The 56,796-nt window shown below is 65.9% G+C and carries 51 protein-coding genes, 1 pseudogene and 1 riboswitch; of the genes and pseudogenes, 20 read left to right on the forward strand and 32 right to left on the reverse strand.

Features of this window, described 5'->3' with window-relative positions:
* Positions 1-120 precede the first annotated feature (120 nt).
* The 10 genes from BLV15_RS01335 to urtA form a co-directional block, all read right to left on the reverse strand.
* Positions 121-1,173, reverse strand: a complete 1,053-nt coding sequence (locus BLV15_RS01335) for an AAA family ATPase (protein ID WP_090223950.1) — start codon at positions 1,171-1,173, stop codon at positions 121-123.
* A gap of 334 nt (positions 1,174-1,507) precedes the next feature.
* Complete coding sequence (locus BLV15_RS01340; RefSeq protein WP_090223951.1) at positions 1,508-2,548, reverse strand: aliphatic amidase; 1,041 nt, start codon at positions 2,546-2,548, stop codon at positions 1,508-1,510.
* A gap of 106 nt (positions 2,549-2,654) precedes the next feature.
* Positions 2,655-3,002 carry an FmdB family zinc ribbon protein gene (locus tag BLV15_RS01345; protein ID WP_090223953.1) on the reverse strand — a complete coding sequence of 116 codons (348 nt, stop codon included), beginning with the start codon at positions 3,000-3,002 and terminating at the stop codon, positions 2,655-2,657.
* 112 nt (positions 3,003-3,114) lie between these two features.
* Positions 3,115-4,344 (reverse strand): formamidase, encoded by a 1,230-nt coding sequence (fmdA, locus tag BLV15_RS01350; protein WP_090223955.1) that lies wholly within the window; start codon positions 4,342-4,344, stop codon positions 3,115-3,117.
* A 194-nt stretch (positions 4,345-4,538) separates the two neighbouring features.
* On the reverse strand, positions 4,539-5,057 hold the full coding sequence (locus BLV15_RS01355; protein ID WP_090223956.1) for a Rho termination factor N-terminal domain-containing protein: 519 nt from the start codon (positions 5,055-5,057) through the stop codon (positions 4,539-4,541).
* A gap of 198 nt (positions 5,058-5,255) precedes the next feature.
* Complete coding sequence (gene urtE / locus BLV15_RS01360; RefSeq protein ID WP_090223958.1) at positions 5,256-5,945, reverse strand: urea ABC transporter ATP-binding subunit UrtE; 690 nt, start codon at positions 5,943-5,945, stop codon at positions 5,256-5,258.
* A gap of 277 nt (positions 5,946-6,222) precedes the next feature.
* On the reverse strand, positions 6,223-6,984 hold the full coding sequence (urtD, locus tag BLV15_RS01365; protein ID WP_090223960.1) for an urea ABC transporter ATP-binding protein UrtD: 762 nt from the start codon (positions 6,982-6,984) through the stop codon (positions 6,223-6,225).
* The gene (gene urtC / locus BLV15_RS01370; RefSeq protein ID WP_090223961.1) at positions 6,981-8,165 is read right to left on the reverse strand and encodes an urea ABC transporter permease subunit UrtC; all 1,185 of its coding nucleotides are present in this window, start codon (positions 8,163-8,165) and stop codon (positions 6,981-6,983) included. Before urtC ends, urtD begins: the two co-directional genes overlap by 4 nt.
* A gap of 74 nt (positions 8,166-8,239) precedes the next feature.
* The gene (urtB, locus tag BLV15_RS01375; protein WP_175534266.1) at positions 8,240-9,157 is read right to left on the reverse strand and encodes an urea ABC transporter permease subunit UrtB; all 918 of its coding nucleotides are present in this window, start codon (positions 9,155-9,157) and stop codon (positions 8,240-8,242) included.
* Between the two features lie 260 nt (positions 9,158-9,417).
* The gene (gene urtA, locus BLV15_RS01380) at positions 9,418-10,662 is read right to left on the reverse strand and encodes an urea ABC transporter substrate-binding protein (protein ID WP_090223963.1); all 1,245 of its coding nucleotides are present in this window, start codon (positions 10,660-10,662) and stop codon (positions 9,418-9,420) included.
* 549 nt (positions 10,663-11,211) lie between these two features.
* Between urtA and BLV15_RS01385 the strand changes: the two genes are divergently transcribed.
* Both BLV15_RS01385 and BLV15_RS01390 read left to right on the forward strand, forming a co-directional pair.
* On the forward strand, positions 11,212-14,628 hold the full coding sequence (locus tag BLV15_RS01385) for a hybrid sensor histidine kinase/response regulator (RefSeq protein ID WP_090223965.1): 3,417 nt from the start codon (positions 11,212-11,214) through the stop codon (positions 14,626-14,628).
* 46 nt (positions 14,629-14,674) lie between these two features.
* Positions 14,675-15,325, forward strand: a complete 651-nt coding sequence (locus BLV15_RS01390) for a response regulator (RefSeq protein ID WP_090225164.1) — start codon at positions 14,675-14,677, stop codon at positions 15,323-15,325.
* An 18-nt stretch (positions 15,326-15,343) separates the two neighbouring features.
* Here BLV15_RS01390 and BLV15_RS01395 read toward each other — a convergent pair whose 3' ends face one another.
* Positions 15,344-16,111, reverse strand: coding sequence for a substrate-binding periplasmic protein (locus BLV15_RS01395; RefSeq protein WP_090223966.1), 768 nt, complete (start codon positions 16,109-16,111; stop codon positions 15,344-15,346).
* Between the two features lie 169 nt (positions 16,112-16,280).
* Here BLV15_RS01395 and BLV15_RS01400 point away from each other — a divergent pair, with 169 nt between their 5' ends.
* The 9 genes from BLV15_RS01400 to BLV15_RS01440 all read left to right on the forward strand — a co-directional run bounded on the left by BLV15_RS01400 (position 16,281) and on the right by BLV15_RS01440 (position 25,814).
* Entirely contained in the window at positions 16,281-17,459 is a 1,179-nt protein-coding gene (locus BLV15_RS01400; protein ID WP_090223968.1) for a BaiN/RdsA family NAD(P)/FAD-dependent oxidoreductase, read from the forward strand.
* A gap of 83 nt (positions 17,460-17,542) precedes the next feature.
* Positions 17,543-19,717 carry a YccS family putative transporter gene (yccS, locus tag BLV15_RS01405; protein ID WP_090223970.1) on the forward strand — a complete coding sequence of 725 codons (2,175 nt, stop codon included), beginning with the start codon at positions 17,543-17,545 and terminating at the stop codon, positions 19,715-19,717.
* A gap of 141 nt (positions 19,718-19,858) precedes the next feature.
* Positions 19,859-20,698, forward strand: a complete 840-nt coding sequence (locus BLV15_RS01410; RefSeq protein ID WP_090223972.1) for an STAS domain-containing protein — start codon at positions 19,859-19,861, stop codon at positions 20,696-20,698.
* Positions 20,699-20,706: 8 nt separating this feature from the next.
* Positions 20,707-21,126, forward strand: coding sequence for an STAS domain-containing protein (locus BLV15_RS01415; protein WP_090225166.1), 420 nt, complete (start codon positions 20,707-20,709; stop codon positions 21,124-21,126).
* The gene (locus tag BLV15_RS01420) at positions 21,086-21,484 is read left to right on the forward strand and encodes an ATP-binding protein (protein ID WP_090223973.1); all 399 of its coding nucleotides are present in this window, start codon (positions 21,086-21,088) and stop codon (positions 21,482-21,484) included. Before BLV15_RS01415 ends, BLV15_RS01420 begins: the two co-directional genes overlap by 41 nt.
* Positions 21,475-22,458 (forward strand): ATP-binding protein, encoded by a 984-nt coding sequence (locus BLV15_RS01425; protein ID WP_407072467.1) that lies wholly within the window; start codon positions 21,475-21,477, stop codon positions 22,456-22,458. The genes BLV15_RS01420 and BLV15_RS01425 overlap by 10 nt, the downstream gene beginning before the upstream one ends.
* Positions 22,451-24,205 carry an ATP-binding response regulator gene (locus BLV15_RS01430; RefSeq protein ID WP_090223976.1) on the forward strand — a complete coding sequence of 585 codons (1,755 nt, stop codon included), beginning with the start codon at positions 22,451-22,453 and terminating at the stop codon, positions 24,203-24,205. The genes BLV15_RS01425 and BLV15_RS01430 overlap by 8 nt, the downstream gene beginning before the upstream one ends.
* On the forward strand, positions 24,202-25,326 hold the full coding sequence (locus BLV15_RS01435; RefSeq protein WP_090223977.1) for an ATP-binding response regulator: 1,125 nt from the start codon (positions 24,202-24,204) through the stop codon (positions 25,324-25,326). The genes BLV15_RS01430 and BLV15_RS01435 overlap by 4 nt, the downstream gene beginning before the upstream one ends.
* Positions 25,327-25,331: 5 nt before the next feature.
* The gene (locus tag BLV15_RS01440; RefSeq protein WP_090223979.1) at positions 25,332-25,814 is read left to right on the forward strand and encodes a GreA/GreB family elongation factor; all 483 of its coding nucleotides are present in this window, start codon (positions 25,332-25,334) and stop codon (positions 25,812-25,814) included.
* A gap of 56 nt (positions 25,815-25,870) precedes the next feature.
* Here BLV15_RS01440 and BLV15_RS01445 read toward each other — a convergent pair whose 3' ends face one another.
* The gene (locus tag BLV15_RS01445) at positions 25,871-26,371 is read right to left on the reverse strand and encodes a YgjP-like metallopeptidase domain-containing protein (protein WP_090223981.1); all 501 of its coding nucleotides are present in this window, start codon (positions 26,369-26,371) and stop codon (positions 25,871-25,873) included.
* Between the two features lie 190 nt (positions 26,372-26,561).
* On the opposite strand from BLV15_RS01445, the gene BLV15_RS01450 reads away from it, so the two are divergent.
* Both BLV15_RS01450 and ligB read left to right on the forward strand, forming a co-directional pair.
* Positions 26,562-26,939, forward strand: a complete 378-nt coding sequence (locus BLV15_RS01450) for a response regulator (RefSeq protein WP_090223983.1) — start codon at positions 26,562-26,564, stop codon at positions 26,937-26,939.
* 57 nt (positions 26,940-26,996) lie between these two features.
* A complete protein-coding gene (gene ligB, locus BLV15_RS01455; protein WP_090223984.1) occupies positions 26,997-28,679 on the forward strand; it encodes an NAD-dependent DNA ligase LigB in 1,683 nt (560 codons plus the stop codon).
* Positions 28,680-28,689: 10 nt separating this feature from the next.
* Here the strand turns inward: ligB and BLV15_RS01460 are convergent, their stop codons facing one another.
* Entirely contained in the window at positions 28,690-29,136 is a 447-nt protein-coding gene (locus BLV15_RS01460) for a c-type cytochrome (protein ID WP_090223986.1), read from the reverse strand.
* 130 nt (positions 29,137-29,266) lie between these two features.
* Positions 29,267-29,683 (reverse strand): acyl-CoA thioesterase, encoded by a 417-nt coding sequence (locus BLV15_RS01465; RefSeq protein WP_090223988.1) that lies wholly within the window; start codon positions 29,681-29,683, stop codon positions 29,267-29,269.
* 209 nt (positions 29,684-29,892) lie between these two features.
* Between BLV15_RS01465 and BLV15_RS01470 the strand changes: the two genes are divergently transcribed.
* The 4 genes from BLV15_RS01470 to BLV15_RS01485 all read left to right on the forward strand — a co-directional run bounded on the left by BLV15_RS01470 (position 29,893) and on the right by BLV15_RS01485 (position 33,736).
* Positions 29,893-30,303 (forward strand): hypothetical protein, encoded by a 411-nt coding sequence (locus tag BLV15_RS01470; RefSeq protein ID WP_090223990.1) that lies wholly within the window; start codon positions 29,893-29,895, stop codon positions 30,301-30,303.
* A 107-nt stretch (positions 30,304-30,410) separates the two neighbouring features.
* Positions 30,411-30,520: riboswitch (S-adenosyl-L-homocysteine riboswitch) on the forward strand.
* A gap of 25 nt (positions 30,521-30,545) precedes the next feature.
* On the forward strand, positions 30,546-31,955 hold the full coding sequence (gene ahcY, locus BLV15_RS01475; protein ID WP_090223992.1) for an adenosylhomocysteinase: 1,410 nt from the start codon (positions 30,546-30,548) through the stop codon (positions 31,953-31,955).
* A 102-nt stretch (positions 31,956-32,057) separates the two neighbouring features.
* Positions 32,058-32,906: a methylenetetrahydrofolate reductase [NAD(P)H] gene (gene metF / locus BLV15_RS01480; protein WP_090223994.1), complete on the forward strand. Its 849-nt coding sequence runs from the start codon at positions 32,058-32,060 to the stop codon at positions 32,904-32,906.
* A gap of 113 nt (positions 32,907-33,019) precedes the next feature.
* Positions 33,020-33,736 (forward strand): substrate-binding periplasmic protein, encoded by a 717-nt coding sequence (locus BLV15_RS01485; protein WP_090223996.1) that lies wholly within the window; start codon positions 33,020-33,022, stop codon positions 33,734-33,736.
* Between the two features lie 66 nt (positions 33,737-33,802).
* Here BLV15_RS01485 and BLV15_RS01490 read toward each other — a convergent pair whose 3' ends face one another.
* The 16 genes and pseudogenes from BLV15_RS01490 to BLV15_RS01565 all read right to left on the reverse strand — a co-directional run bounded on the left by BLV15_RS01490 (position 33,803) and on the right by BLV15_RS01565 (position 50,459).
* On the reverse strand, positions 33,803-34,423 hold the full coding sequence (locus tag BLV15_RS01490; RefSeq protein WP_090223997.1) for a TetR/AcrR family transcriptional regulator: 621 nt from the start codon (positions 34,421-34,423) through the stop codon (positions 33,803-33,805).
* 86 nt (positions 34,424-34,509) lie between these two features.
* Positions 34,510-35,133 (reverse strand): annotated as a pseudogene (locus BLV15_RS01495) (TetR family transcriptional regulator C-terminal domain-containing protein); the annotation flags it as partial.
* Positions 35,130-36,440, reverse strand: a complete 1,311-nt coding sequence (locus BLV15_RS01500) for a TRZ/ATZ family hydrolase (RefSeq protein ID WP_090224001.1) — start codon at positions 36,438-36,440, stop codon at positions 35,130-35,132. The gene BLV15_RS01500 and the pseudogene BLV15_RS01495, both read right to left, overlap by 4 nt.
* Positions 36,441-36,449: 9 nt before the next feature.
* Positions 36,450-37,541 (reverse strand): endonuclease/exonuclease/phosphatase family protein, encoded by a 1,092-nt coding sequence (locus BLV15_RS01505; protein ID WP_090224003.1) that lies wholly within the window; start codon positions 37,539-37,541, stop codon positions 36,450-36,452.
* A gap of 81 nt (positions 37,542-37,622) precedes the next feature.
* Entirely contained in the window at positions 37,623-38,585 is a 963-nt protein-coding gene (locus BLV15_RS01510) for a S1/P1 nuclease (RefSeq protein ID WP_090224004.1), read from the reverse strand.
* Between the two features lie 51 nt (positions 38,586-38,636).
* The gene (gene deoD, locus BLV15_RS01515) at positions 38,637-39,347 is read right to left on the reverse strand and encodes a purine-nucleoside phosphorylase (protein WP_090224006.1); all 711 of its coding nucleotides are present in this window, start codon (positions 39,345-39,347) and stop codon (positions 38,637-38,639) included.
* 1 nt (position 39,348) lies between these two features.
* The gene (locus tag BLV15_RS01520; RefSeq protein WP_090224007.1) at positions 39,349-40,590 is read right to left on the reverse strand and encodes a phosphopentomutase; all 1,242 of its coding nucleotides are present in this window, start codon (positions 40,588-40,590) and stop codon (positions 39,349-39,351) included.
* Entirely contained in the window at positions 40,590-41,909 is a 1,320-nt protein-coding gene (deoA, locus tag BLV15_RS01525; protein WP_090224009.1) for a thymidine phosphorylase, read from the reverse strand. The genes BLV15_RS01520 and deoA overlap by 1 nt, the downstream gene beginning before the upstream one ends.
* The gene (gene deoC, locus BLV15_RS01530) at positions 41,909-42,685 is read right to left on the reverse strand and encodes a deoxyribose-phosphate aldolase (protein ID WP_090224011.1); all 777 of its coding nucleotides are present in this window, start codon (positions 42,683-42,685) and stop codon (positions 41,909-41,911) included. The genes deoA and deoC overlap by 1 nt, the downstream gene beginning before the upstream one ends.
* A 31-nt stretch (positions 42,686-42,716) precedes the next feature.
* Positions 42,717-43,982: a NupC/NupG family nucleoside CNT transporter gene (locus BLV15_RS01535; RefSeq protein WP_090224012.1), complete on the reverse strand. Its 1,266-nt coding sequence runs from the start codon at positions 43,980-43,982 to the stop codon at positions 42,717-42,719.
* 61 nt (positions 43,983-44,043) lie between these two features.
* Positions 44,044-44,463, reverse strand: a complete 420-nt coding sequence (locus BLV15_RS01540; RefSeq protein WP_090224014.1) for a cytidine deaminase — start codon at positions 44,461-44,463, stop codon at positions 44,044-44,046.
* Positions 44,460-46,175, reverse strand: a complete 1,716-nt coding sequence (locus BLV15_RS01545; RefSeq protein WP_090224015.1) for a bifunctional metallophosphatase/5'-nucleotidase — start codon at positions 46,173-46,175, stop codon at positions 44,460-44,462. The genes BLV15_RS01540 and BLV15_RS01545 overlap by 4 nt, the downstream gene beginning before the upstream one ends.
* Before the next feature lie 18 nt (positions 46,176-46,193).
* Positions 46,194-46,835, reverse strand: coding sequence for a MotA/TolQ/ExbB proton channel family protein (locus tag BLV15_RS01550; protein ID WP_090224017.1), 642 nt, complete (start codon positions 46,833-46,835; stop codon positions 46,194-46,196).
* Between the two features lie 64 nt (positions 46,836-46,899).
* Positions 46,900-49,224, reverse strand: a complete 2,325-nt coding sequence (locus tag BLV15_RS01555; protein WP_090224019.1) for a TonB-dependent receptor — start codon at positions 49,222-49,224, stop codon at positions 46,900-46,902.
* A gap of 50 nt (positions 49,225-49,274) precedes the next feature.
* Positions 49,275-50,048, reverse strand: coding sequence for an energy transducer TonB family protein (locus BLV15_RS01560; RefSeq protein ID WP_090224021.1), 774 nt, complete (start codon positions 50,046-50,048; stop codon positions 49,275-49,277).
* A 3-nt stretch (positions 50,049-50,051) separates the two neighbouring features.
* A complete protein-coding gene (locus BLV15_RS01565; RefSeq protein WP_090224023.1) occupies positions 50,052-50,459 on the reverse strand; it encodes an ExbD/TolR family protein in 408 nt (135 codons plus the stop codon).
* A 451-nt stretch (positions 50,460-50,910) separates the two neighbouring features.
* On the opposite strand from BLV15_RS01565, the gene aphA reads away from it, so the two are divergent.
* Entirely contained in the window at positions 50,911-51,528 is a 618-nt protein-coding gene (gene aphA, locus BLV15_RS01570; protein WP_090224025.1) for an acid phosphatase AphA, read from the forward strand.
* A gap of 257 nt (positions 51,529-51,785) precedes the next feature.
* Complete coding sequence (rhlE2, locus tag BLV15_RS01575) at positions 51,786-53,570, forward strand: RNA helicase RhlE2 (protein WP_090224027.1); 1,785 nt, start codon at positions 51,786-51,788, stop codon at positions 53,568-53,570.
* A gap of 427 nt (positions 53,571-53,997) precedes the next feature.
* Here the strand turns inward: rhlE2 and BLV15_RS01580 are convergent, their stop codons facing one another.
* Together BLV15_RS01580 and BLV15_RS01585 are read right to left on the reverse strand one after the other, a co-directional pair.
* On the reverse strand, positions 53,998-54,588 hold the full coding sequence (locus tag BLV15_RS01580) for a YceI family protein (protein ID WP_090224029.1): 591 nt from the start codon (positions 54,586-54,588) through the stop codon (positions 53,998-54,000).
* Positions 54,589-54,610: 22 nt separating this feature from the next.
* Positions 54,611-55,168, reverse strand: a complete 558-nt coding sequence (locus BLV15_RS01585; RefSeq protein ID WP_090224031.1) for a cytochrome b — start codon at positions 55,166-55,168, stop codon at positions 54,611-54,613.
* Positions 55,169-55,349: 181 nt separating this feature from the next.
* Here BLV15_RS01585 and BLV15_RS01590 point away from each other — a divergent pair, with 181 nt between their 5' ends.
* Complete coding sequence (locus BLV15_RS01590) at positions 55,350-56,756, forward strand: adenosylmethionine--8-amino-7-oxononanoate transaminase (protein WP_090224032.1); 1,407 nt, start codon at positions 55,350-55,352, stop codon at positions 56,754-56,756.
* The last annotated feature ends 40 nt before the right edge of the window (positions 56,757-56,796 follow it).

Raw genomic sequence — 56,796 nt, forward strand, 5'->3', positions numbered from 1 at the left:
AGGGTGGATGACGCTTTTTTCATCCGCCGTCACTGCGCGTGGTGGATCGGTGAAGCGCGATCCACCCTACGGTCCTACACATCGGGGGTCGGCAGGCGGCAGATAGGTGAGCCGGCGCGGTCACCCCACCCTCTCGCCTTCCACGCACAACGCCCTCGTTCCCCCGCGCACCCGCAGCCGATTGGCCTGCGGATTGCGCAGCAGGTACTCCGCTACCTTCGGCTCCAGTTGCGTGCGTACGCGGCGCGCCAGGTCGCGGGCGCCGAAACGGCGGTCGTGGCCGGCGCAGAGCAGCGCGGCGGCCGCGTCATCCACCTCCAACTGGCGCCCGTGCCGGCCCAGACGCTGGTTGAGCTTGTCCAGTTCGATGGCCAGCAGGTCCGGCAGGCGCTCGCCGCCGAGGCGCTCGAAAGCGAGAAGGCGGTCGATGCGGTTGAGGAATTCAGGCTCGAAGTGCCGGTGCAGGGCCGCCTCGACGATTGCCTTCTCGCGCCCGGGCCGGGGTTGCAGGCGCAGCCAGCGGCGCCAGCCCCGTTCGAAACCGGCGCGGTAGTGCCAGGCCTCCTGAGCGCCGATGTTGCTGGTCATGAAGATCAGGCTGTTGCGGAAATCGATGCGCCGGCTGCCGGAGCTGAGCACCATCTGGCCACTGTCGAGCACGTTGAGCAGGCTGCGGATCACCTCGCGGCTGGCCTTCTCCAGTTCGTCGAAGAGCACGATGCCGGGCCAGCTGAAGCTGCCCTGGATCGCCTCGATGTCGAACAGCGTGGTGCCTTCCTTACTGCCGACGTAGCCCGGCGGCGCGCCGGTCAGTGCGGCGGCGTAGTGCTCTTGGGCCAGGGTGTTCATGTCGATGCGGCAGAAGGCGTCGGCCTTGCCGTGGATCGCCTGGGCCAGCAGGCGGACGATCTCGGTCTTGCCGACGCCGGTCGGGCCCATGAACAGGATCACGGACAACGGCCGCTCGCGCTCGCCGATGTCCGCCTTGACCACCGCCAGCAGCGATTCCACCGCCGCCAGCGCCGCCTCCTGCCCGACGATCCGTTCGCGCAGCAGTGTCATCACCTGCGCCGGCTCGAAGAGAAAACGCGATTGCAGGCGATCTGCCGCCGGCGACGGTGCCTCGGCCAGTTGCCCGCGATTGTGCTCGACGAGGTCATTGATGAAGGGCATGCCAGGGCTCCGGATCGGCGGTGTGGGGGTGGGCTGCGTCGCGCCGCCCATGCGGTTCGTAGGGTGCGCCGTGCGCACCGGCCGATGTTGCGGTGCGCATGGCGCACCCTACGTCCATGTACGTAGCCCTGTCGGTAGCCTGTAGGGTGGGCTTCAGCCCACCGAGGTTGCCGCAAGATCCAGTTGGTGGGCTGAAGCCCACCCTACGGCATGCGGTGTCCATGCAGTTCGTAGGGTGCGCCGTGCGCACCGACCGGTGTTGCGGTGCGCATGGCGCACCCTACGTCCACGTACGTCGCGCCTTCGGCAATTTGTAGGATGCGCGGCAGCGGCATCAGCCGGCGGTCTTTTCCTTGCCGCCGTGCGGCAGCTCGCCGACCGGGCAATCGGCGACGCCGATGCTGCGGCGGGTGAGTTTTTCCACGTCGTCGCGGGCCTTTTCGGCGTCCATCACCCAGGTGCGGTAGAACTCGAACGGGCAGTCGGCGACGCCGCGGTCGCCATCGCCGGAGTTGTACACGCCGGTGTAGCCGCGGTGCAGCAGCTTGAACAGGTGGTTCTGCGACTGGTCGTTGGCGCGCGCGTCACGAATCTGCGAGATCGACAGCTGGGCGTACTGGATGCCCATTTCCTCCTCGCCGCATTCGCCGAGGGTGCGTCCGTCGAAACCGATGATCGCCGAGTGGCCGAAGTAGCTGTACACGCCGTCGAAGCCGGCGGCGTTGGCCACCGCGACGTAGCAGTTGTTGGCCCAGGCCATGGTCTTGGACATCAGCACCTGCTGCTCCTTGGCCGGGTACATGTAGCCCTGGCAGCGCACGATCAGCTCGGCGCCCTTCATCGCGCAGTCGCGCCAGATCTCCGGGTAGTTGCCGTCGTCGCAGATGATCAGGCTGATCTTCATGCCCTTGGGGCCTTCGGAGACATAGGTGCGGTCGCCCGGATACCAGCCTTCGATCGGGCACCAGGGGATGCACTTGCGGTACTTCTGCACGATCTCGCCCGCATCGTTGATCAGGACGAGGGTGTTGTACGGCGCCTTTTCCGGGGACTCGTTGCGCTCGCCGGTGAGGGAGAAGATGCCCCAGGTTTTCGCCTCGCGGCAGGCGGCGGAGAAGATCGCCGTTTCCTCGCCGGGAATGGTCGCCGCGGTGGCCATCATCTCGTCACGGTCGTACATGATCCCCATGGTGCTGTATTCGGGGAACACCACCAGGTCCATGCCCGGCAGGCCGAGCTTCATGCCCTTGATCATCTCGGCGATCCTGCGCGCGTTGTCGAGGACTTCGGCCTTGCTGTGCAGGCGCGGCATCTTGTAGTTGACGACGGCTACGCCGACGGTGTCCGGGCTGCTGGAAATATCGCCGTGACGCATGGGGTTCTCCTCGGGTTTCGGGGCACGTTGGGATCGCGGGGGTGGGGTGGTGGGCTGAAGCCCACCCTACGGAAGGTGGTCGGGACGCAGCGATCCAGGCGGCGCCTCAGTGGCTGATCATCCACGGCCGTCCCGCCGGCTTGCCCTTGAGGGCGTGGGGGTTGGCCTTGGTCGGCAGGTTCGGCTTGCTCGGCGCGCAGCAGCTGCAGCCGGAAGGGTGCTTGCGCTTGCTGGCGTACTCGGCGACGGTCTGCGGCGCGTGGGCGGCGCGCTCGTTGGTTTCGATGGCGGTACGGGTGTTGCCGGCCATGGTCGCCAGCCGCGGCGCGGATAGGATCACCCGGCGGCTTTCGCCGGCGCAGTAGGGGCACGCACAGGGCTGGTCGCGCTCGGCCATCGGCCGCAGCATGGTGAAGTCGCCGCATTCGGCGCAGTCGTATTCGTAGATCGGCATGCTCACCTCGGGGGTTCGGGACGCGCGCGGCGCCCCTTTGCCAATGCGGGTGTCCGCCACCCGGACCGGCCTGGCCGCCGTCCAAAGCACCAGGCCGGTCCGGGCGGAGAACTCATTTGTCCAGGGCGATCGGCAGGTCGATGCTGCCATCGAGGTGCTTGGTCGGGCCGGACGCGCTCGGGTTGATGTCGAATTCGAAGATCTCCGTGGGCAGCCACAGCGTCGCGCAGGCGTTGGGGATGTCCACCACGCCGCTGATGTGCCCCTGCACCGGCGCCGAGCCGAGCAGCGAGTAGCCCTGGGCCGGCGAGTAGCCGAACTTGGTCAGGTAGTTGATGGCGTTGAGGCAGGCCTGCTTGTACGCCAGGTTGACGTCCAGGTAGTGCTGCTTGCCGGCTTCGTCGACCGAGATGCCCTCGAAGATCAGGTAGTTGTTGTAGGTGGGCACGATCGGGCTGGGCTTGAAGATCGGGTTCTTGATCCCGTACTTGGCCATGCCGCCCTTGATCAGCTCGACCTTCATGTGCACCCAGCCGGCCATTTCGATGGCGCCGCAGAAGGTGATCTCGCCGTCGCCCTGGCTGAAGTGCAGGTCGCCCACCGACAGCCCGGCGCCGTCGACGTAGACCGGGAAGAAGATCTTCGAGCCGCGCGACAGGTCCTTGATGTCGCAGTTGCCGCCGTGTTCGCGCGGCGGCACGGTGCGCGCGCCGGTCAGCGCGGCCTTGTCGCGGGCCTCGCCGGTGAGCTTGCCCATGTGCGCGGTGGCGGCCAGCGGCGGGTTGGCCAGCGGCGGTACGCGGGTCGGGTTGGTGTCGATCAGCTCCTGCTCGCGCTTGTTCCAGTCGGCGAGCATCTTGTGGTCCGGCAGGCAGCCGATCAGGCCGGGGTGGATCAGGCCGGCGAAGTTCACGCCCGGAATGTGCCGCGAGCTGGTGAACATGCCCTTGAAGTCCCAGATCGACTTCTGCGCGTGGGGGAAGTGATCGGTGAGGAAGCCGCCGCCGTTCTGCTGCGAGAAGAAGCCGTTGAAGCCCCAGAGCGAATCCTGCCGCGCGCCGATGTCGAGCAGGTCGACCACCAGCAGGTCACCCGGCTCGGCACCCTGCACGCCCACCGGGCCGGACAGGTAGTGCACGGTGGACAGGTCGACGTCACGTACGTCACTGGCGTCGTCGTCGTTCTTGATCGCGCCGGCGGTCCAGTCGTAGGTTTCGAGGATGAAGTCGTCACCCGGCTTGACCCAGCAGGCCATCGGGATGTCCGGATGCCAGCGGTTGTGGATCTGCTCGTTGTCGGTGGCGGCCTGATTGAGGTCGACCTTGATCAGCGTTTCGGTCATGACAAAGCTCCTGGGACCTTGAGGGTTTCGGCGCGGCGGCCGGGTCGGGAGCTAGTCTTGATTCAGCAGGCGATGCGGGAAATACGTCGGATGACGTAGGCGCGAGCGGCACGTGCCAACGGCCTGAAAAGGCCACGCGCAGGCCATTCTCGCGCGCCGGGCTCGGGGCCGCAAAGCCGCGCGGCATGCGGCGTTCAGGCCTCGCCGGCGCGCTTCAGCGCCTCGATCAGATCGACCTTGTTCATCCGCGAACGGCCGGCGATGTTGCGCTCGGCGGCGCGCCTGAGCAGCTCGGGTTTGGCCAGGCGGCCCAGCGACGGCTCGCGCTCGGCGGCGGTCTTGCGCGCGATGTCTTCCGGCTGCGCGGAATGCTGCTGGCCGCGACGACTGTCGGCGCGTTTCTTGCGCGAGGTGCGCGCGTACTCGGCGCGGCTCAGCGACGCGCGGGCACGCTCGGGCAGGTAGCGCTCGCCGGTTTCGCCGGACGGCTTGCCCGAGCGCGTACCCCAGTCCTCCTCGGTCCATTGCGCGAGGGCGTTGTCGGCCGGCTTGTCGCCGAGGTAACCGCCACCCTCGCGCTGGTATTCGTGCACCGCCAGCTGCGCCTTGCGCGCGGACCACTGGCCGGGCTTGCCACCCTTGTCGCCGGCGGTGACACGCTGCTTGACGGTTTCCCACAGTACCGGATCGGTCTTCGTCGCAGTGCCGGACATGGCGCTTTCCTCCACGCTCTACCTGTGAAGGAAAGACCCCTGTGGCCTACGCGATGTTCTGCGTCCGGGACGAGCGGGTGTCGGCCCGCCCATCACCATTCACGACCGACAGACCAGGCGAAAACGCCCGGGGAAAGAGAACCCGGGCGCTGTGGATCGCGTCGCCAGACCGACGCGCCGCCGGTCGCGAACGGTCTCTCAGACCGAGAGGTAGCGGCTGATGGTCTGCTCATCCACCTTGTCGCGGGTTTCCTCGACGACGAACTTGCCCTTCTCGATCACCAGGAAGCGGTCGGCGATCTCCATGGTGAAGGACAGCACCTGCTCGGAGACGACGATGGTCAGGTCGCGCAGGTTGCGGATCTCCTTCAGCTTGTGGGCGATGTCCTTGATGATCGACGGCTGGATGCCTTCGGTGGGTTCGTCGAGCAGCAGCACCTTGGGGTTGGTCGCCAGCGCACGGGCGATGGCCAGCTGTTGCTGCTGGCCGCCGGAGAGGTTGCCGCCCTTGCGCGAACGCATCTCGTGGAGCACCGGGAACAGCGCGTAGAGGTCGTCCGGCACCTTGCCCCTGGCCGACGCCGGCAGGCCGGTCTGGATGTTCTCCAGCACGCTCATGTGGGAAAAGATCATCCGCCCCTGGGGCACGTAGGCGATGCCGCGCTCGACGCGCTGATGGGTTTCCAGCGCGGAGATGTCGGCGCCATCGACGCTGATTTGCCCGCCCCATTGCGGCAGCACGCCCATCAGGCTCTTGAACAGGGTGGTCTTGCCCATGCCGTTGCGGCCCATGACCGCGACGATCTCTTTTTTCGCCACGGTCAGGTTCAACTCGTGGAGGATCTGGCTCTGGCCGTAGCCGGAAACGAGGTTGCTGATCTGGAACATGTGTGTCACTCCAACGTAGGGTGCGCCACGCGCACCATTGCGTATGTGTAGGAGCCAGCTTGCTGGCGATCCGCAGATCGTCAGTAGATCGATCGTCACTGACTCTTCGGTGCGCGCGGCGCCCCCTACAAAGCCGGTATCCCGGCCTCAGATCACCTTCGGATTGCTCTGCACCAACGCCATGCCGCCGTAGGGTGCGCCATGCGCACCGCTGGCCACGACGTGGCGGACTCTTCGGTGCGCACGGCGCACCCTACAAAAGCCTGCATCGCGGGCCTCAATGCCCCAGGTACACCTCGATCACCTTCGGGTTGCTCTGCACGGACTCCATGCTGCCCTCGGCCAGCACCTTGCCCTGGTGCAGCACGGTGACCTTGTGGGCAATGCTCTTGACGAACTCCATGTCGTGCTCGATGACCAGCACCGAACGCCCCTGGCTGATGCGGTTGAGCAGCTCGGCGGTCTGCACGCGCTCGCTGACGCTCATGCCGGCCACCGGCTCGTCGAGCATCAGCAGCTCCGGGCCCTGCATCAGCAGCATGCCGATCTCCAGCCACTGCTTCTGCCCGTGGGAGAGCAGGTCGGCCTGCTTGTCGAGGAAGTCGCTGAGGAAGATCTCTCCCGCCACTTCCTCGACCCGCGCGATGACCTCGGGCGAGCGCTTGAAGAACAGCGCGCCGAACACCTTGCGCCCGCTCGGGTAGGACATTTCCAGGTTCTCGAACACCGTCAGGTTCTCGTAGATCGACGGGTTCTGGAACTTGCGCCCGACCCCGGCGCGGACGATGTCGAACTCCTTCATCCTGGTCAGCTCGCGGCCGTCGAACTCGATGCTGCCGGAGGTCGCCCTGGTCTTGCCGCAGATGAGGTCGAGCACCGTGGTCTTGCCGGCGCCGTTGGGGCCGATCACCACGTGCACTTCGTTGCGGTCGACGTAGAGGTTGAGGTCGTTGACCGCCTTGAAGCCGTCGAAGGACACGGTCAGCCCCTCGATGGCGAGGACCGGTTTGGCGGCCTGGAATCCTGCTGGGCTGTTCATGGCGCGGTCTCCAGTTCACGGGCGGGCGAGGCGGCGGGCGGCTTGGCGGCGAACACGCGAACCTTGGGCGGCGGCACGCCGAACAGCTGCTTGCCGAGCGGGAAGCGCGCGATCCATTTGCGCCCGTGGCTTTCCCAGAGGCCGGCGATGCCGTTGGGGAAGTACATGACCACGACGATGAAGAGGCCGCCCATCAGGTACAGCCACAGCTCGGGGAAGCTCTCGGAGAAGTAGGTCTTGCCGAAGCTCACCAGCAGCGTGCCGTACACCGCGCCGAGCAGCGACATGCGCCCGCCCACCGCGGCGAAGATGACCATCTCGATCGACGGTACGATGCCGACGAAGCTCGGCGACATGAAGCCAACCTGCAGGGCGAACATCGCCCCGCCGATGGCCGAGAAGGCCGCCGCCAGGCAGAACACGAAGATCTTGAAGCTGGCCACGTCGTAGCCGGAGAAGCGCACACGTTCCTCCTTGTCGCGCATCGCCATCAGCAGGCGGCCGAGCTTGGAGGTCAGCACGAAGCGGCCGACGAGGATGCAGCCCAGCAGCAGGAAGGCGTTGACGAAGTAGAGGACGACCTTCGCCGAGTTGTCGCGGATGTCCCAGCCGAGCAGGGTCTTGAGGTCGGTGATGCCGTTGACGCCGCCGGTGAGGCCCTGCTGGCCGATGATCAGGATGGTCAGGATCGCCGCGATGGCCTGGGTGACGATTGAGAAGTACACGTCGCCGACGCGGCGCTTGAACATGGCGATGCCGATGATCAGCGCCAGCAGTGCGGGCACCGCGACCACCGCAACCAGGGTGAAGCCGAAGCTGTGGAACGGCTGCCACATCATCGGCAGCTCGGTCAGCTGGTTCCAGTCCATGAAATCCGGGATGCCGGGGGTGGACTGGATCTTGGTGCTCTCCGGGTCGGACGCCTCCAGCTTGAGGAACATCGCCATGCAGTAGCCGCCGACACCGAAGAAGATGCCCTGGCCGAGGCTGAGGATGCCGCCATAGCCCCAGCACAGCACCAGGCCGACGGCGACGAAGGCGTAGGTCAGGTACTTGCCGACCATGTTCAGGCGGAAGGTGTCCAGCGCCAGCGGGAACACCACCAGGATCAGCGCGGCCAGCACCAGCAGGCCGATGGCCCCCTGTTTGCCGCCGAGCAGGTTTTCGTAGGCGTTTTTCATGGACGGCTCCTAAGGCGTTGCTTGTTCCCGTCGGGAACCCGCGGTCGGGCTCCCGCGACGATCGATGTGCGCATTTATTTCCGGACCTTTATCGAGAACAGCCCCTGCGGACGCAGCATCAGGATCAGGATCACCGCCGACAGGGTCAGCACCTTGGCCATCGAGCCGGAGAGGAAGAACTCCATGATCGATTGCGCCTGGGCGATGGTGAACGCCGAGGCGATGGTGCCGACCAGACTGGCAGCGCCGCCGAAGACCACGGTGAGGAAGGTGTCGACGATGTACAGCGAACCCGCGGTCGGCCCGGTGGAGCCGATGGTGGTGAAGGCCGCGCCGGCGACTCCGGCGACGCCGCAGCCGAGGGCGAAGGTCATGCGGTCGACCTTTTTGGTGTTGATCCCCACGGCGCGGCTCATCACCCGGTTCTGCATGGTGGCGCGCACGTGCAGGCCCCAGCGCGAGCGGTACAGCATGATGAAGATGGTCGCGGTACAGAGCACCGTGAGGCCCATGACGAACAGGCCGTTCTTCGGAATGTCGATGGCGTCGGTGGGGTTCCACGAGCCCATGATCCATTCCGGCATTTCCGCGCCCACTTCACGCGCGCCGAAGATCGAACGGAACGCCTGCTGCATCACCAGGGACAGGCCCCAGGTCGCCAGCAGGGTGTCCAGCGGACGGTGGTAGAGCTTGCTGATCATCGCCCACTCCACCAGCCAGCCCAGGGCGCCGGCGATGAAGAACGAAGCGATGATGGCGAAGAAGAAGTAGTACGGCTGCATCGCCGGTACGTAGTGCAGGGTCAGCGTCGAGATCACGTAGGTGGTGTACGCGCCGACGGTGAGAAACTCGCCGTGGGCCATGTTGATCACGCCCATCTGGCCGAAGATGATCGCCAGGCCGAGTGCCATCAGCAGCAGCACGCAGAACACCGACAAGCCGTTGAAGCCCTGCATGACGGCGATGGCGCCGAAGTCGGATAGCCACTCCATGATTGGTCTCCTGGGTGGGGTGGTGGAATTCGTGGCGGAGCCGTCCTCCCTCTCCCCGGGCCTCTCCCCAAGGGGAGAGGGGGTGGAAAGTGCAAGGACGACACCTGTGTGGAAGCCATCGCCCTCGGCGCCAATCGCTCCCTACAGAGGGTCGGTAGGACGCACCAGGTAACGCGCTACGCCAATCGGTCCCCTCGCCCCGGCGGGGAGAGGGTTAGGGAGAGGGGGCGGACTCGCCAGGAGCCCACCCCCTCGACCGGTCACTGATAGCCTTTGGGGAACGGGTTCGGCTCGATCAGCTCGGACTCGTGGACCACCTTGAAGGTACCGTCGGCCTGGATTTCGGCGATGCGCGCCTTGCTCCACAGGTGATGGTTCTCGTGGACCTTCACGTAGCCTTCCGGCGCGGTGGTCAGCTCGATGCCTGGCGAGGCGGCGACCACCTTGTCGACGTCGAAGCTGCCGGCCTTCTCGACCGCCGCCTTCCACAACCATGGGCCAAGGTAGCCGGCCTGGGTCACGTCGCCGATGACCGAGTCCTTGCCGTACTTGGCCTTGAATTCCTCAACGAATTTCTTGTTGTTGGGGTTATCCAGGGTCTGGAAGTACTTCATCGAGGAGTAGAAGCCCTTCATGTTCTCGCCGCCGATGCCGAGCATTTCATCCTCGGTGACGGAGATGGTCAGCAGGGTCTGCTTGTCGCTGGTGATACCTGCGGCCTTCAGTTGCTTGTAGAAGGCCACGTTGGAACCGCCGACCACGGCGGCGAACACCACGTCGGGTTTCTTCAGCTTGATCTTGTTGGTCAGCGAGCCGAACTGGGTGTTGCCCAGCGGGTAGTACTCCTCGCCGACGACCTTGCCGCCGAGCACGTTCTCGATGTGCTTGCGCGCGATCTTCATCGAGGTACGCGGCCAGATGTAGTCGGAGCCGAGCAGATAGAAGGTCTTGGCGCCCTTCTCCTTGGCGATCCAGTCGAGGCTGGCGAGGATCTGCTGGGTCGCTTCCTGGCCGGTGTAGATGACGTTCTTGGATTGCTCGAGGCCTTCGTAGAAGGTCGGGTAGTAGAGCAGCCCGTTGTCCTTCTCGAAGATCGGCAGCACGGCCTTGCGCGAGGCGGAGGTCCAGCAGCCGAACACGGCGGCGACCTTGTCGCTCTCCAGCAGCTTCTTGGCCTTCTCGGCGAAGGTCGGCCAGTCGGACGCGCCGTCTTCCTGAACCACCTTGATCTGCCGGCCGAGGATGCCGCCCGAGGCGTTGATCTGGTCGATGGCCAGGCGTTCGGCCTGGATGGAACCGGTTTCCGAGATCGCCATGGTGCCGGTCGCCGAGTGCAGCTGGCCGACGGTCACGGTGGTGTCGGTGACCGCCAGGCCGGTGGTGTTGGCATCGTCGGCCTGCGCCATCTGGCCGAATACGCTGGCGGCCAGCAGCGAGATCGCCGCGGCGCCCAGCGCCAGCCGCCGGGGAAGGTGGCGTGTGGCTCCCGTGAGTCTTGATTCCATCGTCTTGCTCCTCTGGTGGTTGGCGCGATCGGCTCGCCTTGCGGGTGCCGGTCTCGGTTCGGGGCAAGAATGCGTTTGCGACGCGAACGGGGGGTATACGCAGATTGACGTAAGCGCATACGTCATCTGACGTACAGGCGCAGCGCTCTGCTTCGGGCATCCTGAGCCCCGCCACGCGCGCAGGCGTCCCGCCTCCTGTAGGCGGATTCCGGTGCGCGCGGCGCACCCTACGGCCACACGCTTCACGGGCATTCGTAGGGTGCGCCATGCGCACCAAGGGACCGCCGGATTCCTCGGCGCAGGAAAAAACCGGTGCGCGCGGCGCACCCTACGGCAACACGCTTCACGGAGCATTCGTAGGGTGCGCCATGCGCACCAAGGGACCGCCGGATTCCACGGCGCAGGGAACACCCCCGGTGCGCGGCGCCCCACGGCCACGCTTCACGCGGCACTCGTAGGGTGCGCCATGCGCACCGCAGAACCGCCCGACGGGTCACGCCGGGGCATGGAAGTTGCTGTCGAGAACCACCGCCAACCAGGAGCGCGCCCGTGCAGCCCACCGGCACACAACGCATCGCCAAGATCCGCCGCGACTACAACAGCTGGGTCGCCGACGAGACGCTGGAAGACTACGCGCTGCGCTTCACGCCGAAGTCGTTCCGCAAGTGGTCGGAGTTCCGCATCGCCAACACCGCCCTGGGCGCGGTGTCGTTCCTCGCCCTGGAAGCCATCGGCGGCGCGCTGGCGATCAGCTACGGCTTCAACAACACGCTGTGGGCGATCATCGCCGTGGCCCTGGTGATCTTCCTCACCGGCCTGCCGATCAGCTACTACGCCGCCCGCTACGGCGTGGACATGGACCTGCTGACCCGCGGCGCCGGCTTCGGCTACATCGGCTCGACCATCACCTCGCTGATCTACGCCAGCTTCACCTTCCTGTTCTTCGCCCTCGAGGCGGCGATCATGGCGCTGGCGCTGGAGCTGTACTTCAACATCCCGCTGGCGCTGGCCTATGTGATCTGTTCGATCCTGATCATCCCGCTGGTGACCTACGGCATCACCCTGATCAACCGCCTGCAACTGTGGACGCAACCGGTGTGGATCGTGCTGCTGTTCCTGCCCTACGTGTTCGTCATGCTGAAGAACCCCGAGGCGCTGAACGATCTCACCGGCTTCGTCGGCCGCGAGGGCGAGGCCGGGCGTTTCAACCTGCTGCATTTCGGCGCGGCCTGCACCGTGGCGCTGGCGCTGGTCACGCAGATCGGCGAGCAGGTCGACTACCTGCGCTTCCTGCCGGCCAGGACCCGCGCCAACCGCAAGCGCTGGTGGGCGGCGATGCTGCTGGCCGGGCCGGGATGGATCATCCCCGGCGCGCTGAAGATGTTCGCCGGCGCCTTTCTCGCCTTCCTCGCCCTGCAGCACGAGATTCCCATCGAGCGCGCCGCCGAGCCGACGCAGATGTACCTGGTGGCCTACGGCTACGTGTTCGACTCGCCGCAATGGGCGCTCGGCGCGATGGTGCTGTTCGTCATCGTCTCGCAGGTGAAGATCAACGTGACCAACGCCTACGCCGGCTCGCTGGCCTGGTCGAACTTCTTCGCCCGCGTCACCCACAGCCATCCGGGCCGCGTGGTGTGGCTGGTGTTCAACGTCGCAATCGCGTTGATGCTGATGGAACTGGGCGTGTTCGAGGCCATCGAGCAGGTGCTCGGGCTCTACTCCAACATCGCCATCGCCTGGATCGGCGCGGTGGTCGCGGACCTTGTGATCAACAAGCCGCTGGGGCTCTCGCCGAAGCAGATCGAGTTCAAGCGCGCGCACCTGTACGACATCAACCCGGTCGGTGTCGGCGCCATGCTGATCGCCTCGCTGCTCTCGGTGGCGGCGCACGGCGGCCTGTTCGGCGCCCTCGCCCAGGCCGCGTCGCCGGCCGTGGCGCTGGGCTCGGCGCTGATCGTCGCGCCGCTGATCGCCTGGCTGACCAAGGGCCGCTACTACATCGCCCGGCAGCGCCAGCCGCAGCTGCTCCATCCCTATACGGTCAGGGGCAAGGTGCCCTGCGTGCTCTGCAGCAACGCTTTCGAGGAGCCGGACACCGCCTTCTGCCCGGCCTACGGCGCGCCGATCTGTTCGCTGTGCTGCTCGCTGGACGCACGCTGCGGCGACCTCTGCAAACCGCGCGCGCGCCTCTCCGAGCAGTTCGACGACCTGATCCACTGGATATTCCCCAACGTCTCCATCCCGCGCCTGCACACCCGGCTGGCGCATTACCTCGGGGTGCTGACGGTGATCGTCGCGCTGCTGTCCTGCGCCCTGGCGCTGGTCTACAGCCAGGTTTCCCAGGGCATCGGCGAGGCCTCGCCGGAAGGGGTGCAGACGCTCTACCAGGCCTTCCTCAAGGCGTTCCTGGTGCTCACCCTGTTCGCCAGCCTGCTCGCCTGGTGGGTGGTGCTGACCCGCGAGAGCCGCCGCGTGGCGCAGGAGGAATCGCACCGCCAGACGCAGTTGCTGATGCAGGAGATCGAGGCCCACCGGCGCACCGACGAAGAACTGCAGAAGGCCAAGGAAGCCAGCGAGTCGGCCAACGCGGCGAAGAGCCGCTACGTCACCGGGCTCTCCCACGAACTGCGCACGCCGCTCAACAGCATCCTCGGCTACACGCAGATCCTGCAGCGCGACGGCGCCATGGCGGACCAGCACAAGGACGCCCTGGCGACCATCTTCCGCAGCGGCTCGCACCTGCTCTCGCTGATCGACGGGCTGCTCGACGTGGCCAAGATCGAGGCCGGCAAGCTGAACCTGGAGCAGGTGGAAATCCCCTTCCCCGAGTTCGTCCGGCAACTGCAGCAGATGATCACCCCGCAGGCCCAGGAGAAGGGCCTGGGCTTTCGCCTGGACGTGCGCGGGCGGCTGCCCAGCGTGGTGCGCGGCGACGACAAGCGCATCCGCCAGATCCTCATCAACCTGCTCGGCAACGCAGTGCGCTTCACCGAGCGCGGCGAGGTCGCCCTCGCCGTCAGCTACCTGCGCGAGACCGCCACCTTCGAGATCATCGACACCGGCATCGGCATCGCGCCGGAACAGATCGAGCGGATCTTCCAGCCCTTCGAGCGTGGCGACCCGCTGCGCCAGGACAACGGCGTCGGCCTCGGCCTGACCATCACCCGCATGCTCACCTCGCTGATGGGCGGCGAACTGTCGGTGACCAGCCGCCCCGGCGAGGGCACGCGCTTCCAGGTGCGCCTGTTCCTGTCCGAGGTGCGCGTGCCGCAGGCGGTGGTGCACGTCGAGCACGACATCGTCGGCTACCAGGGCGAGCGCCGGCTGATCCTGGTGGTCGACGATCACCTGGAACACCGCAAGGTGCTCTCCGGCATGCTCGCGCCGCTGGGCTTCGCCATCGCCGAGGCGAGCAACGGCCAGGAGGCGGTGCGCCAGGTCGCCCTGCTCAACCCGGACCTGATCCTGATGGACCTGTCGATGCCGCTGATGGACGGCTGGGAAACCAGCCGGATGATCCGCCGCAACGTGATGTCGCAGGCGCCGATCATCGTCATCTCGGCCAACGCCTTCACCGACGACCGCGAGCGCAGCGTCGGCGCCGAATGCAGCGACTACCTGGCCAAGCCGGTGCACACCCCCGAGCTACTGGAGAAGATCAAGGCCCAGCTCGGCCTGCAGTGGCTCAAGCGTCCCGCCGAAACGCCCCCCGGCAACGAGCCCTGGCGGCTGCCCAGCGCCCAGGCCCTGGCCGAGCTCAGCGAGCTGGGCGCGCTGGGTTACGTGAAAGGCATCGTCGAACGCCTCGACGCACTGGAGGGTACGGAACCGGAAGCCGCCGCCTTCGTCGCCGGCATGCGCCAACTGGTCAAGCGCTTCCAGCTCAACGAATTCAACCGCCTGCTCAAGGACGCCCAGAGCCGGCGCCGTTCCGTGCCCGAACAGGAGATCGCCCGTCGTGATTGATTCACCCCAGCCGTCCGCCCCATCCACCGCCAAGGCCCTCCGGCCGGTGCACGAGCAGGGCGTTGTCCTGATCGTCGACGACGTCCCGGACAACCTCGCCCTGCTTTCCGACGCCCTCGACGAGGCCGGCTACATGGTGCTGGTCGCCCTCGACGGCGCCAGCGCGCTGGAACGCATGCAGCGCCGCCGCCCGGACGTGATCCTGCTGGACGCGATGATGCCCGGCATGGACGGCTTCGAGACCTGCCGGCGGATCAAGGCGCAGGCCGGCATCGCGGATATCCCGGTGCTGTTCATGACCGCGCTGACCGACAGCGAGCACGTCGTCGAAGGCTTCGCGGCCGGCGGCATCGACTACGTGACCAAGCCGATCCGCCCGGACGAGGTGCTCGCCCGCGTCGCCGCCCACCTGCGCACCGCGCGCACCCTGCAGACGGCGCGCAACGCTCCGGGCGCCACCCCTAGCCTGGACGACGAACAGGTCCGCGAAGCCCTCGCGGCACGCTTCCAGCTCACCGGCCGCGAAGTCGAAGTGCTGCACTGGGTCGCCTGCGGCAAGACCAACCGCGATATCGGCGACATCCTCGGCCTCAGCCCGCGCACGGTGAACAAGCACCTGGAACACGTCTACGTGAAGCTCGGCGTGGAAACCCGCACCGCCGCGGCGGCCGTGGCGATGGCGGCGGGCGGGCGCTAGTGCTGCGCGGCGCCGGACTCAGCGCAACTGGTGCCGGTCGATCAACCGTTCGTAGCTGCCATCGGCCTTCATCTCCTCGATCGCGCGGTCGAAACCTTCGATGATCTCGGCGTAGTTCTCCAGGCTGCGCCGTACGAGGATGTGCAGGCCGTTCTCGGACAACGGCGGGGAAAGGAACTCCAGCCCCGCGCGCAGGCTGCGCAGCGAGCGACTGAAATGAAAGCCGGCGGCGTACTCGTCCTCCACGGCCAGGTCGACGCGGCCGGCGGCGAGCATGTTGGCGGCGACCTCGAAGCTGCGCACGGGAACCCGTTTGAGCTTCTCGTCGGTGTCGAAGGCGGGGTCGTAGGCGTAGTCGCGCACCACCGCGATGCTGTAGGGATACAGGTCCTGGATTCGCTGGAAGCTGATGTCGCTGCCCTTGCGCTCGAGCAGGCGCACCCGGTTCGACAGGTAGGGCGCGGAAAACGCCCCGTAGGCGGCGCGCTCCTCGCTGTACCAGGCGCTGATGACGACGTCGTACTGGTCCTGCTGGAGGCCGCGGATCGCCCGCGCCCAGGGCACCTCGACGTACTCGCTGTCGTAGCCGGCGCGCCGCAGCGCGGTGCTCACAAGGTCGGAAGCCAGCCCATTGTTTAGCAGCCGGTGGTCGGTATAGGGCGCCCAGGCATTGGCCACCAGGCGCAACGGATCGGCGGGCGCCAGCCCGGCGCACAAGAGGCTGCCGAGAAGCAGCGTGGCTCTGAAAGCCCTGAACGGCCACTGGTCCGCGAGGCACTGCTTCATCGACACATGATCCCTGTTGGAACGACTTCGTGATCGTGCGGGTAACCGCTGGCAATTTTCTTCGCAAGAAGCAGGCCACGCCGCAGGGCATTCGGCGGCAACCGGGCATCGGTTACCATGCGCGGCCGCCGGCTCGCTTCCGGCCTGGCTTGTACGTGGAGATCGACGGGTGCGCAATACCGATGTGGTGATCATAGGTGCCGGCGCCGCCGGCCTGATGTGTGCGCTGACCGCCGGCGCGCGTGGCCGGCGTGTGCTGTTGCTCGACCATGCGAACAAGGCTGGGAAGAAAATTCTCATGTCCGGCGGCGGTCGTTGCAACTTCACCAATCTCTACAGCGAGCCGGGCAATTTCCTCTCGCGCAACCCGCATTTCTGCAAATCGGCGCTGGCGCGCTACACCCAGTGGGATTTCATCGCCCTGGTGGAAGCCCACAAGGTGCCCTACCACGAGAAGAAACTCGGCCAGCTGTTCTGCGATGACAAGGCCGGCGACATTCTGCAGATGCTCCTCGACGAATGCCGGCAGGCGAACGTCGAGCTGCATCTGGACACGCCGGTGAACGTCATCGAGAAAAGCGAGGGCGCCTATCGGTTGCAGACCGGCATCGGCGAGCTGCACTGCGCCTCGCTGGTGATCGCCACCGGCGGCCTGTCCATCCCGACCCTCGGCGCCACCGGCTTCGGCTACCAGGTCGCCCGCCAGTTCGGCCACGAGGTGCTGCCGACCCGCGCCGGCCTGGTGCCCTTCACCATTACCGACAGCCTCAAGGACCTGTGCGGCGAACTCTCCGGCACCTCGCTGGACTGCTCGGTGAGCTGCAACGGCGAACGCTTTCGCGAGAACATTCTGTTCACCCACCGCGGCCTGAGCGGGCCGGCGATCCTGCAGATTTCCTCCTACTGGGAGCCCGGCGACGTGGTCGAGATCGACCTGCTGCCCGACCGCGACGCCGAGGCCTGGCTGCTGGAGGCGCAACGCGCACACCCGGACCGTGAACTGAAGACGCTGCTCGCCGAGGTGTTCACCAAGAAGATGGCCGGGCTGCTCGCCGAACGCTGGTTCCTGTCCAAACCGCTGCGCCAGTACACCCCGGCCGAAATCGCCGAGATCGCCGCGCGCCTGGGCGGCTGGCGCCTGGTGCCGTCGGGCACCGAGGGTTATCGCACCGCCGAGGTCACCCTGGGCGGCGTGAGCACCGACGAGGTGTCGTCGAAGACCATGGAATCGCAGCGCTCGCCGGGGCTGTACTTCGTCGGCGAGGTGCTCGACGTCAGCGGCCATCTGGGCGGTTTCAACTTCCAGTGGGCCTGGGCCTCGGGACACGCCGCCGGGGAGTGCGTCTGAGCCGGCGAAGAAATCCGCCGAACGCGTGGCTTTAATTCGTTTTCGCTAGTCTGATGCCTATCCAACGGAGACCGAACCGAGCCATGCCCCGATCTTCCCTCAGCCACACCCTGCGCCGCCTCTGGGGCCGCGACAAGTTCGCCTTCAGCCTGAGGGTGCTGATCGCGCTGACCGGCGCCATGGCGCTGTGCTGGTACGAGGAACGCCTGGAACTGGTGATCCCGCTGTTCCTCGGGGTGATCGCCAGCGCCCTGGCGGAAACCGACGACAACTGGTTCGGCCGCCTCAAGGCACTGGCGGTGACGCTGGTCTGCTTCGCCATCGCCGCCAGTTCGGTGGAACTGCTGTTCCCCTACCCCTGGCTGTTCGTCTCCGGGCTGGCGCTGTCGACCTTCGGCATGACCCTGCTCGGCGCGCTGAGCGCACGCTACGCGACCATCGCCCAGGCCACGCTGATCCTGTCCATCTACACCATGATCGGCGTCGACCAGCGCGGCGGCAACGCCGGCAGTTTCTGGCACGAACCGCTGCTGCTGATCGCCGGCGCCACCTGGTACGGCCTGCTCTCGGTGACGTGGAACGCGGTGTTCTCCAACCAGCCGGTGCAGATCGGCCTGGCCGTGCTGTTCCGCGAGCTCGGCCTCTACCTCAAGCTGAAGGCCGCGCTGCTGGAGCCGCTGCGCCAGCTCGACCTGGAGGAGCGGCGCCTGGAACTGGCCAAGCAGAACGGCAAGGTGGTGACCGCGCTGAACCAGGCCAAGGAAATCCTCCTGCACCGCCTCGGCGGCCGGCCGGGACCGAAGGTGAAGCGCTACCTGCGTCTTTATTTCACCGCCCAGGACATCCACGAGCGCGCCAGTTCCTCGCACTACCCGTACAACGCGCTGACCGAGGCGTTCTTCCACAGCGACGTGCTGTTCCGCTGCCAGCGCCTGCTGCACCAGCAAGGCTCGGCGTGCCAGACGCTGGGCCGCGCGATCCAGCTGCGCCAGCCGTTCGAGCACGGTGAAAGCCAGCAGGCGCTGAGCGACCTGCAGGCCTCGCTGGACTACCTGCGCGCACAGAACAACCCGACCTGGCGCAGCCTGCTGCGCTCGCTCGGCGCGCTGGCGGCCAACCTCGGCACGCTGGAGAAGAAGCTGGCCGACGCGAGCAACCCGGATGCGCCGCTGGACGAGCAGGACAGCACGCTGTTCGACCGTTCGCCGCGCTCCTTCAAGGACGCCGCCGAACGCCTCCGCCAGCAGTTCACCCCGACCTCGCTGGTGTTCCGCCACGCGCTGCGCATGGCCATCGCGCTGGTCGCCGGCTACGCCATGCTGCACTGGATCCACCCCAGCCAGGGCTACTGGATCCTGCTCACCACGGTGTTCGTCTGCCAGCCGAACTACGGCGCCACCCGCGTGCGCCTGGTGCAGCGGATTCTCGGCACCATCGCCGGCCTGGTCGGCGGCTGGGCACTGATCACGCTGTTCCCCAACGCCCTGATCCAGTCGTTCCTGGCGGTGATCGCCGGAGTGCTGTTCGCCGCCACGCGCAGTTCGCGCTACACCCTGGCGACCGCGGCGATGACCCTGCTGGTGCTGCTCTGCTTCAACCAGATCGGCGATGGCTACGGGCTGATCTGGCCGCGCCTGTTCGACACCCTGGTCGGCAGCCTGATCGCCGGCGCGGCGGTGTTCCTGATCCTGCCGGACTGGCAGGGCCGGCGCCTGAACCGGATGATAGGCACCGCGCTGAGCAGCAACGCACGTTACCTGCGCCAGTTGATGCAGCAGTACCGCAGCGGCAAGCGCGACGACCTCGACTACCGCATCGCCCGGCGCAACGCGCACAACGCCGACGCCGCGCTGTCGAGCACGCTGTCGAACATGCTCATGGAGCCCGGCCATTTCCGTAAGGACGCCGAGCTGGGCTTCCGCTTCCTGCTGCTCAGCCACACCCTGCTCAGTTACCTCTCGGCCCTCGGCGCGCACCGCGGCAGCCTGCCTCAGGAGCTCTACGACGAGCTGATCGACAGCGCTTCGGTACGCATCGCCGACAGCCTCGACCAGTTGGCCTCCGCCCTGACCGAGCAGCGCAGCGTCGCCGTGCACGACGAAGAAGAAGAAGCGCTGGCCGCCCAGCTCGAACAGTCCCCCGACGAACAGCACGACGTGCAGCGCCTGGTGAAAACCCAGCTGGCGCTGATCTGCCGCCAACTGGCCCCCCTGCGCACGCTCTCGGCGCACCTGCTGAAGCCCGCCAAAGCCAATTGAGGGTGGTTCTCAGCCGCTGCGCGGCGAGAGAATTCCTCGACACTGCATGCTATTGTCCTCCACCGAAACCGGGTCTTGAGCCCGGTTTTTTAATGGAAGAAGCGCACGCGCCTGCCGCGGCCCCAGACCTGCGAGGACCCCATGTCAGTACCAGTGATTGCCGAACTGCTGAAAAAACACGAAAGCGAGCTCCTTCAGGAGTGGATCGCAAGCCAGCGCGCCGCCGGCATCCGAACGGACCTTATCGATGAAGGCACCGTGCTGAACAATTCCCGCGAGTTGCTCAAGCTGCTCAGCATCGCCGCGCTAGGCGGCATCGACGACCTCGGCAGCGCCGAGTGGAAGCCGGTGCGCAACATGATCGAAGCGCTCTCGCGCACGCAGAGCCGACAAGGCTTCAGCCCCAGCGAAACCGCCACCTTCGTCTTCTCGCTGAAGGAGCCGCTGTTCGCCAAGATCCAGGCGAACTGCGCCGATCCGGCGAGCGAAATGCTCAAGGCCAGCCAACTGCTCGACAAGCTCGGGCTGTACAGCATGGAAAGCTACATGACTGGCCGCGAATCGGTGATCCGCGAACAGCAGGAGAGCATGCTCGAGCTGTCCACCCCCGTGGTCGAACTGTGGAAGGGCGTGCTGGCGATCCCGCTGATCGGCTCGCTGGACAGCAACCGCACGCAGATCGTCATGGAAGCGCTGCTGGAAAAGATCGTCCAGACCGAATCCGAAATCGCCATCATCGACATCACCGGCGTGCCGACCGTCGACACCATGGTCGCCCAGCACCTGCTCAAGACCGTCACCGCGGCCAAGCTGATGGGCGCCCGCTGCATCATCAGCGGTATCCGTCCGCAGATCGCCGCGACCATCGTCCACCTGGGCGTGGAGCTGGGCGACGTGATCACCAAGTCGTCCCTGGCGGATGCGTTCTCCGTCGCGCTGAAAGAGCTCGATATACGTCTGGTCAAAGGCTCGCTGAGGTAAACGCCATGGTGGACAAGATCCCGATTCTGAAAATGGGAAAATTCCTGCTCCTGTCGATCCAGGTCGACATGCACGACCAACTGGCGATGGACCTCCAGGAAGATCTCACGCACCAGATCGTCCTGCACCGCTCCAAGGGCGTGCTGATCGACATTTCCTCGCTGGACATCGTCGACTCGTTCATCGGCCGCATGCTGTCGCACATTGCCCATGTCTCGCGCATCCTCGACGCGAAGATCATCGTCGTCGGCATGCAGCCGGCGGTGGCGATCACCCTGGTCGAGCTGGGCCTGTCACTGGACGGCATCGCCACGGCGCTGAACGTCGAGAAGGGCATGCGTCGCCTGGAACAAATGGTCGAAGACGACCTCAGCCTGGAGCTAGAAAGTGGGGAAGACCGAGATTTTTCCGCTGAAGCAGGAGACTGACATCGTCATCGTCCGACAGCGCGTGCGCAAAGCGGCGGAAGCCGTGCGGCTAGGTCTGGTTTCGCAGACCAAGATCGTCACCGCGGCCAGCGAAATCGCGCGTAACGCGCTGATCTACGGCGGCGGCGGCGAGTGCGTGATCGAAGAGACGACCAAGGACGGCCGCGGCGCCGTTCGCCTGGTGATTTCCGACCAGGGCGAAGGCATCGCGAACCTCGACCGGGCCATGGTCGATGGCTACACCTCGGGCAGCGGCATGGGCCTGGGGCTCGGCGGGGCCAAGCGCCTAGTCGACCAGTTCGCCATCGAAAGCCAACCCGGGCAAGGCACCCGCATCGAATTATGGAAGTGGCGTTGAACACCGACTGCTGTACCCGCTCGTTCGTGGTCAATGAGGTCGCCCATGTCGACGCGGTGCGCCGCGCGACCATCAGGCAGGCCGAGGCGCAGGGGTTCGACGAGGACGCCCTGGGCCGGCTGACCATCGTCATTCAGGAAATGGCCCGCAACCTGGTCAACCACGCCGGCGAAGGCGAGATCCTGCTCAACGGCGACGGCGGCACGCTGGACGTGCTGGCCGTGGACCGCGGGCCGGGCATGGTCAACGTCGCCCAATGCATGGCCGACAGCTACTCCAGCAAGGGCACCATGGGCGCCGGCCTGGGTGCGATCAAGCGCCTCTCGGACAGCTTCGACATCTATTCGCAGCCGGGCCAGGGCACCCTGGTGCTGGCGCGCTTCCAGCTCGAAAAGTCGCCGCCCTCGGCGCTGATCAGCGGCGCGCTGTGCCTGCCGCATCCCAAGGAAGAGCTCTGCGGCGACGCCTGGGCGATTCGGGACAACCGGGTGATGCTCTGCGACGGCCTCGGTCATGGTCCGCAAGCCAACGAAGCCAGCCAGCGGGCACGCCGGCTGTTCCTCGAGCACGACCCGAAGATCGGCCTGGTCGAACTCATGGAGCGCACCCACCATGCGCTGCAGAGCACCCGTGGCGGCGCCCTGGCGTTCGCCGAGGTGGACGTCGAACAGGGCCAGGTGACCTTCTGCGGCGTGGGCAACATCGCCGGCGCGCTCTACGCGGAACAGTCCCGCGGCATGGTTTCTTCGAACGGAACGGTGGGCTACAAGGTCGGAAGGGTACAGACCTTCTCTTACCCCTGGGACGAGCACACCCTGTTGATCATGTCTTCCGATGGCATCACCACCAAATCCAGCCTGAATCCCTACCCCGGCATTCGCGCCCGCCACCCGGCCCTCATCGCCGGCGCCATCATGCGCGACTTCCGCCGGCTGAACGACGACGCCACGGTGGTGGTGCTTCGTCATGCGTGACGCGCTGCCGATCTCCAGCGTACCCATCCTTTCCGAAATCGACGTGGTGCTCTGTCGTCAGCGCGCCAAGCAGATCGCCGGCTGGGTGGGCATGTCGCAGCTGGAGCAGATTCGCCTGGCCACCGGCGTGTCCGAGCTGGCGCGCAACATCTTCCAGTACGCCAGCCAGGGGAGATTCAATTTCTACCTGCAGCGCGACGCCCGCGGTCAACTCAACGGCATCGCCTTCGACGCGATAGACCAGGGCAAGGGCATCGCCCAGCTGCAGGAGATCCTCGACGGCAGCTACGTTTCCACCACCGGCATGGGCGTCGGCCTGGTCGGCGCCAAGCGGCTGATGGACGATTTCCAGATCGAGTCCTCGGACAAAGGCACGCGGATACGCGCGATCAAGTACATGGGCCAACCCCGGCCGTTCCCGGACGAGGCGCAGATCGTCGCGTTCCGCCAGCAGCTCAACGCCGACGGCGAGCTCGATCCGTACAAGGAACTGCAACTGCAGAGCGAGGACCTGCTGCTCACCAACAACGAGCTTCGCATCCGCCAGCAGGAGCTGGAGGACACCGCCCAGGAGCTGGAAAACACCAACAAGGGCGTGGTGGCGCTGTATTCCGAGCTGGAGAAGACCGCTCAGGAATTGAAGGAGGCCGGCGAATCGAAGAGCCGCTTCTTCTCCAACATGACCCACGAATTCCGCACGCCGATCAACATCATCGAGAACATCTCCAAGCTGCTGGCCAGCGGCGTCGACGGCCAGTTGAACGCCGAGCAGCTCAAGCAGGTGAAGTTCATCAGCGATGCCGCCGCCGAGCTGGCCAACCTGATCACCGAGCTGCTCGACCTCGCCGAGGTGCAGTCCGGACGCATCGAGATCGCGCCGACGCGTTTCAGCCTGTTCGCCTTCATGGAGGAGATCGAGACCCTGACGACCTCGCTGGCGATCCGCTATCCCGGCGTCACTCCGCTGATCCAGCTGCCGACCAGCGACGTGTGCCTGAACACCGACCACGGCCGGCTGTTCCAGATCCTGCGCAACCTGATTTCCAACGCGTTCAAGTACACCCCGGCCGGCAACGTGAAGATCAAGGTGTTCCAGCCGGACGACGCGCACCTGGAGTTCCTCGTCGAGGACACCGGCATCGGTATCTCCGCGGAGAACCAGGCACGGGTGTTCGAGGAGTTCTGCCGGATCAAGTCGCCGAACCTGAAGAACATCGAGGGCACCGGCCTGGGCCTGCCACTGGCGCAGAAGCTGGCGACCCTGCTCAACGGGCGCATCAGCCTGTCCAGCCGCGAAGGCCAGGGCAGCCGCTTCTACGTGCAGATTCCGCTGGAACTGGGCAGCGAGCAAAGCGACGAGCGGGAGCTCGACCTCAGCGGGACGACTATCCTGATCATCGATGACAGCGACGCCGACCGCTACCTGATCCGCCGCACCCTGGAACCCTACGATCCGGTGCTGATCGAGGCGGACAGCGCCCGCGCCAGCATCGACAAGCTCAACGCGGTACGCCCGGACATCATCTTCCTCGACCTCGAGCTTCCGGACATCAGCGGCGAGGACCTGCTCGCCAGCATGGACTGGAGCATGCACCAGCGGGTGGTGATCAACACCGCGAAACCGCTCGGAGACGAGGAACGCGCCCGCCTGGAGCCCCACTGCCATGCGCTGTTGCTGAAGACCCAGGCGGATTATTCCGAGCGCCTGCTGCAATGCGTCAGAGCCCTCGCGTGGAGGCAGGAATGAAGACCCGCAAGCGCATCCTTGTCATCGACGACACCGACGCCAACCGCTACGTGCTGAAGAAGATCCTCGCCACCCAGCCGTCCTACGAGATCATCGAGGCCGGCAGTGGCGAAGAGGGCCTGGCGCTGATGGACGCCGACATCGACCTGATGATCATCGACATCAACCTGCCGGACATGACCGGGTTCGATCTCATCCAGGCCGCCGAGAAGAAGCTCGGCCGCGGCAAGCTGCCGTCGATCATCAACATCTCCGCAACCTTCGTCACCGGCAAGGACAAGGCCACCGGGCTCAACAGTGGCGCGCAGGCGTACCTGACGCACCCGATCAACCCGGACGAAGTGGTCGCGACCATTTCTTCGCTGCTCAAGACCAACCACCGCATCGAACGCGTCGAACAGCAGCGCAACGTGGCGATCGCCCTCAGCCAGAACCTGCAGACCGAGAAGATCATGCTCGAGCGCTTCATGCGCTCGCTCAGCCACGACCTGCGCTCGCCGCTCACCGCCGCCTCGATGGTGGTCGGATTGATGCAGAAGAGCCCGGCGCGACGCAGCGGCGAGATGCTGGATATTCTCGAGAAGAACCTGCAGCGCATGAGCCAGATGATCACCAACGTGCTCGACATCTCCCACGTCAGCCTCGGTGGTGGCCTGCAGCTCAACGGCGAGCACTTCGCCGTCGGCGCACTGCTCGAAGGCGCGGTCCAGGACCTGCGCATCCAGATCGGCAACGAGCTGCGCGTCGACCTGGAAACCCCCGAGGAGCAGGTGTTCTGGGACCGCCACGCGTTCCTGCGGATCATCGACAACCTGGTGATCAACGCCGCCAAGCACGGCAGCAAGACCGCGCCAATCTTCATCGAACAGCGCTACCTCGAGGGCGAAGTGCTGATCCGCGTGCGCAATGGCGGCAGCATTCCCAGCGACGTGCTGGCGAACCTGGCGACGCCCTACTTCATCTCCACCAAGAGCGACGTGCAGGGCTGGGGGCTTGGCCTGCCGACGGTGAAGGCGCTGTGCGAAAGCTTCGGCGGGCGCGTCGAGTTCAGCAGCGAGGGCGAGGAAGTGATCGTCGACGTGTTCCTCCCGGTCAGCCTGCCGCGCGCGCGAACCGTCTGAAGCAGATGGACAAGGCCCGTCTGCGCGAGCGCCTGCTGGAGCGCCTGGAAAGCGACCTCGAGCTGGCGCGCCGCGCCGCGCAAACCGCCTACGAGGCGGCGACCCACGAAGAGAACATCGCCGAAAACAAGTACGACACCCTCGGTCTGGAGGCGTCGTACCTGGCCGCGGGCCAGTCGCGCCGCGTCGAGGAAATCCACCAGGCCCTCGCCGCCTGGCGCCAGTTGCCGCTGCAACCCTACGCCGCGCCGCGCGGCATCACCCTCGGCACGCTGGTGCAACTGGCCGACGACAACGGCGACGAGCAGTGGCTGCTGCTCGGCCCCGACGGCGCCGGCCTCAAGCTCAGCGACGAGCAGCGCGACGTGCTGGTGATCACCGCCCGCTCGCCGCTCGGTGCCGCCCTGCTCGGCCAGCACGCAGGCGATGAATTCGAGCGCGAGATCGCCGGGCGCAAGCGCCGCTTCGAGATTCTCGCGGCCTTCTGAGCCTCGTTACCCGCGAGAACCCCAGGACGAAGGCACCGCCACGCGGATGCGCCGGCTCAGGATTTCGCCTGCAGGTCGCGCCAGGTCAGGTGGATGCGCAGGTCGAACTCCAGCTGGTGATAACCGGGCAGCATGTGCTCGCAGAGCTGGTAGAACGCCTTGTTGTGGTCGAACTCGCGCAGGTGCGCCAGCTCGTGAACCACGATCATGTTGAGGAACTGCGGCGCCGTATCGCGGAACAGCGCGGCGATGCGGATTTCCTTCTTCGCCCTGAGCTTGCTGCCCTGCACGCGCGACACGGCCGTGTGCAGGCCGAGGGCCTTCTGCAACACGTCGAGCCTGGCGTCGTAGAGCACCTTGTCCAACCCCGGCGCGTTGCGCAGGAACTCCTGCTTGAGCGCCATGGTGTAGGCGTACAGCGCCTTGTCGCTCTGCACCGCATGGCGCTCGGGATAGCGCTGGCGCAGGTACTCCTCGAGGCGTTCCTGGACGATCAGCGTGCGCACCTTTTCCTGCAGCGCGGGCGGATAGGCAGCGAGGTATTTCAGCGGCGTCATGGCGGGCGGGACGGGCAATCGGGGAGCGCGCAGTCTAGCAAGCGCCCGTCCTTCGCGGTCGACTCGACGACGCGGCGCAGCGGGTTGATCGACGTGAAAGTTTCCGGAACGGACCCTGGCGCTGGCGGTCGTATGCGGGGAATATTCAACCCCATCGAAAACTCCCCCTTAGCAGTCCCGGGCGCCACCAATGAGTCAGGCAAAAAGCAAAATCGTTCTGCTGGTCGAGGATGAGCCGGACGTCCGGCTTCTGCTCGCCGAATACCTCGAAGAGGAAGGCTACGACGTGCTGCAGGCCGCGTCCGCCGCGGAGGCCTTCGCGATACTGGCGAGCAAACCCCGCCTCGATCTGCTGGTCAGCGACTTCCGCCTGCCGGACGGGGTCTCCGGCGTGATGATCGCCGAACCCGCGCTCAAGCTGCGGCCGGACCTCAAGGTCATCTTCATCAGCGGCTACCCGGCGGAAATCCTCGACTCCGGCAGCCCCATCGCGCACCAGGCGCCGGTGCTGGCCAAGCCGTTCTCCTTCGACACCCTGCAGGAGCAGATCCAGCGCCTGCTCGCCTGAGTCGCATGCCCCGGCGGCACCGCCTGAACTACGCTGCGCGCTTCTCCCCGAGCAAGGATGCTCCCGATGAAGCGCTGGATCGCCGCCACGCCGTTCTGCCTGCCTTTCACCTTGCTCGCCGGGCCCTGCCCCGACTGGCAGCCCGAGCGCGCCCGCGCCGAGCTCGACGGCCTGGCCCGCCGGATCGCCGAATGGGACGCCACCTACCACCGCCAGGGCCGCTCGCCGATCGCCGACGAACTCTATGACCAGGCCCGCGAACGGCTCGCCGGCTGGCGCGGCTGTTTCCCGGCGCAAGCGCCGGTCGCCGCCGACCCGCTGGCCGGCGCCACCGGGCAGATCGCCCATCCGGTACCGCAGACCGGCCTCGACAAGCTCGCCGACGAAACCCGCGTGCAGGCCTGGATGGCCGAGCGCGATGGACTCTGGGTGCAGCCGAAGGTGGATGGCGTTGCGGTGACGCTGATCTACCAGGACGGCCGACTGCAGCAGGCGATCAGCCGCGGCGATGGCCGCCTCGGGCAGGACTGGACGGCGCGGGTGCGCGCGCTTCCCGGCGTGCCCGCGCGACTGCCGGACAACCGCCGGCTGCTGTTCCAGGGCGAGCTCTACTGGAAGCTGGCCGAGCATGTGCAGGCCAGCCACGGCGGCGCCGGCGCGCGCGGCAAGGTCGCCGGGCTGCTGGCGCGGCAAAGCCTCGGCGACGCCGAAGCCGCCGGCATCGGCCTGTTCGTCTGGGAATGGCCGGATGGCCCGGCCGACATGCGCGCTCGCCTCGACGAACTGCGCCGCCTGGGTTTCGCCGACAGCGCGCGTTTCAGCGAACCGACGGCCTCCTTCGCCGAGGCCCGCAAATGGCGGGAGCACTGGTACCGGGCCGCGTTGCCGTTCGCCAGCGACGGCGTGGTGATCAAGCAGGGCCGGCGTCCGCCGGGCGAGCGCTGGAGCGCCAGCGCACCGGCCTGGGCGATCGCCTGGAAGTATCCGTTCGCCCAGGTGCTCGCCGAGGTGCGCGCGGTGGACTTCAAGATTGGCCGCAGCGGGCGCATCACCCCGCTGCTGCAGCTGCAACCGGTGCAGTTGGATGACCGTCGCGTGCAGCGCGTGTCGGCCGGATCGTTGCGTCGCCTGCGCGAACTGGATATCCAGCCCGGCGACCAGGTATCGGTCAGTCTCGCCGGGCTGACCATCCCGCGCCTCGACGGCGTGGTCTGGCATGCTGCCGTGCGCACGCCGCTGGCGCTACCCGTCACCTCGCGCTATCACCCGCTGAGCTGCTGGCAGCCCACGCCCGACTGCCGCAGCCAGTTCGCCGCGCGCCTGGAATGGCTGGGCGGCAAGCACGGCCTGGGGCTCGCCGGAGTCGGAGCGGGGAGCTGGCAGGCGCTGATCGACGCGGGACTGGTGGAGCACCTGCTCGACTGGATGGACCTGCGCGAGGAGCAGTTGCTCGCCCTGCCCGGTTTCGGCGAGAAGCGCGCTGCACGTCTGCTGGCGAGTTTCGCCGAGGCCCGCGCCCAGCCGTTCGGCCGCTGGCTGGGCGCCCTCGGCCTGCCGCCCAGCGGCGCGGCGAATCTCGGCGCGGACTGGCAGCAACCGGCCGGACGCAGCCAGGCCGACTGGCAACGCGAGCCCGGTGTAGGCCCGGGCCGCGCACGCGCGTTGGTGGCGTTCTTCGCCGAGCCGGAGGTCCGCGCCCTTCGCCAGCGGCTGAACGCAGCGGGCGTGGCCGGCTTCTGACGGGCCGCGATCAGTAGTCGCGGAACTCCTTGTGGCAGGCCTCGCAGGCGTCTTCGACCCTCTGCAGCGGCGCGGCGACCGTTTCGGGCAGCAGCGGCTTGACGGCGCTGGCTGCGGCCAAGGCGGCGGTGCTGGCCTCGAGGTCGCGGGCCAGTTCGTCGAAGCGCTCCTGGCGCTGCCACACCTCGTCACGCGCGTTGCTGTGTTCTTCCTTCACCATCGGGAAATGCTTCCACGGCTGGCGCGACAGCTCGTCCAGATGCACCGCACCGCTGGCGAACGCGTCGGCATCGAACTTCAGCCGACCGCGCAGCATGCCGCCGAGGTCTTCGCTGGTCTTCAGCATCTGCTTGAAGATCGCCTGGCGCTGGCCGAGCGGGGAGTTGGGGTCAATCTTGTTGCAACCACCGAGCACGAGCAGCGCGGCGAATACGATGAACAATGATTTGGAAGGCATGGGCGTTTTCGCGAGGGTTGGGCGGGACGCGGATTATCCGCCCCCGTCCGTGTCGCTGCCAAACTGATCCGTCGGCCCGGTGCCCTCACCTGGCGACAGGTTGACGCAGGTCACCCCCGCCGCGGGAGGCTCAACGGGCGGGATCGAGGGGCGCGTCCTCTTCCTTGAACTGGTCGCGGATGTAGGTGATTTCGCTCTTGCCGTGCGGCGCCGGCAGGCCGTCCGGGCCGAGGTTGACGAACACCATGCGCTCGATGGTCAGCAGGCTCTTGCGGGTGATCTTGTTGCGCACTTCGCAGCGCAGGGTGATCGAGGTGCGGCCGAATTCGGTGGCGGTGATGCCCAGCTCGATGATGTCGCTCTGCCGCGCCGAGCTGACGAAATTGATCTCGGAAATGAATTTGGTCACCACCCGCTGGTTGCCCAGCTGGACGATGGCGTAGATCGCCGCTTCCTCGTCCACCCATTTCAACAGGCTGCCGCCGAACAGCGTGCCGTTGGGATTGAGGTCTTCGGGCTTCACCCATTTGCGCGTATGGAAGTTCATGGACACTCCTGTCGGGGGTTAGGAATCGCCAGCATGATCGCAGGCCGGCGCCTGAGTGTCGCGACTGGAAATGCGATGGGAAAGTTCACAAAAACCTAATTGCCCTACTCCCGCGCATGGGTTTAAATCCCTGTCGATGACTTTCCAAGGACTTCACTCGGTATTGCCCCCTTCGCGCCGCCGAGCGACCCGACACTGAGGTTGAACCCATGCGTTTTCTGCCCCTTTCCGCCGCCGTTCTGCTTGCCGCCTTTCATCTGCCGGCCCAGGCACTGGACTTCGGCGCCCTCGCCAACGGCGTGGCAAGCGTCGCCAATGCGGTGAACGGCACCCCGGCGAACACCACGAATACCGTAAATACGGTGAGCAGCACCGGCAACAGCGCCTGCGACGCCAAGCTTCGCGAGTACCAGGACCAACTGGCCCTGGCCCAGGCTGCCGGCAAGGCGGCCAACAACAGCAACGTGCAGAAGCTCCTGCTGCAGGCCAACACCCTCTGCGCGCAGACCGCCAGCACCCAGCAGCCGGTCCAGGCCGTTCCGGCCGCCGCCCCGCAGACCGCCCAGGAAACCGCGGTGAACGCCGGGGTCAAACTGCTCGGCACCATGCTCAGCAAGTAACGGCGCGCGCCATCCGGCGCGCACCTTCGCTGCCCTATTGGGTAGTCGCGCCGGCATCGCTATAATCCTTCGCCTCACACGCCCGGTTTACCGGTCGTGCCCGCCACCCGGGCGAGGGGCGCTGCAGCAGGCCGGGCCGCTTCGATCGATTCGAGGCAGCCCACCTGTCAGGCTCGCACGGGGCGTTTCCCAAACGCAGCAACGGCGCCCATTCGCACTCGAACGAATGGAGAACTCATCCCATGAGCGCTGTTTCTACGCCTGCCGGTTTCACCGATTTCAAAGTCGCCGACATTTCTCTGGCCGATTGGGGCCGCAAAGAGCTGATCATCGCCGAGTCCGAGATGCCGGCACTGATGGGCCTGCGCCGCAAATACGCCGCCAGCCAGCCGCTGAAAGGCGCGAAGATCCTCGGCTGCATCCACATGACCATCCAGACCGGCGTACTGATCGAGACGCTCACCGCCCTGGGCGCCGAAGTGCGCTGGTCGTCGTGCAACATCTTCTCCACCCAGGATCAGGCCGCTGCCGCCATCGCCGCTGCCGGCATCCCGGTATTCGCCTGGAAGGGCGAGACCGAGCAGGAGTACGAGTGGTGCATCGAGCAGACCATCCTCAAGGACGGCCAGCCGTGGGACGCCAACATGGTGCTGGACGACGGCGGTGACCTGACCGAGATCCTGCACAAGAAATACCCGCAGATGCTCGAGCGCATCCACGGCGTCACCGAAGAGACCACCACCGGCGTGCACCGGCTGCTGGACATGCTCAAGGCCGGCACCCTGAAAGTCCCGGCGATCAACGTCAACGACGCGGTCACCAAGAGCAAGAACGACAACAAGTACGGCTGCCGTCACAGCCTCAACGACGCCATCAAACGCGGCACCGACCACCTGCTGTCGGGCAAGCAGGCGCTGGTGATCGGCTACGGCGACGTGGGCAAGGGCTCGGCGGCCTCGCTGCGCCAGGAAGGCATGATCGTCAAGGTCAGCGAAGTCGACCCGATCTGCGCCATGCAGGCCTGCATGGACGGCTACGAGCTGGTTTCGCCCTACAAGGACGGCATCAACGACGGCAGCGAAGGCTGCGTCGACGCCGCGCTGCTGGGCAAGATCGACCTGATCGTCACCACCACCGGCAACGTCAACGTCTGCGACGCCGGCATGCTCAAGGCGCTGAAGAAGCGCGCCGTGGTCTGCAACATCGGCCACTTCGACAACGAGATCGACACCGCCTTCATGCGCAAGAACTGGGCCTGGGAAGAGGTCAAGCCGCAGGTACACAAGATCCACCGTACCGGCGCCGGCAGCTTCGACGCGCAGAACGACGACTACCTGATCCTTCTCGCCGAAGGCCGCCTGGTCAACCTGGGCAACGCCACCGGCCATCCGAGCCGGATCATGGACGGTTCCTTCGCCAACCAGGTGCTGGCGCAGATCTTCCTGTTCGAGCAGAAGTTCGCCGACCTCTCCGCCGAGAAGAAGGCCGAGCGCCTGACCGTCGAAGTGCTGCCGAAGAAACTCGACGAGGAAGTCGCCCTGGAGATGGTCAAGGGCTTCGGTGGCGTGGTCACCCGCCTGACGCCGAAGCAGGCCGAGTACATCGGTGTGAGCACCGAAGGCCCGTTCAAACCGGACGCCTACCGCTACTGAGTGGAACCGCCGGGCGGTCAGCTGGAGCTGGCCGCCCGGTGGCACGACAACCTACATTCGACCGGGTTGGCGCATCGCCCGCCCGGTTCTACGGAACCTGCGATGACTTCTTCCCGCCCCAACGTCAGCTTCGAGTTCTTCCCGGCGAAGACCGAGGCCGGGCATGAAAAACTGCTGGCCAACGCGCGTCGACTGGCCGCGGAACGCCCGCACTTCTTCTCCTGCACCTACGGCGCCGGCGGTTCGACCCGCGACCGTACGTTGAACACCGTGCTGCAGCTGGACGGCGAAGTGAAGGTGCCGACCGCACCGCACCTGTCCTGCGTCGGCGACAGCAAGGACGACCTGCGCAGCCTGCTCACGCAGTACCAGGCCGCCGGTATCCGCCGTATCGTCGCGCTGCGTGGCGACCTGCCGTCGGGCATGGGCATGGCCAGCGGCGAGCTGCGCTACGCCAACGAACTGGTCGAGTTCATCCGCCGCGAAACCGGCGACCACTTCCACATCGAAATCGCCGCCTACCCGGAAATGCACCCGCAGGCACGCGGCTTCGAGGACGATATGGCGAACTTCGTGCGCAAGGCCAGGGCCGGCGCCGACAGCGCCATCACCCAGTACTTCTTCAACGCCGACGCCTACTTCTACTTCGTCGAGCGGGTGCGCAAGGCCGGCGTCGACACGCCGATCGTGCCAGGCATCATGCCGGTGACCAACTACAGCAAACTGGCGCGCTTCTCCGACGCCTGCGGCGCGGAGCTGCCGCGCTGGATGCGCAAGCAGCTCGAGGCCTATGGCGACGACGTGCAGAGTATCCAGGCCTACGGCGAACAGGTGATCAGCGCGATGTGCGAACGCCTGCTGGCCGGTGGCGCGCCGGGGCTGCACTTCTACACCCTGAACCAGGCCGAACCTAGCCTGGCGATCTGCAGCAACCTGGGTCTCGGCGCCTGACCCGGCAGGGACTGTCCGGCAGCGCGACGCGAGCGGCCGCGATCCCTGGCGCATGACTTGCTTCCATCGCCCGCACGACCGCGGGCGCGGGTAACAGGAAAAGGGAGCTGTAGATGGCGAAAAGGATCTGCTGGGCATTGCTGTTCTGCACCGCCTGCGTGGTCGCGCAGGCCGATCCGCTGCGCATCGTCAGCGAAGCCTGGGCGCCCTACGTCTACGAAGAGAACGGCGTGGTGCGCGGCCTGGACTACGAGCTCACCGCAACGGTGCTCGAACGCCTCGGCATCACCCACGAGCTGCAACTGCTGCCGTGGAAGCGCAGCCTGGCGGAGTTCGACGAGGGTCGCGCCGACGCGATCCTCGACATCTTCCGCAACCCGGACCGCGAGCAGAGCATGGTTTTCATCGACGAGCCGCTGTCGAGCAGCGAGTTCGTGCTCTTCTACGCCCGCCAGCGACCGTTCCCGTACAGCGACCTGAACAGCCTCAAGGGCCGTCGCATCGGTGTGTCGCCGGGCTACCTGTACTCCAACGAAGCCTTCCGCCAATCGAAGGAGTTCATCCGCGAGAACGCCCCCAGCCACGCCGCCAACTTCGGCAAGCTGCTGCTCGGACGCATCGACATGGTGCTGATCGAGCGGCGCGTCGGGCTGCACCTGGCGCAGCAGATGGGCATCCTCGATCAGCTGGACTACCACCGCCAGCCGGTCAGCCGCGACGACCTCTACCTGGCGCTGCGCAGAACACCGGAGTTCGAGCGCCTGGCGGCGCGTTTCAGCGTCGAGCTGCGCAAGCTCAAGGCCGAACGCGCCGCCACGCCCGCGCGCTGATCGACAGCCTGCGTACAGCAAAAGGCCGCGAAGAACGCGGCCTTTTTCGTTCCTGCGGTGTCCGACTCAGGGCTCCAGGCCGATGCCGCGCAGCACCACCGCGGTGATGGTCTGCACCGCCTGCTCGAACTGCTGGTCGCTGAGCGGCTTATGGTCGTTCAGCGCGGTGACCTGGTAGTCGAAGTCAGCGTAGTGCTGGGTCGAGGCCCAGATCAGGTAGAGCAGCGCAAAGGGCTCGACCGGGCGGATGCGCTTCTCCTCGACCCACTGGCGAATCTTGTTCTCCTTGAACTTGGCGCCGGCGAACAGGTGCTCGTCGAGAATGTCGCGAAACAGCGGCGCGCCATGCATGATCTCGTTGGCCCACAGCTTGGAGCCGTGCGGACGGGTCCGCGAGTGGGTCATCTTCTCGCGCACATAGCTGGTAAGCACCACGCGCGGGTCGTCGAAATGCACGAAGCAGGCCCCCTCCAGCTCCCACACGCTGAGCAGGTTGACCAGCACCTCGCGGTACAGCTCGTCCTTGGTGGTGAAGTAGTAGTGCAGGTTCGAACGCGGCAGCTCGGCGCGCTTGGCGATGTCGGCCATCGAGGTGCCGGCGTGACCCTGTTCGGCGAACACCTGCTCGGCGGCCAGGAGAATCTTCTCGACGTTCTTTCGGCGGATTTTGATCTTGTGATTGGTCATTCCATTCCAGGCCTGGCTCCCGTGGAGCAAAGACTACTCGAAACAGCGGTTGAGTTCGTCAGGCTCTGACGAGTGATATTCCCCCTCACGCCACACCCCTTGAGAATGATCGTCGTCAGATTGGCGCAGATTTCCTCCATCTCGCACTCGATGCCGCCGGGCTGGCCGAGAATCGAGCCGATCTGAGTGGCGAAGTCGGCGTAATGCTGGGTGCTCGACCAGAGCAGGAAGATCAGGTGGATGGGGTCCACCGGGTCCATCTTGCCTGCTGCCGACCAGGCATGGAACACCTGCGCGCGACCGCGGAACCAGTCGCGGAAATCCTGATTGAAATGCGCCTCGAGGCAGGCTCCACCGCTGATCACCTCCATGGCGAAGACTTTCGAGGCCAGCGGATTGCGCCAGGAGAATTCGAGCTTGTTGCGGATGTAGCGCGACAGCGCCTCGGCCGGCTCGTCGTCGATGCGCAGGGTGTCGAAGCTCTCCGTCCAGAGCTGCAGGATGCGCCCGAGTACGGCCATGTAGAGCGCCTGCTTGTTGCCGAAGTAGTAGTGCAGGTTGGCCTTCGGCAGCCCGGCGCGCAGGGCGATCATGCCCATGCTGGCGCCCTTGAAACCGTACTCGGCGAAGGTCGCCTCGGCGGCAGCGAGGATCAGCGCCTCGTTGTCCTGGCGCACCCGCCCGCCACTGCGCTGCGCCAGACCGCTCATCGTGGCTGGGCCAGCCGCACCTGCCAGGTGTGGGCGCTGGCGAGCAGCTGCGCCTCGTCCTGGCGCAGCAGGCGGCGATCGTCGAGCAGTTGCTCGCCGGCGACCCAGACATGCCGCACGCAATCGCGGCCGCTGGCGTAAATCAGCTGCGAGACCGGATCGTAGAGCGGCTGCTGGGCCAGCCCGGAGAGATCGAAGGCGACCAGGTCTGCAGACTTGCCGATCTCCAGCGAGCCGGTCTCGTCGCCCATGCCCAGCGCTCGCGCGCCGTTCAGCGTGGCCATGCGCAGCGCATTGTGCGCATTCAGCGCAGTCGCCGAACCGGCCACGGCCTTGGCAAGCAGCGCTGCGGTGCGGGTTTCGCCGAGCAGGTCGAGGTCGTTGTTGCTGGCCGCGCCGTCGGTGCCGATGGCGACGTTGACGCCGGCCTGCCAGAGCTTCTCCACCGGGCAGAAACCGCTGGCCAGCTTGAGGTTGGACTCCGGGCAATGCAGCACATGCGCGCCGCTGGCCTGCAGCAGGGCGATGTCGCTGTCGTCGATCTGGGTCATGTGCACCGCCTGGAAATGCGGCCCGAGCAGGCCCAGCCGCGCCACCCGCGCCAGCGGCCGCTCGCCGCCGGCCTGCACGGCGGTGGCGACTTCGTCGGCGGTTTCATGAACGTGCATCTGGATGCCGGCGTCGAACTCGGCGGCCAGCTCGCGCACCCGGATCATGCTGGCATCGCCCACCGTGTAGGGCGCGTGCGGGCCGAAGGCCATGCGCATCCGCGGGTGCCCGCGCAGGCGCTCGAACAGCGGCAGGCCGGCATCAAGCGCGGCGTCGATATCCGCCGCACCAGGCACCGGGAAGTCCAGCACAGGGAGGGTGATCTGTGCCCGTACGCCGGTCGCTTCGACCAGCTCGGCGACCACTTCAGGGTAGAAGTACATGTCTGAGAAACAGGTGATGCCGCCCTTGAGCTGCTCGGCAATCGCCAGCGCGGTGCCGTCGCGGACGAACTCGGCATCCACCCACTGCTTCTCCGCCGGCCAGATGTGCCCCTCCAGCCAGGTCATAAGCGGCAGGTCGTCGGCCAGCCCGCGGAACAGGCTCATCGCCGCATGCCCGTGGGTGTTCACCAGGCCCGGCGCGAGCAACATGCCGGGCAGCTCGCGCACCTCGTCGGCGGCGTCGATGCTCAGCTCTTCGCGCGGGGCGATGCGGGCGATACGCCCGTCGCGCACCACCAGCCCGTGGCCGGTGAGCACCACGCCCGCCGGCTCGACCGGGACCAGCCAGGTCGGAAACAGAATCAGGTCGCTCACAGCATTCTCCTAGGGCCTGGCCCGGTAGATTTCCGCGTACAGCGGCCAGTGGTCGGACACGCCGTCGTCGTGTTTGCCGTCATCGAAGCGCGACGGCGAGCCCCATTTGTTCACCTGGTAACGGCTCTGGTGGGCAAGGCGGATGCTCGCCGGATCGACCTTCCAGCCGTTGAAGCCGGCGGCGGTCATCTGCGGCGGGAACAGGAGGATGTCGAAGAACGACCACTGGCGCAGCGCGTGGTAGTAGTAGCTGCCCTTGCATTCGGCGCAGCCGATCAAGTGCGAGACGCTCCAGGTACTGGCCAGGTTGTCGGCGATGTAGCGGTGCTGCCGTTCTTCGCCGGCGTTGATGTTGAAGTCGCCGCCGACGATCGGCAGCACGTCGGCCGGCAGCTGGCTCTTCAGCACCGCGAGGTAATCCACCGCCTGCCGGCGCAGGTAGCCGGGGCCGCCGCCGGAGGGCAGGTGCACGGCGAACACCGAAGCCTTCTGCCCGCCCGGCAGCAGCAGGCGCACTTCGAGAATGCCGCGGGTCTTGCCGGTCTTCTCCGACCGGTCGTCGCCCTCGGCGTGGTACGGCACCTGGTGCAGGATCGGCGCGCCCCACTGCGGCAGGCGGCTGAGCACCGCGGTGTCGATGCCGCGCTCGTCCCAGCCTTCGAGCAGCACGCGGGTCTGGTAGGCGGACTTGCTCAGCCGCGCGTTGAGCCGTTCGACCATCGCGAGGTTCTCTACCTCGTCGAGCATCAGGATGTCCGGGCCACGGCCGTGATCGATCTGACCGATCACGTCGGCCAGGCGGGTCAGCTTCTCGTCCAGCTTGGCGTCGGTCCAGTCGGTCTTCTCGCACTGCTCGCGCCAGGCCGGCACCTTGATCTTCGCGCAGGTCGCCAGGTACTCCGGGTGCGCCTGCTTGACCGCCAGCGGCAGGTAGGCGAAGTCGTCCTTGCCCTGGTCATGCACGGTGTCGAAGAGGTTCTCGACGTTGTAGGTCATCAGCGACACGCGCAGTTCGCTGGCATCGTGGCTGGAGGTGGACACGCAGCCGGCCAGGCCGAGGGCGACCAGCAACAAAAGGGGACGCAGGTGCGAGTAATTCATGGCGACTCACTTTCGTCAGGCAAAGGGGTGGCCTGCCGGCCCGGGAAAAATGCCGGCCGGCGGGTTATCGGGAGTGATGCGTCAGGGCGCCGGGCGACCGGCTACCAGGGCGTCGTTGAGCAATTGCGCCAGGCGCACCGAGGCCAGTTCGACCTGCTGCTCGGCGACCGGAACGAACTTCTTCATGTAGCTGGCATTGATGGTGTTGCCATCGCGCTTATCGCCGCTGTCGCTCATCAGCTTGTCGCCGCGGCTGTAGTCCTTGCCGGTGCGGTTGTACTCCATGTTCTTCGCCGCGCTGTCGAAGTCGCCGTCATCGTCGTCGTACTGCTTGGTCGGCAGCTTCCGCGTGCTGACCGCCTTCGGATAGATGTCGCCGTCACGGACGATCCGACAGGCCTGCTGCGACCATGCCGCCGGGCTGCTCGAGTCCACCGCCGGCAGGTCCTTCTGCAGCTTGTCGGCGTAGGCCTTGACGTCCAGTTGCGCGGCGCTGAGGAGGAAATCGTCCCAGGTCTTGCGCAGGTTGTAGGTGCGACCGCCCGCCTTCACCGGAAAGTCGTAGCCGCCCTTGTCGTCCTTGAAGCTGTTGTTCAGCGGTGAGCTGGCGTCGGCGACGTGGTGAATGAGGAACAGCAGCGCCATCAGCCGCGCCTGGTTCGGCGCCTTGGGGTCGGCCAGGGTGGCGCGGTTGCGCTCGATGGCGGCCACGGTACACACCCCATCCGGGCAGTCGCGCGGTGGCTGGTATTGGCAGTCGTCGGCCTTGTAGATCACCAGCCGCTCGTTCTTGGTCTTCTCCCACAGGTCCTTGGTCTGCGCGTTCTGATCAAGGCTGCCGGCCCAGTTGGCGACCACCGAGAACTCGCTCTGCTTGATCAGCCCGAGCAGCCGCGCCGCTTCGGCCTTGGCATCGGCATCCAGCTGGCGCTGCGCCAGCTCGCCGACCAGGGCAGTGCCCTGCTGGCCCCAGGCCAATACCTGGCCAGCCCACAGGCCGGCCACCAGCAGCAGGCCGTTACGCAAGGTTTTGCTCGCATTCATCTGCACGTTTCCCTTTCTGGAGCGGCACGTCGTCGGCCGCCGTGGCGTTGATCAGGCCTGGCACAGCGCATCGAGGGTCAGGCGCAGCATGTCGTGGAAGTCTTCCTGGCGCTGCTCGGCGCTGAGCTTCTCGCCGGTGAGGATGTGGTCACTGACGGTCAGTACGGTCAGCGCCTGCTTGCCCAACTCGGCGGCGACGCCGTAGAGCCCGGCCGCCTCCATTTCCACCGCGAGGATGCCCATTTTGGTCATGCGCTCGAACATCACCGGGTCCGGCTCGTAGAACAGATCGGCGGAGAACACGTTGCCCACATGGATGGCCTGGCCGCGCGCGTCGGCGGTCCGCACCACACGTTCGAGCAGCCGGTAGTCGGCGATGGCGGCGAAGTCGAAGCCGCCCAGGCGCTTGCGATTGACCACCGAGTCGGTGCTCGCGCCCATGCCGATCACCAGGTCGCGCACCTTGACGTGCGGCTGGGTGGCGCCGCAGCTGCCGACGCGGACGATGCGCTGCACGCCGAACTGGCTGAACAGCTCGTGGGCGTAGATCGACAGCGACGGGATGCCCATCCCGGAGCCCATCACCGAGATGCGCTGGCCCTGGTAGAGGCCGGTGTAGCCGAGCATGTTGCGCACGCCGTTGACCTGCACGACCTCCGACAAATAGGTGTCGGCGAGCATCTTGGCGCGCAGCGGATCGCCGGGCATCAGCACGGTTTCGGCGAAATCGCCCATTTGGGCGGCGATGTGAGGGGTCGGCATGTCAGACGCCTTCGATCAATGAGGAGGAAAGAAAAGACCGTCCATGGGAGCACGACGGCAGCTCGAAGAAATCGGCCAGGGTCTGGCCGATATCGGCAAAGGTTTCGCGCTCGCCGAGGCTGCCGGCGGCGACGCCGTTGCCCCAGGCAAGCACGGGGATGTACTCGCGGGTGTGGTCGCTGCCCGGTGTGCTCGGATCGCAGCCGTGGTCGGCGGCGAGCATCAGCAGGTCGCCTGGCTGCATCTGCGCCAGCAGCTCGGGCAGGCGGCGGTCGAAGGCCTCCAGCGCGGCGGCGTACCCGGCGATGTCGCGGCGGTGGCCGTAGAGCATGTCGAAGTCGACGAAGTTGCTGAACACCAGGGTGCGGTCCGGCGCCTCGCGCAGCGCCTGCAGCGTGGCGTCGAACAGCGCGTCGTTGCCGTCGGCCTTGTACAGCTTGCTGATGCCCCGGTGGGCGAAGATGTCGCCGATCTTGCCCACCGCGTACACCTGGCCGCCGGCCGCGCAAAGGCGGTCGAGCAGGGTTGGCGCCGGCGGTGGAACGGCGTAGTCGCGGCGGTTGCCGGTGCGCGCGTAGCTGCCCGGCCCGTCGCCACGAAACGGCCGGGCGATGACCCGGCCGATGTTATAGGGGTCGCACAGCTCGCGGGCCAGCTCGCAGAGCGCGAGCAGGCGCTCCAGGCCGAAGTGCTCCTCGTGGGCGGCGATCTGCAACACGCTGTCGGCCGAGGTATAGAGAATGGGTTTTCCCGTCGCGACATGCTCGTCGCCGAGCTGTTCGAGAATGGTGGTGCCCGAGGCATGGCAATTGCCCAGGATGCCGGGCAGGTCGCCACGGGCGATCAGTGCGTCGAGCAGCTCGACGGGAAAACTGTTCTCGCGCGCCTCGAAATAGCCCCAGTCGAACAGCACCGGCACGCCGGCCATTTCCCAGTGGCCGGACGGCGTGTCCTTGCCACTGGAAAGCTCGCGGGCGTAGCCATACGCACCGTCGACCTCGATATCGGCACAGAAGCCCGGCGGGAATTCCCCGCCGCTCAGCGCCGCGGCATGACCGAGACCGAGTCGCGCCAGGTTCGGCAGTTTCAGCACGCCGTGGCGTATCGCGTTGTCCGCCTCGCCACGGGCACAGGCCTCGGCGATGTGCAGCAGGGTGTTCGCCCCGGCATCGCCGAAGCGCTCGGCATCGGCACTGGCACCGATGCCGAAGGAGTCGAGGACCAGCAAGAGGGCGCGCTTCATCACGCCTCCAGGCACAGGCGTGAGATCAGCGCCGGCACTTCGCGTGGCTCGATGGCGACCTGGTAGGCGGCGAGCACCGCCGCGGCGGCCTGCTCGGCCTGCGCCAGATCGCGAGCATGCACCATCGCCAGCGGCCGGTTCGGACCGACGCGCTCGCCGGGAAAGGCCAGCTCGCTGAGGCCAACCGCCGGGTCGATGCTGTCCTGCGGACGCCGCCGACCGCCACCCAGGGCGACCACCGCGATGCCCACCGCGCGCGTATCGATGGATTGCACCAGGCCTTCGAGCGGTGCGTAGACCGGCATCACCACGGGCGCGGCGGGCAGGTAGTTGTCCGGGCGCTCGACCAGGTCCGCCGGGCCGCCGAGGGCCTTGACCATCTGCGCGAAGCGTTCCAGCGCGGCGCCGCTCTGCCAGGCCGCCAGCAGTTGCTCGCGGGCCAGCTCGGCGCTGCTCGCCAGGCCGGCGCAGAGCAGGGTCTGCTCGGCCAGTGCCAGGGTCACGTCCCACAGGCGCTGGCTGCGCACTTCGCCGCGCAGCAGGGCGATGGCCTCTTCCACTTCCAGGGCGTTGCCCGCCGAACGGGCCAGTGGCTGGCTCATGTCGGTGATCAGCGCGCGGGTGCGCACGCCGGCGCCGTTGGCCACCGCGACGATGCTCTCGGCCAGCGCCAGCGCATCGTCGGCCTGGGCCATGAAGGCGCCGTTGCCGACCTTCACATCGATCAGCAGCACGTCGAGGCCGGCCGCCAGTTTCTTGCTGAGGATCGAGGCGACGATCAGGTCGATGGACTCCACCGTGGCGGTGACGTCGCGGATCGCATAGAGGCGCTTGTCGGCCGGGGCCAGGTCGTTGGTCTGGCCGATGATCGCGCAGCCGACACTGGCGACCACCTCGTGCAGCCGCGCCATGCTCGGCTGGCTGTCGTAGCCGGGAATGCTGTCGAGCTTGTCCAGGGTGCCGCCGGTGTGACCAAGGCCACGCCCGGAGATCATCGGCACGAAGCAGCCGCAGGCCGCCAGCAACGGTGCCAGCGGCAGGCTGACGAGGTCGCCGATGCCGCCGGTGGAATGCTTGTCGACCACCGGGCCGGGCAGATTCCAGCTCAGCACCCGGCCGGAATCGCGCATCGCGGAGGCCAGGGCGATGCGTTCCTCGACGTTCATGCCCTTGAGCAGCACGGCCATGGCGAACGCCGCGGCCTGTCCTTCGCTGATGCTGAAATCGGTGATGCCGGCGACGAAGCGCTGGATATCGGCCTCGCTGAGCACCTTGCCGTCGCGCTTTCGACGGATCACTTCCTGCGGTAACCAGCCCATCAGTACGCTCCCCCCATAGCCGGTGCCGAGGCCTGGCCGAGCCGGCGCAACAAATCGTTCAGCAGGCTGGAGGCGCCGAAGCGCAGGTGCCGCGGAGTGATCCACTCATGCCCGTTGAGGCGCTCGGCGAGCCACAGGTAGACCAGCGCCTCGGGCAGCGTCTTCATCCCGCCGGCCGGCTTGAAGCCCACCGCGCCGCCCGAATCGGCGATGCAGGCGAGCATGATTTCCGCCGCCTCGGCGGTGGCGTTGGTCCTGACCTTGCCAGTGCTGGTCTTGATGAAGTCGGCGCCGGCGGCGATGGCGTCCTGGCTGGCCCTGCGAATCAGCAGCGGATCGACCAGCTCGCCGGTCTCGAGGATCACCTTGAGCAGCGCGCGGCCTTCGCAGAGCGCGCTGCAGGCCGCGACCAGGGCGCTGCCGCTGGCGGCGTCGCCGGCCAGCAGCGCGTGGTAGGGGTAGACCACGTCGATCTCGTCGGCACCGTCTTCCAGCGCCTGCCGGGTCTCGGCGAGCACGTCGTCGAGCGCCGCGCTGCCGGCCGGGAAGTTGGTCACCGTGGCCACCGCCACGGCGTGCCCGCCCAGCGCGTCGAGGCTGCGCCGCGCCAGGGCGACGAAGCGCGGAAACACGCACACCGCGGCGACCGGGCCGGCCGGGGTCATCGCCTTGTGGCAGAGCTGGACGATGCGCGCGTCGTCGTCATCGTCGTTCAGCGAGGTCAGGTCGAGCAGCGCAATCACCTTGCGCGCGAGGGTTTCGTCATTGTCGGTCATTTCTTATTCACACTAATGAGCTAGGGTCGTTTCAGATCGAGATGAAGAAGCCGGCGATAGCCGCACTCATCAGGTTGGCCAGGGAGCCGGCGACCACCGCCTTGACGCCGAGGCGGGCGAGGTCCTTGCGCCGGTTCGGCGCCATCACGCCCATGCCGCCGAGGACGATGCCGATCGACGACAGGTTGGCGAAGCCGCACAGGGCGAAAGTGATGATCACCTGGGTGTGCGCCGAGAGTACCGCCACGCCCCGCGCCGCGGCCTGAACCGGGTCAATCAGCTGCGCCATGTCGACGTAGGCGACGAATTCGTTGAGCACCAGTTTCTCGCCGATCAGGCTGCCGGCGGCCACCGCCTCGCTCCACGGCACGCCAAGCACGAAGGCCAGCGGCGCGAACAGGTAGCCGAGAATCATCTGCAAGCTCAGCGCGGGGAAGCCGGCGAGCCCGCCGAACCAGCCGAGAATGCCGTTGAGCAGCGCGATCAGGGCGATGAACACCAGCAGCATGGCGCCGACGTTGAGCGCCAGTTGCAGGCCGTTGGCGGTGCCGATGGCGGCGGCGTCGATGACGTTGGCAGGTTTCTCCTCATCCTCGAATTCCGCGTGCTCGGCCGGATCGTCCTGCACCTTCTGGGTTTCCGGAATCATCAGCTTGGCCATCAGCAGGCCACCCGGCGCGGACATGAAGCTCGCCGCGATCAGGTAGCGCATGTCGATGCCCAGCGAGGCGTAGCCGATCAGCACCGAACCGGCCACCGAGGCCAGCCCGCAGACGATCACCGAGAACAGCTCGGACTCGGTCATCCGCGCCAGGAACGGTCGGATCACCAGCGGCGCCTCGGTGGTGCCGACGAAGATGTTGGCCACCGCGGACATGGTTTCCGTGCGACTGGTGCCGAGCACGCGGCCGAGGCTGCCGCCAAACACGCGGATGATCACGCCCATCACGCCGAGGTGGTAGAGCACCGCCATCAGGCCACTGAAGAAGACGATCAGCGGCAGCACCTTGAGGGCGAAGATGAAGCTGTGGTTGCCGAACAGCTGGTGCATCAGCGCGCCGTCGTTGAGCCCGCCGAAGAGGAAGCTGATGCCCTGGTTGCCGTACACCTCGAGGTTGGATACCGCGTCGGAGACGGTGGCCATCACGCTCTGCCCCCAGGGCACGTAGAGCGCGAAGGCGGCGAAGAACACCTGGAAGGCGAACGCGCCGAGGATCGTGCGCCAGTTGATCGCACGACGCGCCGAGGACAGCGCATAGGCGATCAGAAACAGCACAACTATGCCGATAAGGCTCATGTTCCAGTGACTCCCCACAAAATAAGAAACGAACGGCAGTTGGTTCTGGTTTTTATGCGGCTCAGAAGGCGTCGAAGGCGCCGGGTAGCAGTTGCTCCACCGTCCAGTCGCGCGCCGCCGTCTCGTCGTGCCCGACACAGAACACCGGGCAGCCCTTGTCGAGCAGTTCGACCATCACCTGGCGGCAGGCGCCGCAGGGCGAGATCAGCGCCACCTTCGGCGCATACACCAACATCGCCCGGAAGCTCTTCGGCTTCTCGCCCTGGCAGATGGCGCTGAACAGCGCGGTGCGTTCCGCGCAGTTGGTCAGCCCGTAGGACACGTTCTCCACGTTGCAGCCCTGGATGACCGCGCCATCCGCGGTCATCAGGGCGGCGCCCACCGGGAATTCCGAGTGCGGGCACCAGGCCTTCTCGGAGGCCGCGATGGCCTCGGGCAGCAGGCGTTCGTACAACGCCTGCGATTCGCTGCTGCGCTTCATCGATCGCTCCCGGCCAGGCTCTCGCCGACCCTCTGAATGCGTTGTCCGGCCTCGACCAGCCCCGCCGGCTGCCCGGCCTGGTCGCGCCCCTGCAGGTAGACGATCAGTGCTTCGAGGTCGTTGAGCCCGGTGTCCAGCCGCTGGCCTGTCTTCAATACGGTGAAGTTGTCGCCGCCATCGGCGAGGAAGGAGTTCACGGTGATCCGGTATTGCTGATCCGGCTGCACCGGTTGACCGTCGATCGTCAGGCTGTCGGCGATGACGTGCTGGCCCTTCGGCCGCGCCGCGTCCCAGCGATAGCTCAGCGACGCCGAAGGCTGCAGCGGATAGAAGCCCATGCTGCCGCTCTGCCACTGCTGCTCCAGCAGCTCGCGCAGCTGCGCGCCGGTCAGGGTGATGATGTTCAGCGTGTTGTTGAACGGCTGCACGCTCGCCACCTGGCCGTAGTTGACCTTGTCCTGGCCCTCCTCCAGCACCAGGTCCGTGCGCATGCCGCCGAGGTTCATCAGCGCCACCTGCGCACCGAGGGCACGGGTGGCCGCCAGTTGCGCATCGGCGATCAGATCGCCCATGGCGGACTCGCCGGCATCGTTGGTCTCGCGCTGCACCTGGCGCGCGCCCAAACGTGCCAACGGCTGGCCGAGCTGCGCCTGGCTGCGGGTTTCCACTTCCCTCTGCAGCGCGGCGATTTCCGGCGTGGCGCTGTAGCGCTGCGGATCGACCACCAGGTTCTCCGCCTTCACGTCGAGCAACTGGTGCTTGCGCGTGTCGATGGTCAGGGTGAGATGGGTCATCAGGCGGCCGAAGGAGGCGCCCTGGGTGACCAGCTTGTCGCCGACGCGGCACAGGTAGCCCTGGTGCGTATGCGCGCTGACCACCACCTTGATCAGCGGATCGAGGCGCTTGACCACGTCGACCACGTCGCCGCCGAGCTGCTTGCAATCCGGCTGGTCGAAGCGTTCCGGGGTCTCGCCGCCCTGGTGGATGACCACCACGATGGCATCGACCTTCTGTTCCTTCAGCTCCGGCAGCAGCGCGTTGATCGCGTCCGCTTCGTCGACGGTGTACAGGCCGTCCATGCTCTTGGCACTGACGTAGGCGGAGACATCCTTCAGCGTCGCGCCGACGAAGGCGATCTTCGCGCCGTGCGCCTGTTCGATGCGGTAAGCCTGGAACACCGGCTTGCCGGTCTGCCTGTCCATCAGGTTGGCGGAGATGTACGGAAAGCTGGTGCCCTTGTAGGCCTTGTCGAACTGGCAGGCCTTGTCCGGCCGGGTCGACTCGCAACCGCCCGCGATCTGCCGCAGCAGCTCGGTCTTGCCCTGGTCCAGCTCGTGATTGCCCACGGCAGTGAACTTCAGGCCGATCAGATCGAGCGCATCCAGCGTCGGCTCGTCGGCCCACATCGAGGAAATCGGCGGGCTGCCGCCGATCATGTCGCCCGCGCCGATCAGCAGCAGCTCCGGATCCTGCTGGCGAAGTTGCGCGACCAGACCGCTCAGCGCGCCGATCCCGCCGGCCTTCAGCTTGACCACGCCGCCCTCGGCGGCCGCATCCTGGTAGCTGAACGGATTGCTCAGCAGGTTGCCGTGGAAATCGTTGATGGCCGCCACGTTGACTTCAACCGGCGCAGTCGCCTTCTCGCAGCCGGCCAGCAGCAGCGCTGCGAGCAACAGGGACAGCGGGCGAATTGCGGTACTCGCGTGCGACATGAGAACTCCCCGGACGTCTCAGGCGTGCTGCAGGCTGGAAGCCTGCGCGACGACCGGCTTGGCGGCGAAAGCGGTACCCATGCCGGCACGCAGCAGGAGCATTTTCAGGTGATCGTTGATCAGCTCGAGGCGATCCTGCAGGTGGCTGTTGCAGACCAGGCCGACCAGCGCGATGGAGATACCCAGGGCGGTGGCGTAGAGCGCGGTGCCGATGCCGCGGGAGACCTCGCCCGGATCGGACACGCCGGCTTCGGCGAGCGCCTTGAAGGTATCGATGATGCCGAGGATGGTGCCGAGCAGGCCGAGCAGCGGCGCACCGGCGACCACCGCCTCGAGAATCCACAGGCCGTGCGAGAGCTTGCCGCGCATGGAGATGTAGATGGCCTGGCCGAGGTCTTCCAGCTCGTTGTGCGAATGCAGGCCGACACGACCCTCGAACAGCTGGCGCAGCAACTGCAGGGGCAGGCTGTCGCGCTTGCGCAGGTCTTCGGGCAGTTCGTCGAAGCTGCGCACCTTGCTGTGCAGGGCGGCTTCCAGCTTGCGCGCCTTGCTCAGGTTGTAGGAGAAGAAAATGCCACGTTCCACGACCACGAAGGCGGCCAGCGCAGCCGCGCCGTACATGATGTAGAAGGTAATGTCGTGGAGCAGATCCATATTCATTGCAGGGTCACCTCTGGTCAATCAGGCGGCGGACCGGCCGGCTGGCCGGTCCTTGTTTCGGGCGTTAGAACTGGGCTTCGAGCGAGACCGCAACGGTCTGCTCTTCGCCGACGTTGTAGTAAGGGGTGGAAATCGTGCTGCGGTTGGTTGCCGAGTTGGGCAAACTCGAGTTGTAGGTCGGGTTGTACTGCGCCGAGGTGAACGCCACGCTGTCCACGCCGCTCAGGTACTCGCGGTTGAACAGGTTGCTGACGGAGAGGCGCACGGCGGCGCTCTTCATGTAGTTCTTGTTAACCGGCAGGCGGTAACCCAGATTCAGATCCACCACGGTGAAGGCCGGGATGCTCTGATCGTTGGTCATGTCGCCGTACTGATTGTCGACGAACTTGCCGATCACGTTGCCGTACCAACGCCCGTCGTCGTAGCCGAGGCTCAGGTTGAACATGTTCTTCGGTACGCCGGCGACCTGCTTGCCCTTGGAAGGAAGCTCGTAGCCGAAGTAGGTGATGCCGTCCTGCTGCTCGGCTTCGGTGTAGGTGTACGAGGCGTAGTAGTTGAAGTTGCGCGGCAGCAGCCCGCTGAACTCCAGCTCCAGACCACGGTTCTCCACGTCGCCGACGTTGAGCATGATGTAGTCGCTGGTGGCCTGATCGCGGCTGGAGATCTGACGATTCTTGAACGTCAGGTAAAACAGCGTTGCGCTCAGCGCCATGTCGTCCGTCGCATAGCGCCAGCCCAGCTCGTTATTCCAGCTCAGTTCAGGCTTGAGGCTGGCGGAATCGCCCGAGTTGTAGAGCACGTAGTTCGGCGGCGTACGCATGGCTCGCGATACGCTGTAGAACACCGAGTTGTCGGTATTGAGCTGGTACTTGGCGTTAAAGCTTGGCAGGAACTTGTGATAGGTGGTCTCAAGCTTCTGCGGCTCGTCGTACAGGCTGGCGCGCATGTCGCCGTCACGCTTGGAATGCTCGTAGGCGACGCCGCCGGTCAGGGTCAGGTCCGGGGTTACGTTCCAGGTGTCCTGAACGAATGCCTTTTGCGCCGGCGTGATGGTGAAATAGTTACGTCCCTGCACCACATTGCCGTTCGCATCGCGCACCTGATTGGTGTCTTCGTAATCGGCCCACAGGTCGGCCGGGCTGCCATCCGCATTAAGCGGCACGAAGGGTTGCGACTGGCGCTGGCGGGCGCGCTCGTACCAGTAGCCAACATCGAGGGTGTGCTCGTCGTTAAGCGCCCAGCTCAGCTTGGTGTTGATGCCGGGACGCCAGGTTTCGGTCCAGGATGGCCGGTAGTAACGCCCACTGACCGGGTCGCCGTCTGCGTTGTAACCGCCCGAGGTATTCAGGTTGCTCAGGTCGTAATTGCCTGAGCTGTTGGTGGTGCTGTACAGCGTCGCGGGCGAGCCGAATGCACTGTAGCTACCGCCATTGCCATGGTAGTAGTACGGCTGCACGGTCAACTGAAGATCGTCGCGCAACTGGAAGCGACCGGTAACGGTGGTGCTCAGGGTTTCGAACGGGTTGACGCTGGTCTTGTAACTTGCCGTGGTCAACTTTCCGGTAGTGGGGTTGTAAGTCGGCTCGTTCGGAAAATCATAATCATGATCCGACTCGTACTGAGCCAGACTCGGCTTCACGTATTTGAAGTTTTCCTGTTTGTGGTATTTGACCAGGGCATTGATGCTGTTGCCCTCACCGAACTTGAACATGCTGTTCAATTCGAACTTCTCGGCATCCAGATCGCCCTTACCCTTCCATTTGTCGCTATTGGTCTTGGATGCCGAGATGTAGTTGCTGAGCCCCATGTACTCGCCGGTATTCAGGCGAACGAAGGTTTTATCCAGATTGTTGCTGCCAACGGTCTGCTTTATGAATACACCGGCTTCCTTGGTCGGCGCCACGGAGACCAGACCGATGTTGCCGCCGCTCGAACCGATGTGCGGGGCATCCAGCTCGGAGGAGCCCTGAGTCAGGAAGATTTCCTCGAGGTTCTCCGAATCGCCTAGGAGGTTGGGGTACATGGAGAAGTCGCCGGAATCATTGATCGGAATGCCATCCATGGTCACGCCGATCTGGTTCGACTGCATGCCACGCATGGTGAAGGCAAAGCCGGAGAGGCCGGTGCTGTCATCGCTGGAGACGTTGATACCCGGGGTATACTTGAGCTTGTCAATACCGTTGCTGGTGGGCGACATCTTGTCCAGCGCTTCCTTGGTCACTGTGGAGCGGGCCTTTGCCGCCTCCTCCTGAACCATCTGGCCATTGCCCACGGTCTGCCCGGTGACATTGACTTCCCCGATGTCGACCGAGTCCTGTGCAAGCGTCGATGCAGTCCAGCTGCCGCATCCGACGGTCAGCAACATTGCGAACATTCTATTGAGCTTCACGGAGCTCCCCCTTTATTTAGTTCCGAGTTAGTTGTGTCGAAGGCAGTTCGTTAGTTTTCTATGCTGTATACAAGAGTCGCACTGAAGCGGTACCTGTCCTTGCCCTCGAACACATCCCGGGGAAAGGGTCTTACTTGCTCGATACGCCTCAAACTTGTTTGAGCCGCCTTATTCAGCAGCATGTTCGAGGCTTTCTTTTCGATTCCCGCATCAAGCACTTTTCCGGCACGATCAATAAGCAGCCAAACAACTACATTGCCGACCGGCCTTTGTAGCGAAGCCTCTCGACCCCGCGGGTATTGCTTGTATTTCTCTAACTCCGAATGAAGTCCGGCGATGTAATTACTTTCCAGCGACGCGGTATTTGCCGTCGGCGCAGCAGGTGGTGCGGGTGCCGGCGCCGCTACCGGAGCGGGCGCAGGCTTGGGTTCGGCTGCCTTGGTCACCTGCGGCTGGGGCGGTGGCGGCGTAGGCGCCGGCTTGGCCACCACTTGCGGCTTGGGCTTCGGCGGCTGCGGTTTGGGCTCCGGCGGCTTGGGCTTGGGCTTCGGCGGCGGCTCGGGCAACTCGACCACCGGCTCCGGGTCGGGCTCCGGCGGCGGCTCGGGTATCGGTTCGGGCTCCGGCGGCGGCGACGGCTCCGGAATCGGCTCAGGCGGCGGCAGCAGTTCGGCCGGATCGATCAGCGCGACCTCGACGGTGCTGTCGTCATACTTGGGCGTGATCTTCAGGTCCGACTTCAGCGCGCTCTGCACGGCCAGCGCCAACAGGCAAATGGCGGGCAGGCTGGCGAGTGCTTTCCGGGATTTGAAAAAGATCGACATGACTTACAGCTTTCGCGTGGCGATCGAGACGGAAGAGAAGCCATTGCTCTTGAGCAGATCCATGACCGCCACCAGCCGACCGACTTCCACGTCCTGATCGCTGTTGAGGATGATCACCAGCTTCTCGCTGGTGTTCTCCAGCGTCTTCAGCTGGGCAACCAGGGCGTCTTCGGCGAGGTCCTGGCCATCGAGCTGCAGGCGGTCGTCGAGGCCGAGGGTGATCACCGCCTTGTTCTGCGGCTTCAACTGCTGCGCATGGGCCGCGCCGGGCAACTGGGTCTTGATGCCCAGGGCCGGAATCACGTTCAGGCTGATCAGTACGAAGAACACCAGCAGGAACATCATCACGTCGATCATCGGGATGATCTCGATATGCAGGCGCTTCTTCTTCGGCTCTTCCCAACTACGCATCGCTGATTACTCCACCGTTTCCTGTGTGCGCCGCTCGATCGGCAGGCACGTCGTTTCGTTGCGATTAGCCAGAGCACAGAGCATGCCAAAGCTGACATCGGCGTCAGGAATACGATAGGAGCAGCGCGTTACAGTTTGATTAAAGGGCGCTGAGGGAGAAAATTCGTTGGTAGTTCGGACTGAAAATCAGCCAAACGCCGCAACGTGAAGGCTCAAAAAAGCCCGAAAATGATCATTCAATGATCAAGCCTGCACCAATAGCGACCGCTCAGTACAAGCCGAGAGCGAAATGACGGCGCTCGCAATGTATCTGACAACACTGTCAGGTATACGGGTGCACGGAACGCCTTTCGTATCCGGACGGATACCGTTATCGGCACGCAGCTTGCTCACGGCAGAGGCTCATTTCATTGATCGCGAGGTCCTTGTGCGAACCCCAACCCTTTTTCTGATGACTGTTCTTTCACTGCTGCTGGTCGGCTGCGCGCCGCACAAGACACAGCCCGAGGTGCGCTGGATCGACGTTGCCGATGTCGCCGTCAGTGTTCAGGGCAAGGCGCCGATGGCGGTGGGCTTCGATATCGACGACACCGTGCTGTTCTCCAGCCCGTGCTTTCATTACGGCCAGCAGAAGTACTCGCCGGGCTCCGACGATTACCTGAAGAACACCAATTTCTGGACCGAAACCAACGCTGGCTGCGACCGCTACTCGCTGCCCAAGGACGTGGCGAGGGCGTTGATCGACATGCACCAGAAGCGCGGCGATACCCTCTACTTCATCACCGGTCGCCCGCATACCGAAGGTGAGCAACTGACCGCGATCCTGCAGCAGACCTTCGCGATCCACGACATGCAGCCGGTGGTGTTCACCTCAGGCCCGGAGAAGACCCGCTTCATCCACGACCGCGGCCTGGGCATCTATTACGGCGACTCGGATGCCGACATCACCTCGGCCCGCGCCGCCGGTGCACGGCCGATCCGCGTGATGCGCGCGAGCAACTCCACCTACCAGCCGCTACCAGTGAACGGCGCGCTGGGCGAGGAAGTGCTGATCGACTCGACCCACTGACGCGCCGCTGCGCTGCAGGCGGGCACCACTGGGCGGTGCCCGCCTGGCGCCCGAGGCTGGCGGATGAACCTCGGACCTGACACACTGTCCCAGCACTGCGGCGTTGACAGCCTCTGTTATACTCCGCGCTCCCGCCAGGCTTACGCCCGGATGCTCGGCAACTCGCCAGCAGGACCGGACGGGATCACGCCCCACAACGCGTGCATTCAAGCCAGGCAGATCGCCCTACGGCCCAGCCCTAACTGACAGGATTCCCCATGTCCTTTGCTTCCCTCGGTCTCTCCGAGGCTTTAGCCCGCGCTGTCGAAGCCGCCGGCTACACCCAGCCCACTCCGGTGCAACAGCGGGCCATCCCCGCCGTGTTGCAAGGTCGCGACCTGATGGTCGCCGCCCAGACGGGTACCGGTAAGACGGGCGGATTCGCCCTTCCGGTCCTCGAGTTGCTGTTTCCAGGTGGTCACCCCGACAAGGCCCACCGCCACGGTCCGCGCCAGCCGCGCGTACTGGTCCTGACACCGACGCGCGAACTCGCCGCCCAGGTGCATGACAGCTTCAAGCTCTACGCCCGTGACCTGCCCTTCGTCAGCGCCTGCATCTTCGGCGGCGTCGGCATGAATCCGCAGGTTCAGGCGCTGGCCAAGGGCGTCGACGTGCTCGTCGCCTGCCCGGGCCGTTTGCTCGACCTGGCGAACCAGAAGGCCATCGACCTTTCCCACGTGGAAATCCTGGTCCTCGACGAAGCCGACCGCATGCTCGACATGGGCTTCATCCATGACGTCAAGAAGGTCCTCGCCAAGCTCCCCGCGCAGCGGCAGAACCTGCTGTTCTCGGCGACCTTCTCCAAGGACATCACCGATCTCGCCGGCAAGTTGCTGCACAACCCGGAGCGCATCGAGGTCACCCCGCCGAACACCACGGTGGAGCGCATCGAGCAGCGCCTGTTCCGCGTCCAGGCCAGCCACAAGCGCGCGCTGCTGGCGCACCTGATCACCCAGGGCGCCTGGGAACAGGTGCTGGTCTTCACCCGCACCAAGCACGGCGCCAACCGTCTCGCCGAGTACCTCGACAAGCACGGCCTGCCGGCCCAGGCGATCCACGGCAACAAGAGCCAGAACGCGCGCACCAAGGCCCTGGCCGACTTCAAGGCCAACGCCATCCGCATCCTGGTCGCCACCGACATCGCCGCCCGCGGCCTGGACATCGACCAGTTGCCCCACGTGGTCAACTTCGAACTGCCCAATGTCGAGGAAGACTACGTTCACCGCATCGGCCGTACCGGCCGTGCCGGGCGCAGCGGCGAGGCGATCTCGCTGGTCGCGCCGGACGAGGAGAAGCTGCTCAAGGGCATCGAACGCCTGACCAAGCAGCGCATTCCCGACGGCGACACCCTGGGGTTCGACCCGAGCACCATCGAGGCGGAAAAACCCGAAGTGCGCGAGCCGCGCCAGCCGCGCAATGCGCGTCCGCAACGCGGCGAGCGCAAGGCGGAGTCCGGCGAGAAGAAGGAACAGCCTAAGGGCCGCAACCGTCGCGGCGGCGGCGACAAGCCGAAAGCGCAAGCCCAGGGCGACGCGGCGGCACGCCCGACCCGCGCACCGCAGATCCCGGCCAACCGCGATCCGGAAGAGTTCCTCGACGACGACGTGGACAACTTCGGCAACCGCGCCGACTACGTCAGCCCGTACCAGGGCAAGGCGCAGAACCGCGGACGTCGCCCCGCCAACGGGCAGCCCGGCCAGGGCGCACCGGCCGGCGGTCGTCCGGCCGGTGGTGGCGGTCAGGGCAAGCCGCGCGCGGCTGGCCAGGGCCAGGGTGGCCGTGGCAAGGGACCGAAGCGCGACGACCAACGTGCCCGCCCGCAAGGCGGCCGCGACCGTGACGAATCGCGCCAGGAGCCTGCCGTTCGCGGCGCCCGCGACAAGCAGCCGCTGATCGTGCACAAGGAATCGAAGGCCGACCGCCTGCCGACTCCCGAGCAGCTCGATCAACTGCCGCAGCGTCCGCGCGGCGAGAAGCCGGCGTTGCTCACGCGCAACCGCTGAAGCCCTCCGTTGCGCAACGCGCCCTGGCGCGTCGCGCGGCAAACGAAGAACGCCGGCCCTGTGCCGGCGTTTTTCGTTTTCACTTGGCGGACAGACCGCGTATGGCCGGCATGACAGCCGCGGGTTGCACCCGCCCTATGCAAGAGTGCGAGCTACGCATCAGACGGGGATCTACGGTAGGCGACATCCCCCGTAGGGTGGGCTTCAGCCCACGCGATACTCCTCGATCCTGACCCACACCGGTGGGCTGAAGCCCACCCTACAGCCGGAGCGAATCGCCATCTGTAGGAGCCAGCACGCTGGCGATCAGCGGGCTCGAAGGATCAAGAGCATCGCCAGCAAGCTGGCTCCTACAAGGGCGGGCTGTGTGAGGGGCGGAAACGAAAACGCCGGCCCTGGGCCGGCGTTTTCGTTGGTGCGGGATCGCTTACTTGCGCACACCTTCGAAGGTGAAATACAGCTCGACCGCGTTGGACTGCGGGCCGAGGTCCATCATCTTGCCGAAGTCCATGCGGTTGATGGTGGTGGAACCCTCGAAGCCGGCACGGTACCCGCCCCATGGGTCCTTGCCTTCGCCGAGGAAGGTCGACTTGATCACGATCGACTTGGTCACGCCGAGCAGGGTCAGGTCGCCGGTCACGTCGGCGGTCAGCTTGCCATCGGCGTTCTTGCCGGTGGGCTTGACGCTGGTGGAGACGAAGGTGGCTTCGGGGAATTTGGCCACGTTGAGGAAGTCGCCGCTGGAGACGTGCTTGTCACGCTCGGCATGGTTGGAGAACACGCTGGCGGTCTTCAGGGTGACATTGATCTTGGCGTCTTCCGGCTTGGCGGCATCGAAGCTGAAGGTGCCGTCGAAGTCGCGGAAGGTGCCGGTGATGTAGCTGTAGCCGAGGTGGCTGACCTTGAAGTCGACGAAGGCGTGCTGGCCTTCCTTGTCGATGGTGTAGTCGGCGGCCATGACGTTGCCGGCCAGCAGTGCGCCACCGAGGGCCAGGGAAAGCAGGGATTTCTTCAGCATGAGGAGTTCCTTCCAGTGAATATCAGGGTTTGGCTTTGCGGCCGAGCATGCGCACCAGGGTGGCATCACGGTCGATGAAGTGGTGTTTCAGCGCCGCCAGGCCATGCAGCCCGGCGAAGATCACCAGGGTCCAGGCGAGGTAGAGGTGGATATCGCCGGCAACGTCCGCCTGGTTCGGCAGCCCGCTGACCAGCGCCGGTACGTCGAACAGGCCAAACACCGGAATCCCCACGCCGTCGGCGGTGGAAATCAGGTAGCCGGCGATCATCACGACGAACAGGACGACATAGAGGAACAGGTGGCCGGCCTTTGCGGCCAGGCGCGTCCGCGGCCCCTGGTTGGGCGTGGGAGGCGGCGGCGGGCTGACGAAACGCCAGACCATACGCAGCAGCATCACCGCCAGAAGCACCAGGCCGATGCTCTTGTGCAGGTCCGGGCCGGCCTTGCGCCACGCATCGTAATAGCCGAGGTCGACCATCCAGATGCCCAGCCCGAACATGCCGAACACGGTCAGCGCCACGCCCCAGTGCAGGATCACACTGACCAGTCCATAGCGAGCGGGGGAGTTGCGCAGTTGCATCGTTGTCTGACCTTGCCTGTCGGAGAATGAGCAGAGATTACCTTCAAGATAATGGTTTAAAAGCGCAATAATCTGCTCCGAAATATCGAACTATTAGATATCAAGATTTTTCAGAGGGCGATCGTCCGGCCCATCGACGGACCGATCTGCTAGTCTTCGCGCTCTTTTTTCGGAGGCGACCATGAGTCAGAACCACGACTGGATGCAGCGCGACCTCGCCGTACTCTGGCATCCCTGCACGCAGATGAAGGATCACGAGCGCCTGCCGGTGATTCCGATCCGTCGCGGCGAAGGCGTCTGGCTCGAGGATTTCGACGGCAAGCGCTACCTGGACGCGGTCAGCTCCTGGTGGGTCAACGTGTTCGGCCACGCCAACCCGAGGATCAATCAGCGCATCAAGGACCAGGTCGACCAGCTCGAGCACGTGATCCTCGCCGGCTTCAGCCACCAGCCGGTGGTCGAGCTCTCCGAGCGCCTGGTCAGGCTGACGCCCGCCGGGCTGGACCGGGTGTTCTACGCCGACAACGGCTCCTCGTGCATCGAAGTAGCGCTGAAGATGAGCTACCACTACTGGCTCAACGTCGGCCGCCCGGAGAAGAAGCGCTTCGTCACCCTGTCCAACAGCTATCACGGCGAAACCGTGGCGGCGATGTCGGTGGGCGATGTCGCGCTGTTCACCGAGACCTACAAATCGCTGCTGCTGGACACCCTCAAGGTACCCAGCCCGGACTGCTACTTCCGCCCCGAGGGCATGTGCTGGGAGGAACACTCGAGGGCGATGTTCGCGCACATGGAGCGCACCCTCGCCGAGCACCACCACGAGGTCGCCGCAGTGATCGTCGAGCCGTTGATCCAGGGCGCTGGCGGCATGCGCATGTACCACCCGGTGTACCTCAAGCTGCTGCGCGAGGCCTGCGACCGCTATGGCGTGCACCTGATCCACGACGAGATCGCCGTCGGCTTCGGCCGCACCGGGACGATGTTCGCCTGCGAGCAGGCCGGCATCCGCCCGGACTTCCTCTGCCTGTCCAAGGCCCTCACCGGCGGCTACCTGCCGCTGGCCGCCTGCCTGACCACCGACACGATCTACCAGGCCTTCTACGCTGAATACGACACCCTGCGCGCCTTCCTCCACTCGCACAGCTACACCGGCAACCCGCTGGCCTGCGCGGCGGCGCTGGCGACCCTGGACATCTTCGAGGAAGACAAGGTGATCGAGGCCAACCGCGCCCTCGCCCTGCGCATGGCCGAGGCCACCGCGCACCTCGCCGACCACCCGCACGTCGCCGAAGTGCGCCAGACCGGCATGGCCCTGGCCATCGAGATGGTCCAGGACAAGCCGAGCAAGAGCGCCTATCCGTGGCAGGAGCGCCGCGGCCTGGCGGTGTACCAGCATGGGCTGTCACGCGGCGCGCTGCTGCGCCCGCTGGGCAGCGTGGTGTACTTCCTGCCGCCCTACGTGATCACCCCGGAGCAGATCGACTTCCTCGCCGAAGTCGCCAGCGAAGGCATCGACCTCGCCACGCGCAAGCACGTCAGCGTGGCGGTGAACCGCGACCTGCATCCGAACCATCGCGATCCGGGCTGAAGCCGGCCACAGGACAGGCGGAACCCGCCTCCGCGCCGCA

The organism is Pseudomonas kuykendallii, from assembly GCF_900106975.1.
GTDB classification, from domain to species: domain Bacteria; phylum Pseudomonadota; class Gammaproteobacteria; order Pseudomonadales; family Pseudomonadaceae; genus Pseudomonas_O; species Pseudomonas_O kuykendallii.

What these genes read in the sequence shown, in the direction of transcription:
- BLV15_RS01335 (WP_090223950.1), bottom strand. Translation starts at nt 1,173, where the DNA reads ATGCCCTTCATCAATGACCTCGTCGAGCACAATCGCGGGCAACTGGCC.
- BLV15_RS01340 (WP_090223951.1), bottom strand. Translation starts at nt 2,548, where the DNA reads ATGCGTCACGGCGATATTTCCAGCAGCCCGGACACCGTCGGCGTAGCC.
- BLV15_RS01345 (WP_090223953.1), bottom strand. Translation starts at nt 3,002, where the DNA reads ATGCCGATCTACGAATACGACTGCGCCGAATGCGGCGACTTCACCATG.
- fmdA (WP_090223955.1), bottom strand. Translation starts at nt 4,344, where the DNA reads ATGACCGAAACGCTGATCAAGGTCGACCTCAATCAGGCCGCCACCGAC.
- BLV15_RS01355 (WP_090223956.1), bottom strand. Translation starts at nt 5,057, where the DNA reads ATGTCCGGCACTGCGACGAAGACCGATCCGGTACTGTGGGAAACCGTC.
- urtE (WP_090223958.1), bottom strand. Translation starts at nt 5,945, where the DNA reads ATGTTCCAGATCAGCAACCTCGTTTCCGGCTACGGCCAGAGCCAGATC.
- urtD (WP_090223960.1), bottom strand. Translation starts at nt 6,984, where the DNA reads ATGAACAGCCCAGCAGGATTCCAGGCCGCCAAACCGGTCCTCGCCATC.
- urtC (WP_090223961.1), bottom strand. Translation starts at nt 8,165, where the DNA reads ATGAAAAACGCCTACGAAAACCTGCTCGGCGGCAAACAGGGGGCCATC.
- urtB (WP_175534266.1), bottom strand. Translation starts at nt 9,157, where the DNA reads ATGGAGTGGCTATCCGACTTCGGCGCCATCGCCGTCATGCAGGGCTTC.
- urtA (WP_090223963.1), bottom strand. Translation starts at nt 10,662, where the DNA reads ATGGAATCAAGACTCACGGGAGCCACACGCCACCTTCCCCGGCGGCTG.
- BLV15_RS01395 (WP_090223966.1), bottom strand. Translation starts at nt 16,111, where the DNA reads ATGAAGCAGTGCCTCGCGGACCAGTGGCCGTTCAGGGCTTTCAGAGCC.
- yccS (WP_090223970.1), top strand. Translation starts at nt 17,543, where the DNA reads ATGCCCCGATCTTCCCTCAGCCACACCCTGCGCCGCCTCTGGGGCCGC.
- BLV15_RS01410 (WP_090223972.1), top strand. Translation starts at nt 19,859, where the DNA reads ATGTCAGTACCAGTGATTGCCGAACTGCTGAAAAAACACGAAAGCGAG.
- BLV15_RS01430 (WP_090223976.1), top strand. Translation starts at nt 22,451, where the DNA reads ATGCGTGACGCGCTGCCGATCTCCAGCGTACCCATCCTTTCCGAAATC.
- BLV15_RS01435 (WP_090223977.1), top strand. Translation starts at nt 24,202, where the DNA reads ATGAAGACCCGCAAGCGCATCCTTGTCATCGACGACACCGACGCCAAC.
- BLV15_RS01440 (WP_090223979.1), top strand. Translation starts at nt 25,332, where the DNA reads ATGGACAAGGCCCGTCTGCGCGAGCGCCTGCTGGAGCGCCTGGAAAGC.
- BLV15_RS01445 (WP_090223981.1), bottom strand. Translation starts at nt 26,371, where the DNA reads ATGACGCCGCTGAAATACCTCGCTGCCTATCCGCCCGCGCTGCAGGAA.
- BLV15_RS01450 (WP_090223983.1), top strand. Translation starts at nt 26,562, where the DNA reads ATGAGTCAGGCAAAAAGCAAAATCGTTCTGCTGGTCGAGGATGAGCCG.
- ligB (WP_090223984.1), top strand. Translation starts at nt 26,997, where the DNA reads ATGCTCCCGATGAAGCGCTGGATCGCCGCCACGCCGTTCTGCCTGCCT.
- BLV15_RS01460 (WP_090223986.1), bottom strand. Translation starts at nt 29,136, where the DNA reads ATGCCTTCCAAATCATTGTTCATCGTATTCGCCGCGCTGCTCGTGCTC.
- BLV15_RS01465 (WP_090223988.1), bottom strand. Translation starts at nt 29,683, where the DNA reads ATGAACTTCCATACGCGCAAATGGGTGAAGCCCGAAGACCTCAATCCC.
- BLV15_RS01470 (WP_090223990.1), top strand. Translation starts at nt 29,893, where the DNA reads ATGCGTTTTCTGCCCCTTTCCGCCGCCGTTCTGCTTGCCGCCTTTCAT.
- ahcY (WP_090223992.1), top strand. Translation starts at nt 30,546, where the DNA reads ATGAGCGCTGTTTCTACGCCTGCCGGTTTCACCGATTTCAAAGTCGCC.
- metF (WP_090223994.1), top strand. Translation starts at nt 32,058, where the DNA reads ATGACTTCTTCCCGCCCCAACGTCAGCTTCGAGTTCTTCCCGGCGAAG.
- BLV15_RS01485 (WP_090223996.1), top strand. Translation starts at nt 33,020, where the DNA reads ATGGCGAAAAGGATCTGCTGGGCATTGCTGTTCTGCACCGCCTGCGTG.
- BLV15_RS01490 (WP_090223997.1), bottom strand. Translation starts at nt 34,423, where the DNA reads ATGACCAATCACAAGATCAAAATCCGCCGAAAGAACGTCGAGAAGATT.
- BLV15_RS01505 (WP_090224003.1), bottom strand. Translation starts at nt 37,541, where the DNA reads ATGAATTACTCGCACCTGCGTCCCCTTTTGTTGCTGGTCGCCCTCGGC.
- BLV15_RS01510 (WP_090224004.1), bottom strand. Translation starts at nt 38,585, where the DNA reads ATGAATGCGAGCAAAACCTTGCGTAACGGCCTGCTGCTGGTGGCCGGC.
- deoD (WP_090224006.1), bottom strand. Translation starts at nt 39,347, where the DNA reads ATGCCGACCCCTCACATCGCCGCCCAAATGGGCGATTTCGCCGAAACC.
- BLV15_RS01520 (WP_090224007.1), bottom strand. Translation starts at nt 40,590, where the DNA reads ATGAAGCGCGCCCTCTTGCTGGTCCTCGACTCCTTCGGCATCGGTGCC.
- deoA (WP_090224009.1), bottom strand. Translation starts at nt 41,909, where the DNA reads ATGGGCTGGTTACCGCAGGAAGTGATCCGTCGAAAGCGCGACGGCAAG.
- deoC (WP_090224011.1), bottom strand. Translation starts at nt 42,685, where the DNA reads ATGACCGACAATGACGAAACCCTCGCGCGCAAGGTGATTGCGCTGCTC.
- BLV15_RS01535 (WP_090224012.1), bottom strand. Translation starts at nt 43,982, where the DNA reads ATGAGCCTTATCGGCATAGTTGTGCTGTTTCTGATCGCCTATGCGCTG.
- BLV15_RS01540 (WP_090224014.1), bottom strand. Translation starts at nt 44,463, where the DNA reads ATGAAGCGCAGCAGCGAATCGCAGGCGTTGTACGAACGCCTGCTGCCC.
- BLV15_RS01545 (WP_090224015.1), bottom strand. Translation starts at nt 46,175, where the DNA reads ATGTCGCACGCGAGTACCGCAATTCGCCCGCTGTCCCTGTTGCTCGCA.
- BLV15_RS01550 (WP_090224017.1), bottom strand. Translation starts at nt 46,835, where the DNA reads ATGAATATGGATCTGCTCCACGACATTACCTTCTACATCATGTACGGC.
- BLV15_RS01560 (WP_090224021.1), bottom strand. Translation starts at nt 50,048, where the DNA reads ATGTCGATCTTTTTCAAATCCCGGAAAGCACTCGCCAGCCTGCCCGCC.
- BLV15_RS01565 (WP_090224023.1), bottom strand. Translation starts at nt 50,459, where the DNA reads ATGCGTAGTTGGGAAGAGCCGAAGAAGAAGCGCCTGCATATCGAGATC.
- aphA (WP_090224025.1), top strand. Translation starts at nt 50,911, where the DNA reads ATGACTGTTCTTTCACTGCTGCTGGTCGGCTGCGCGCCGCACAAGACA.
- rhlE2 (WP_090224027.1), top strand. Translation starts at nt 51,786, where the DNA reads ATGTCCTTTGCTTCCCTCGGTCTCTCCGAGGCTTTAGCCCGCGCTGTC.
- BLV15_RS01580 (WP_090224029.1), bottom strand. Translation starts at nt 54,588, where the DNA reads ATGCTGAAGAAATCCCTGCTTTCCCTGGCCCTCGGTGGCGCACTGCTG.
- BLV15_RS01585 (WP_090224031.1), bottom strand. Translation starts at nt 55,168, where the DNA reads ATGCAACTGCGCAACTCCCCCGCTCGCTATGGACTGGTCAGTGTGATC.
- BLV15_RS01590 (WP_090224032.1), top strand. Translation starts at nt 55,350, where the DNA reads ATGAGTCAGAACCACGACTGGATGCAGCGCGACCTCGCCGTACTCTGG.